At 73.7% G+C, this 57,412-nt stretch carries 45 protein-coding genes and 2 tRNA genes (1 of these 47 cut by a window edge); 12 read left to right on the top strand and 35 right to left on the bottom strand.

Translation table 11 applies throughout. The features are described from left to right. Window positions 1–2,098: the 5' portion of an N-6 DNA methylase gene (locus tag ABTY61_RS34475; RefSeq protein ID WP_350509103.1), read on the bottom strand. It extends 83 nt beyond the left edge of the window; only the first 2,098 of its 2,181 coding nucleotides appear in the window; the start codon lies at window positions 2,096–2,098; the stop codon falls past the left edge of the window. 188 nt (window positions 2,099–2,286) lie between these two features. Here ABTY61_RS34475 and ABTY61_RS34470 point away from each other — a divergent pair, with 188 nt between their 5' ends. Continuing rightward, on the top strand, window positions 2,287–2,886 hold the full coding sequence (locus tag ABTY61_RS34470) for a DUF4352 domain-containing protein (protein ID WP_350509102.1): 600 nt from the start codon (window positions 2,287–2,289) through the stop codon (window positions 2,884–2,886). 147 nt (window positions 2,887–3,033) lie between these two features. Here ABTY61_RS34470 and mfd read toward each other — a convergent pair whose 3' ends face one another. Both mfd and ABTY61_RS34460 read right to left on the bottom strand, forming a co-directional pair. Further along, window positions 3,034–6,687 carry a transcription-repair coupling factor gene (gene mfd, locus ABTY61_RS34465; protein WP_350509101.1) on the bottom strand — a complete coding sequence of 1,218 codons (3,654 nt, stop codon included), beginning with the start codon at window positions 6,685–6,687 and terminating at the stop codon, window positions 3,034–3,036. Window positions 6,688–7,282: 595 nt separating this feature from the next. Then, entirely contained in the window at window positions 7,283–7,603 is a 321-nt protein-coding gene (locus tag ABTY61_RS34460) for a beta/gamma crystallin domain-containing protein (RefSeq protein ID WP_350509100.1), read from the bottom strand. A gap of 410 nt (window positions 7,604–8,013) precedes the next feature. Between ABTY61_RS34460 and ABTY61_RS34455 the strand changes: the two genes are divergently transcribed. Further along, window positions 8,014–8,733: a hypothetical protein gene (locus ABTY61_RS34455; protein ID WP_350509099.1), complete on the top strand. Its 720-nt coding sequence runs from the start codon at window positions 8,014–8,016 to the stop codon at window positions 8,731–8,733. Window positions 8,734–8,736: 3 nt separating this feature from the next. Here the strand turns inward: ABTY61_RS34455 and ABTY61_RS34450 are convergent, their stop codons facing one another. The 5 genes from ABTY61_RS34450 to ABTY61_RS34430 form a co-directional block, all read right to left on the bottom strand. Continuing rightward, window positions 8,737–10,245, bottom strand: coding sequence for a coiled-coil domain-containing protein (locus ABTY61_RS34450; protein WP_350509098.1), 1,509 nt, complete (start codon window positions 10,243–10,245; stop codon window positions 8,737–8,739). A 265-nt stretch (window positions 10,246–10,510) separates the two neighbouring features. Further along, the gene (locus ABTY61_RS34445; RefSeq protein ID WP_350509097.1) at window positions 10,511–13,195 is read right to left on the bottom strand and encodes an SUKH-4 family immunity protein; all 2,685 of its coding nucleotides are present in this window, start codon (window positions 13,193–13,195) and stop codon (window positions 10,511–10,513) included. Window positions 13,196–13,258: 63 nt separating this feature from the next. Beyond that, window positions 13,259–14,260: an HNH endonuclease gene (locus tag ABTY61_RS34440; protein ID WP_350509096.1), complete on the bottom strand. Its 1,002-nt coding sequence runs from the start codon at window positions 14,258–14,260 to the stop codon at window positions 13,259–13,261. 63 nt (window positions 14,261–14,323) lie between these two features. Beyond that, window positions 14,324–15,442, bottom strand: a complete 1,119-nt coding sequence (locus ABTY61_RS34435) for a DegT/DnrJ/EryC1/StrS family aminotransferase (protein WP_350509095.1) — start codon at window positions 15,440–15,442, stop codon at window positions 14,324–14,326. After that, window positions 15,439–16,587, bottom strand: coding sequence for a Gfo/Idh/MocA family protein (locus ABTY61_RS34430; RefSeq protein WP_350509094.1), 1,149 nt, complete (start codon window positions 16,585–16,587; stop codon window positions 15,439–15,441). The genes ABTY61_RS34435 and ABTY61_RS34430 overlap by 4 nt, the downstream gene beginning before the upstream one ends. 416 nt (window positions 16,588–17,003) lie before the next feature. Here ABTY61_RS34430 and ABTY61_RS34425 point away from each other — a divergent pair, with 416 nt between their 5' ends. Next, on the top strand, window positions 17,004–17,465 hold the full coding sequence (locus ABTY61_RS34425; protein ID WP_350509093.1) for a YwqJ-related putative deaminase: 462 nt from the start codon (window positions 17,004–17,006) through the stop codon (window positions 17,463–17,465). Between the two features lie 127 nt (window positions 17,466–17,592). Then, window positions 17,593–18,135, top strand: coding sequence for an SUKH-3 domain-containing protein (locus tag ABTY61_RS34420; RefSeq protein WP_350509116.1), 543 nt, complete (start codon window positions 17,593–17,595; stop codon window positions 18,133–18,135). 72 nt (window positions 18,136–18,207) lie between these two features. On the opposite strand, the gene ABTY61_RS34415 is transcribed toward ABTY61_RS34420, so the two are convergent. Beyond that, window positions 18,208–19,479 carry a sensor histidine kinase gene (locus tag ABTY61_RS34415; protein WP_350509092.1) on the bottom strand — a complete coding sequence of 424 codons (1,272 nt, stop codon included), beginning with the start codon at window positions 19,477–19,479 and terminating at the stop codon, window positions 18,208–18,210. 261 nt (window positions 19,480–19,740) lie between these two features. Between ABTY61_RS34415 and ppc the strand changes: the two genes are divergently transcribed. Beyond that, the gene (gene ppc, locus ABTY61_RS34410; protein WP_350509091.1) at window positions 19,741–22,536 is read left to right on the top strand and encodes a phosphoenolpyruvate carboxylase; all 2,796 of its coding nucleotides are present in this window, start codon (window positions 19,741–19,743) and stop codon (window positions 22,534–22,536) included. A 60-nt stretch (window positions 22,537–22,596) separates the two neighbouring features. On the opposite strand, the gene ABTY61_RS34405 is transcribed toward ppc, so the two are convergent. From ABTY61_RS34405 to ABTY61_RS34370, 8 genes are all read right to left on the bottom strand, one after another. Next, entirely contained in the window at window positions 22,597–23,385 is a 789-nt protein-coding gene (locus ABTY61_RS34405; protein WP_350509090.1) for a hypothetical protein, read from the bottom strand. Next, on the bottom strand, window positions 23,375–23,896 hold the full coding sequence (locus ABTY61_RS34400; protein WP_350509089.1) for a SigE family RNA polymerase sigma factor: 522 nt from the start codon (window positions 23,894–23,896) through the stop codon (window positions 23,375–23,377). Before ABTY61_RS34400 ends, ABTY61_RS34405 begins: the two co-directional genes overlap by 11 nt. A 153-nt stretch (window positions 23,897–24,049) precedes the next feature. Continuing rightward, the gene (locus ABTY61_RS34395; protein ID WP_350509088.1) at window positions 24,050–24,373 is read right to left on the bottom strand and encodes a hypothetical protein; all 324 of its coding nucleotides are present in this window, start codon (window positions 24,371–24,373) and stop codon (window positions 24,050–24,052) included. A 154-nt stretch (window positions 24,374–24,527) separates the two neighbouring features. Beyond that, on the bottom strand, window positions 24,528–25,106 hold the full coding sequence (gene pth / locus ABTY61_RS34390; RefSeq protein WP_350509115.1) for an aminoacyl-tRNA hydrolase: 579 nt from the start codon (window positions 25,104–25,106) through the stop codon (window positions 24,528–24,530). Window positions 25,107–25,236: 130 nt separating this feature from the next. Then, on the bottom strand, window positions 25,237–25,830 hold the full coding sequence (locus ABTY61_RS34385; protein ID WP_350509087.1) for a 50S ribosomal protein L25/general stress protein Ctc: 594 nt from the start codon (window positions 25,828–25,830) through the stop codon (window positions 25,237–25,239). A 328-nt stretch (window positions 25,831–26,158) separates the two neighbouring features. After that, the gene (locus ABTY61_RS34380; protein ID WP_350509086.1) at window positions 26,159–27,136 is read right to left on the bottom strand and encodes a ribose-phosphate diphosphokinase; all 978 of its coding nucleotides are present in this window, start codon (window positions 27,134–27,136) and stop codon (window positions 26,159–26,161) included. 212 nt (window positions 27,137–27,348) lie between these two features. Then, window positions 27,349–28,803, bottom strand: coding sequence for a bifunctional UDP-N-acetylglucosamine diphosphorylase/glucosamine-1-phosphate N-acetyltransferase GlmU (gene glmU, locus ABTY61_RS34375; protein ID WP_350509085.1), 1,455 nt, complete (start codon window positions 28,801–28,803; stop codon window positions 27,349–27,351). 152 nt (window positions 28,804–28,955) lie between these two features. After that, window positions 28,956–29,026, bottom strand: a tRNA-Gln gene (locus ABTY61_RS34370). A 267-nt stretch (window positions 29,027–29,293) separates the two neighbouring features. Between ABTY61_RS34370 and ABTY61_RS34365 the strand changes: the two genes are divergently transcribed. Then, the gene (locus ABTY61_RS34365; protein ID WP_350509084.1) at window positions 29,294–30,286 is read left to right on the top strand and encodes an acyl-CoA desaturase; all 993 of its coding nucleotides are present in this window, start codon (window positions 29,294–29,296) and stop codon (window positions 30,284–30,286) included. Window positions 30,287–30,489: 203 nt separating this feature from the next. Beyond that, complete coding sequence (locus ABTY61_RS34360; RefSeq protein WP_350509083.1) at window positions 30,490–31,092, top strand: TetR/AcrR family transcriptional regulator; 603 nt, start codon at window positions 30,490–30,492, stop codon at window positions 31,090–31,092. A 34-nt stretch (window positions 31,093–31,126) separates the two neighbouring features. Here the strand turns inward: ABTY61_RS34360 and ABTY61_RS34355 are convergent, their stop codons facing one another. Next, window positions 31,127–31,918 (bottom strand): methyltransferase domain-containing protein, encoded by a 792-nt coding sequence (locus ABTY61_RS34355; RefSeq protein WP_350509082.1) that lies wholly within the window; start codon window positions 31,916–31,918, stop codon window positions 31,127–31,129. A gap of 110 nt (window positions 31,919–32,028) precedes the next feature. Here ABTY61_RS34355 and ABTY61_RS34350 point away from each other — a divergent pair, with 110 nt between their 5' ends. Beyond that, a complete protein-coding gene (locus ABTY61_RS34350) occupies window positions 32,029–32,526 on the top strand; it encodes a MarR family winged helix-turn-helix transcriptional regulator (RefSeq protein WP_350509081.1) in 498 nt (165 codons plus the stop codon). Between the two features lie 63 nt (window positions 32,527–32,589). Here the strand turns inward: ABTY61_RS34350 and ABTY61_RS34345 are convergent, their stop codons facing one another. From ABTY61_RS34345 to ABTY61_RS34325, 5 genes are all read right to left on the bottom strand, one after another. Then, entirely contained in the window at window positions 32,590–33,477 is an 888-nt protein-coding gene (locus ABTY61_RS34345) for a LuxR C-terminal-related transcriptional regulator (RefSeq protein ID WP_350509080.1), read from the bottom strand. A gap of 272 nt (window positions 33,478–33,749) precedes the next feature. Continuing rightward, window positions 33,750–34,712 (bottom strand): UDP-glucose 4-epimerase GalE, encoded by a 963-nt coding sequence (gene galE / locus ABTY61_RS34340; protein ID WP_350509079.1) that lies wholly within the window; start codon window positions 34,710–34,712, stop codon window positions 33,750–33,752. Between the two features lie 276 nt (window positions 34,713–34,988). After that, the gene (locus tag ABTY61_RS34335) at window positions 34,989–35,657 is read right to left on the bottom strand and encodes a LuxR C-terminal-related transcriptional regulator (RefSeq protein ID WP_350509078.1); all 669 of its coding nucleotides are present in this window, start codon (window positions 35,655–35,657) and stop codon (window positions 34,989–34,991) included. Between the two features lie 176 nt (window positions 35,658–35,833). Beyond that, window positions 35,834–35,909 (bottom strand) — tRNA-Thr (locus ABTY61_RS34330). A gap of 187 nt (window positions 35,910–36,096) precedes the next feature. Further along, window positions 36,097–36,513 carry a winged helix-turn-helix transcriptional regulator gene (locus tag ABTY61_RS34325; RefSeq protein ID WP_350509077.1) on the bottom strand — a complete coding sequence of 139 codons (417 nt, stop codon included), beginning with the start codon at window positions 36,511–36,513 and terminating at the stop codon, window positions 36,097–36,099. A 149-nt stretch (window positions 36,514–36,662) separates the two neighbouring features. On the opposite strand from ABTY61_RS34325, the gene ABTY61_RS34320 reads away from it, so the two are divergent. After that, window positions 36,663–37,259 (top strand): flavodoxin family protein, encoded by a 597-nt coding sequence (locus ABTY61_RS34320; protein WP_350509076.1) that lies wholly within the window; start codon window positions 36,663–36,665, stop codon window positions 37,257–37,259. Window positions 37,260–37,274: 15 nt separating this feature from the next. On the opposite strand, the gene ABTY61_RS34315 is transcribed toward ABTY61_RS34320, so the two are convergent. The 4 genes from ABTY61_RS34315 to ABTY61_RS34300 all read right to left on the bottom strand — a co-directional run bounded on the left by ABTY61_RS34315 (window position 37,275) and on the right by ABTY61_RS34300 (window position 42,445). Next, the gene (locus ABTY61_RS34315) at window positions 37,275–38,609 is read right to left on the bottom strand and encodes an MFS transporter (RefSeq protein ID WP_350509075.1); all 1,335 of its coding nucleotides are present in this window, start codon (window positions 38,607–38,609) and stop codon (window positions 37,275–37,277) included. Window positions 38,610–38,746: 137 nt separating this feature from the next. Continuing rightward, window positions 38,747–40,057: a type VII secretion-associated serine protease mycosin gene (gene mycP, locus ABTY61_RS34310; protein ID WP_350509074.1), complete on the bottom strand. Its 1,311-nt coding sequence runs from the start codon at window positions 40,055–40,057 to the stop codon at window positions 38,747–38,749. A gap of 138 nt (window positions 40,058–40,195) precedes the next feature. Further along, window positions 40,196–41,839 carry a WXG100 family type VII secretion target gene (locus ABTY61_RS34305; RefSeq protein WP_350509073.1) on the bottom strand — a complete coding sequence of 548 codons (1,644 nt, stop codon included), beginning with the start codon at window positions 41,837–41,839 and terminating at the stop codon, window positions 40,196–40,198. A gap of 42 nt (window positions 41,840–41,881) precedes the next feature. Beyond that, window positions 41,882–42,445: a DUF2563 family protein gene (locus ABTY61_RS34300; protein WP_350509072.1), complete on the bottom strand. Its 564-nt coding sequence runs from the start codon at window positions 42,443–42,445 to the stop codon at window positions 41,882–41,884. 318 nt (window positions 42,446–42,763) lie between these two features. On the opposite strand from ABTY61_RS34300, the gene ABTY61_RS34295 reads away from it, so the two are divergent. Then, a complete protein-coding gene (locus ABTY61_RS34295) occupies window positions 42,764–44,635 on the top strand; it encodes an FUSC family protein (protein ID WP_350509071.1) in 1,872 nt (623 codons plus the stop codon). Window positions 44,636–44,654: 19 nt separating this feature from the next. On the opposite strand, the gene ABTY61_RS34290 is transcribed toward ABTY61_RS34295, so the two are convergent. The 8 genes from ABTY61_RS34290 to rsmI form a co-directional block, all read right to left on the bottom strand. Next, the gene (locus ABTY61_RS34290) at window positions 44,655–46,463 is read right to left on the bottom strand and encodes an ABC-F family ATP-binding cassette domain-containing protein (RefSeq protein ID WP_350509070.1); all 1,809 of its coding nucleotides are present in this window, start codon (window positions 46,461–46,463) and stop codon (window positions 44,655–44,657) included. A gap of 209 nt (window positions 46,464–46,672) precedes the next feature. Next, window positions 46,673–47,590 carry a 4-(cytidine 5'-diphospho)-2-C-methyl-D-erythritol kinase gene (locus ABTY61_RS34285; protein WP_350509069.1) on the bottom strand — a complete coding sequence of 306 codons (918 nt, stop codon included), beginning with the start codon at window positions 47,588–47,590 and terminating at the stop codon, window positions 46,673–46,675. Next, window positions 47,587–48,522, bottom strand: a complete 936-nt coding sequence (gene rsmA / locus ABTY61_RS34280; protein ID WP_350509068.1) for a 16S rRNA (adenine(1518)-N(6)/adenine(1519)-N(6))-dimethyltransferase RsmA — start codon at window positions 48,520–48,522, stop codon at window positions 47,587–47,589. Before rsmA ends, ABTY61_RS34285 begins: the two co-directional genes overlap by 4 nt. Window positions 48,523–48,550: 28 nt before the next feature. Continuing rightward, complete coding sequence (locus tag ABTY61_RS34275; protein ID WP_350509067.1) at window positions 48,551–49,150, bottom strand: Uma2 family endonuclease; 600 nt, start codon at window positions 49,148–49,150, stop codon at window positions 48,551–48,553. A 71-nt stretch (window positions 49,151–49,221) separates the two neighbouring features. Beyond that, complete coding sequence (locus tag ABTY61_RS34270; RefSeq protein WP_350509066.1) at window positions 49,222–50,100, bottom strand: TatD family hydrolase; 879 nt, start codon at window positions 50,098–50,100, stop codon at window positions 49,222–49,224. Then, window positions 50,100–51,719, bottom strand: a complete 1,620-nt coding sequence (metG, locus tag ABTY61_RS34265) for a methionine--tRNA ligase (RefSeq protein WP_350509065.1) — start codon at window positions 51,717–51,719, stop codon at window positions 50,100–50,102. The genes ABTY61_RS34270 and metG overlap by 1 nt, the downstream gene beginning before the upstream one ends. Window positions 51,720–51,872: 153 nt before the next feature. Next, a complete protein-coding gene (locus ABTY61_RS34260; RefSeq protein WP_350509064.1) occupies window positions 51,873–52,298 on the bottom strand; it encodes a hypothetical protein in 426 nt (141 codons plus the stop codon). A gap of 235 nt (window positions 52,299–52,533) precedes the next feature. Further along, window positions 52,534–53,415 (bottom strand): 16S rRNA (cytidine(1402)-2'-O)-methyltransferase, encoded by an 882-nt coding sequence (gene rsmI / locus ABTY61_RS34255; protein WP_350509063.1) that lies wholly within the window; start codon window positions 53,413–53,415, stop codon window positions 52,534–52,536. Window positions 53,416–53,510: 95 nt separating this feature from the next. On the opposite strand from rsmI, the gene ABTY61_RS34250 reads away from it, so the two are divergent. Together ABTY61_RS34250 and ABTY61_RS34245 are read left to right on the top strand one after the other, a co-directional pair. Then, a complete protein-coding gene (locus ABTY61_RS34250) occupies window positions 53,511–55,298 on the top strand; it encodes a dolichyl-phosphate-mannose--protein mannosyltransferase (RefSeq protein ID WP_502895477.1) in 1,788 nt (595 codons plus the stop codon). Between the two features lie 179 nt (window positions 55,299–55,477). Then, window positions 55,478–57,244 carry a penicillin-binding transpeptidase domain-containing protein gene (locus ABTY61_RS34245; RefSeq protein ID WP_350509061.1) on the top strand — a complete coding sequence of 589 codons (1,767 nt, stop codon included), beginning with the start codon at window positions 55,478–55,480 and terminating at the stop codon, window positions 57,242–57,244. Window positions 57,245–57,412 lie beyond the last annotated feature (168 nt).

The following is a 57,412-nucleotide window of genomic DNA, read 5'->3' as shown; positions in this document are numbered from 1 at the left end:
GGGTGAGGGCGGTGTCGAAGGCGGCGAGGCGGGCGAAGGCCGCACCCAGGCGCTGTTGGGCGGGGAGCGGGAGGCGGGGCAGTTCGACGCGGCGGATGTCGAGGCGGGCGGTGGTGGTGGCGTGGCTGGCGGCACGCCGGGTGCCCGCGGTGGAGCGGAACTGGCCGGCCAGGAACTCCGGGTCGAGCGCGGCCGGGTCGGGCCGCAGCAGGTGGAGCTGGCGGCCGAGGGCCGCGCCGACCAGCGGGCCTTCGGCGGGGACGACCAGGGCGGCGCCACCGCCGAGGGCGGGGACCAGGACGTCGCCCGGCCTGGTCCGGACCTCCCCCGCCGCCCCGGTGGCCACGGCTCCCCCGGCTCCGGAGGTCGTGGCGAGGACGGCACCGGGCCGGGCCCCGGTGGCGAGGTCCTGGTCGGTGATCACCGGAACGCCCCCCGGGGCGCCGCCCGCCGGACGGGTGGCGGCGCCGGTGCCGGAGGAGTACACCTCCAGCGCGCCGCCGCGGACCAGCTCGCCCACGGTGACCAGGCCGGCCGGCGCCGCGTCGGCGGCCGCCTGCCCGCCGGGCCCCGGGAGCAGCGTGATCGGGTCGGCCAGCTCGGCCAACAGCTCGGCCAACCGGGCACCGAGGTGGGAGAGTTCGGCCGGCCCGCCGAGCCGGACGGCAGGCGGGACGTGCCGGGCCGGGGAGAGGTCGGTCTCGTCGTCCAGCAGGTCGATGGCGGCCATGGTCCGGTGGACGCCGGCCCGGTCGGCGGGGACGGGCAGGCCCTCCCGGGCGGCGAGGTCGAACCCGCGCCAGGAGTCCAGGACGGTCCGGCGCAGCTCGGGCCAGTCCACCTTGCCCCGGCCGCCCTCCGCGGCCGCCGGGCCCGGCGCCCCACCGGACGCCCCACCCGGCGCCGCCCCGGCGTCGACCAGCAGGACCTGCCGGAAGTCGTCGCCCGGCCTGGGGGCGCGCAGCACCCACAGGTGCAGCGGGACGCCGTACGGCGGGGCGGCCCCGGCGGGCAGGGCGATGACGGCGCGCAGGGCGCCGGTGCGGAGCAGCTCGGCCCGGATCCGGCGGCCGGCCCGGCGGGAGGCGACGGTCGGTGGGAGGAGCAGGGCGGCGAGGCCGCCGGGGCGGGTGTGGGCCAGGCAGTGCAGCACCCAGGCGAGTTCGGACTCGCCGCGCGGCGGGACGAGGCCGCCGGGCCAGCGGGTGTCGAACTGCAACTCGTCGTGGCCCCAGTCGCGTTCGTTGTACGGGGGCTGGCAGAGCACCGCGTCGAAGGTGTCCCCGGGGTAGCCGTCGGCGCGCAGGGCGTCGCCGCTGCGCAGGTCCAGCGGGAGCGGACCGGGCTCGTCGGCGGGGGTGTGCAGGGCGAGCCGGAGTCGGGCGAGGGCGGCCGCGACCGGGTCCGCGTCCTGGCCGTAGCGGCCGGTGGTCGGCGGGTGGGCGAGCAGCACGGCGCCGAGGCCGACGGCCGGGTCCAGCACGGTGGCGGGGACTCCGGCGACGGCGGCGAGCAGTTCGGCGGCCTCCGGCGGGGTCGGGCTGAGCTGGCGGGCGTTGGCCTCGGCGTGCCGGGTGAGCAGCTGCTCGTACGCGCCCGTCGGCCCGGACTCGGCCGCGAGCGCGGCGAGCAGTCGGGCGAGGTCCAGCTGGGTGCTGCCGAGCAGGACGGGCAGCCGCAGCTCGCGCGGGCCGTCCGGGCCGAAGGCCTGGACGGCTGCGTCGGCGACGGCGCGGGGCAGCGCGGTGGCGAGCCGGCTGTCGGGCTGGTCTGCGAGGTCGGCCCAGTGCCCGGGGGCGCGGTGCAGCAGCAGGAGGACGGCGCCGGCCTCGACCAGCGGGGCGGCGGGGTGGCCGGCCGGGTCGCGCAGGGTGTCGACGAGCTGCCAGACCCGCTCCAGCGGCGGGAGTTCGGCGATCTTGCCCTGGGCGCGCAGCCAGGACCCGACCTCGTCGAGGGCGAAGGTCGGGCTGGCGTCGGTGCCGCCGACCGGGCGGGGGAAGTCGGGGTGGCGGCGGCGCCAGTTGCTGACCGCGGCCCGGCCGACGCCGGCCAGCCGGGCGATCTCGACGGCGGTCACTTCGGGGCGGTCCGGCACGGGAGGGCTCCTTCGGTGGGGCTGTGACCGCACAGCATAGCGAGGATGACCCTGCTCGGAGTTCACATGTGAACAGAGCTCTTTTGTGAAATGTCGTTGACATGGTTCACGCCCTAATGGTGTGATCTCTTCGTCGCCACCGGACGGGGGCGACGCCCAGGAAGACCACCGATCACGGGAGAACAGCCATGTCCGCCACCGCCCGCCGCACCACCACCCGCCGCACCGCCGCCCTGCTCCTGGGCGCAGCGCTGGTCGCCCTCACCGCTACCGCCTGCAACTCCACCGGCGGTGCCTCCGTCTCGACCGAGGCGAAGCAGACCGCGGCCGCCACCACGGGGCCCGCCAAGGCCGCCGACGCCCCCAAGGCCCCGGCCGGGATCGGCGACACCATCGCGCTCAAGGGCACGGACAAGGGCAACACCGCCGACGTCACCGCGGTGAAGGTGGTCGACCCGGCCGAGAGCGCCAGCGAGTACCTCAAGCCGGCCGACGGCAAGCACTACGTGGCGGTGCAGTTCCAGATCAAGGCCACCGGCGCCCAGGCGTACGGCGAGGTCCCGGCCAGCAGCGCCAAGGTCGTGGACACCCAGGGCCAGGCCTACGGCCCGAACCTGGAGGACACCAAGGCCGGCCCGGCCTTCCAGACCCCCACCAGCATCGCCCCCGGCGAGACCGGCAAGGGCTTCGTCACCTTCGAGGTCCCGGACGGAACCAAGCTCGACAAGGTCCAGTTCGCCCTGGACAACGGCTTCGCCCCGCAGACCGGCCAGTGGAAGATCGGCTGACCCCGGGCGCACCGGGTACGAGGCGCACCGGGTACAAGCAGAACGGCGGCCCCGGGCAGAGCCCGAGACCGCCGTGAACCACCGCCGGCGTGAACCACCGCCGGCGTGAACGCCCGCCGACGCAGACCGTCGGCCGACCGGCAGGTGCTACTTCTTCGCCCCCGCCAGGTCGTCGAACATCGCCGACAGGAACTCGGTGCACCAGCCGAGCAGCTCCCGCCCGACGAGCGGCTTGCCGCCGATCCGGCCGGTGCTCGGCCGCGGCACCAGCAGCTGCTGGGCCGCCGCCTTGACCTGGCTGCGCGGGTAGAGCCGGTTCAGCCGCAGTTGCTGGGACTCCCGCAGCTCCACCGGGCCGAAGCGGACGTTCGAGCCCTGCAGGGTGATGTCCGAGATCCCGCAGCGGCGGGCGAACAGCCGCAGCCCGGCGACCATCAGCAGGTTCTCCACCGGCTCGGGCAGCTTCCCGTAGCGGTCCACCAGCTCGTCCCGAACCTGCTGGATGTCCTCCTCCGAGTTGACCGCCGCGATCGAGCGGTAGGCCTGCAGCCGCAGCCGCTCGCCGGGCGCGTAGTCGTGCGGCACATGGGCGTCGACCGGCAGCTCGATCTTCACCTCCAGCGGCTCCTCCTCCGGCTCGCCGCCGTTCGCCAGCGACTCGCGGAACTCGGCCACCGCCTCGCCGACCATCCGCATGTAGAGGTCGAAGCCGACGCCCGCGATGTGCCCGGACTGCTCGCCGCCGAGCAGGTTGCCGGCGCCGCGGATCTCCAGGTCCTTCATGGCGACGTACATGCCGGCGCCCATCTCGGTGTGCTGGGCGATGGTGGCCAGCCGCTCGTGGGCCGTCTCGGTGAGCGGCTTCTCCGGCGGGTACAGCATGTACGCGTAGCCGCGCTCGCGCCCTCGCCCGACCCGGCCGCGCAGCTGGTGCAGCTGGGAGAGGCCGAAGGTGTCGCCGCGCTCGACGATCAGGGTGTTGGCGTTGGAGATGTCGATGCCGGACTCCACGATCGTGGTCGACACCAGGACGTCGAACTCCTTCTCCCAGAAGTCGACGACGACCTTCTCCAGCTGGGTCTCCCCCATCTGCCCGTGCGCGGTGGCGATCCGCGCCTCGGGCACCAGGTCCTTCAGCCGGGCGGCCGCCTTGTCGATCGACTCGACCCGGTTGTGGATGTAGAACACCTGGCCCTCGCGCAGGAGTTCGCGCCGGATCGCGGCCGAGATCTGCTTCTCGTCGTACGGCCCGACGAAGGTCAGCACCGGGTGCCGCTCCTCCGGCGGGGTGGTGATGGTGGACATCTCGCGGATGCCGGTGACGGCCATCTCCAGGGTGCGCGGGATCGGCGTCGCGGACATGGTGAGCACGTCCACGTTGGCGCGCAGCTTCTTGAGCTGCTCCTTGTGCTCGACGCCGAAGCGCTGCTCCTCGTCGACGATGACCAGGCCGAGGTCCTTGAACCTGGTCTCGGAGGAGAACAGCCGGTGGGTGCCGATGACGACGTCCACCGAGCCCTCGAACAGCCCCTCCAGGACGGCCTTGGCCTCGCTGTCGGTCTGGAAGCGGGACAGCGCCTTCACGGTGACCGGGAAGTTGGCGTACCGCTCGGCGAAGGTGGAGAAGTGCTGCTGCACCAGCAGGGTGGTCGGCACCAGCACCGCGACCTGCTTACCGTCCTGCACCGCCTTGAACGCGGCCCGCACCGCGATCTCGGTCTTGCCGTAGCCGACGTCGCCGCAGATCAGCCGGTCCATCGGGACGGACTTCTCCATGTCCGACTTGACCTCGGCGATGGTGGTCAGCTGATCCGGCGTCTCCGCGTACGGGAAGGCGTCCTCCAGCTCGCGCTGCCACGGGGTGTCCGGGCCGAAGGTGTGGCCGGGCGCGGCCATCCGCGCCGAGTACAGCTTGATCAGGTCGGCGGCGATCTCCTTGACCGCCTTCTTGGCCCGCTGCTTGGTCTTCGCCCAGTCCGCGCCGCCGAGCCGGTGCAGCGTCGGGGCCTCGCCGCCGACGTACTTGGTGACCTGGTCGAGCTGGTCGGTCGGCACGAACAGCCGGTCGCCGGGGTGGCCGCGCTTGGCGGGGGCGTACTCCAGCACCAGGTACTCGCGGGTGGCGCCCTGGACGGTGCGCTGCACCATCTCGACGTACCGGCCGACGCCGTGCGCCTCGTGCACGACGTAGTCGCCGGCCGCCAGGGCCAGCGGGTCGATCGCGTTGCGGCGCCGGGACGGCATCCGGCGCATGTCCTTGGTGGAGGACTTCTGCCCGGACAGGTCGGTCTCGGTGATGACGGTGAGCTTCAGGTCCTCGTCGACGAAGCCGTGCTCGATGGAGCCGCAGGAGACGTAGACGACGTCCCGGGTGGGCGCCTCGGCGAGGTCGGCGACCAGTCGGGCGGGGATGCCCTCGTTGCCGAGCACCTCGGCCAGACGGGAGGCGGGGCCGTGGCCCTCCGTCACCATGACGACCCGCCAGTCGGCGGCCAGCCGCTCCTTGGCGTCGGCGATCGCCCGGGCGGTGTCGCCCCGGTAGGCCTCGACGGCGTGCATGCCGAGGGTCAGCGTGTTGACGTCGCCGTGCCAGTCGGCGACGCCGTCGCGGGCGAGGATGCCGTCGACCGTCGACTCGCTGGTCGCGAACGGGCTGACGGACCACCAGGGCAGCCCGATCTCGTCCGCGTGCTCGCGCACCTCGGCGAGCGAGCGCAGCGAGGCGGCGGAGACGTCGATGGTCTCCAGGTCGATCGGCCGGTCGCCGCCGGCCGCCGCGGCCACCCAGGAGGCCTGGAGGAACTCCTGACTGGTGGCCACCAGGTCGGCGGCCCTGGTCCGGACCCGCTCCGGGTCGCAGACCACGGCGACCGAGCCGAGCGGCAGCACGTCGAGCAGCAGCTCCATGTCGTCCACCAGCACGGGGGCCAGCGACTCCATGCCCTCGACCGCGATGCCCTCCGCGATCTTGTCCAGGATCTCGGCCAATCCGGGCTGCTGGACGGCCAGTTCGGCGGCCCGGGCGCGCACCGCGTCGGTCAGCAGCAGCTCCCGGCAGGGCGGCGCCCACAGTCCGTGCTCGGCGATCTCCAGCGAGCGCTGGTCGGCGACCTTGAAGTAGCGGATCTCCTCGACGTCGTCGCCCCAGAACTCCACCCGCAGGGGGTGCTCCTCGGTCGGCGGGAAGACGTCCAGGATGCCGCCGCGGACGGCGAACTCGCCGCGCTTCTCGACCAGTTCGACCCGCGCGTAGGCGGCCGCGGCGAGCCGCCGGGCCACCTCCTCCAGGTCGTGCGACTCACCGCGCTGGACGGCCACCGGCTCCAGCTCGGCCAGCCCCTTCACCTGCGGCTGCAGCACCGAACGGACCGGGGCGACGATCACCTGCACCGGCCCGGCCGCCGGGTCGTCCGCCCGCGGGTGCACGATCCGGCGCAGCACGGCCAGTCGGCGGCCGACGGTGTCCGAGCGGGGCGACAGCCGCTCGTGCGGCAGGGTCTCCCAGGCGGGGTACTCGGCGACCGCGTCGGCGGGCAGCAGCGAGCGCAGCGAGGCGGCCAGGTCCTCGGCCTCCCGGCCGGTCGCGGTGACGGCCAGCACCGGGCGGCCCCGCTCGCCGGCCGCCCGGCCGGCCAGCGCGCGGGCCAGCGCGGCGACGGCGAACGGCCGGGCGGCGGGCGGTCCGACCAGGTCCAGGTGGCGGCGGCCGCCGGCCGCGGCTCCGGTGGCGGTGGCCGCCTCGATGGCCTCGGAGAGCGCCGCGTCCCGCGCGACGACATCGAGCAGTCCGGTCAGACTCATCTGGGGTCTCTTCTTCGTGCCGTGGCTGGTGCTGCCTCCGGGCGGCGGGCAGCCCGCCGGGGCAACGCGAACGGCCCGGCGCGCCGAGCGGCCGGGGGTCTCCAGCCTACGCCGCGGCACGGACGGGCACGCGGCGTACGAGCCGGGCGGGGCCGCGCCGCGCGGGCGACGGACCGCGCGGGGACGAACCGGCGGCCGCACGCGTCGCACTGTCAGGAGCACGAGCGCGGACGAACCACTGGACGGAACACCGGACCGGCCGGTGGACGGGCCGGTCGGTCAGCGGTCCGGACCGGGCTCCGCATCCGCCACGAACTGGACATACTCCTGTCACTGGCCGTCCATGGAGATCGCGCACCATGGTGAATGTGCCCGCCGCACCCAACCGTGGGGGATGGCTGTGGCGGCACTGTCGCACCCCCGATGGGGGTCGGAGGTGCGAGGCCGGGCGACCCTGGGTGGGGGCGCCCGCCCAAGCGCCGGGAACCGTGGCGCCCTTTCCTGGAGGGCGCCACGGGTCTCGGCCTCTTCGCTTTCGCGCCCCGGCGCTCCGCCGCCCCGGACGTCCGCACCCGCCCGGAGCCGGCGCCCGGGCCTACCAGCGGGACAGGTTGATGTCGTACATCATCACCTGGTGCCCCTGGCTGGCGTTGAAGTCGTAGCGCTCCCAGGTGAAGACGGTCCAGGAGCCGAGCCCGCCGCCCAGGTAGGTGATGACCTTGTTGTTGCCCGCGTCGATCCGGTCCACGTTGTAGACGCGCAGCGACATCCAGCCGTCGTTCGCGAAGCAGAGCTGCCCGCTGTAGCCGTAGTTCCAGACCTTCGCGAAATCGTCCCGGTTCCCGCAGTCGACCCGCTCGACGGCCCGGGCCGCGGTCACCGGCAGCAGGGTCGCGGCAGCGGCGGCCAGAACCACCAGAACACCCGTGCGCCGGGCCTTGCCGTTTCTGTTCCGGAACTCGGATCGGGGATTAGTGCGGCGAATCATGTAACCCCTCCATCGATAGCGGCTGGGTTCCCGAGATTTGCATGGCGGGCCTGCACGGCACAGCTGTTTTCCGGCCAAGCCGGTCTTCGCCCGGCGCCCGGGGAACGTACCCGGACGAAATGAGCTATGGTCCCAACACGCTTGCCGCGCTTGAGGATCGGAGCAGAAGCTTGGCACGTCCCGCCCAATTCGGACGATTCACCGCCCTCACTCTCGCGGCCGTTCTGTCGGTATTGTCCGCGGGTTGTTCGGGCAACTCCGGGAAGGACTCCGCGGAATCCGCGCCGACTCCGCCGGAACTCGGTTCCACGGCCGCCCCGGAATCCGGTCGGGGTGGATTGACCGGACTTCCGCTCTCCGCTTATCAGGCCGACGACCGGTCCTCGGTCAAGGAGATCCGGGCCCGGAACGCGCTGATCGTCGCATGCATGCACCGGGCCGGTTTCTCCGCGTTCACCGGGGACGGACTGCAGGCCGCGCAGCCGCCGGACAACGCGACCGCGCTGCCGGCCGGCCCCTGGGGCTACCTCGGCACCCAGGCCGCCGCGACCCTGGGCTTCCACCCGCCGAAGCGGACGGCCCCCCGGCCCGACCCCGCCCCGGCCGGCGCCGGGGAGGCCTACGACGGCGCCCGGGTGGACTGCGACCGGCAGGCCGCCGAGCGGATCGGCTCGCCGCCCGCCGCGGGCAGCCGGCTGGTCGACCGGCTGTTCGACGAGTCGACGAAGGCCACCGCCAAGGACGCCCGGGTGGTGGCGGCCACCGGGCGGTGGACCGCCTGCATGACGGCCGCCGGATTCGCGGCCACCACCCCGGAGGAGTTGTCGCACCAGTACCGGACCACGCCGGAGGCCACCCCGGCCGAGCTGGCCGCCGCCCGCGCGGACGCCGACTGCACCGCCCGGTCCGAGCTGGCCGGCCTCTGGTTCGCCGTGCTGGCCGGTTACCAGCGCCAGCTGATCGACCGCAACGCGCAGGCCCTGACCGCCCAGCAGGAGGCGGTCAGGGCCCAGGACGCGAAGCTCACCGGCCTGATCGCGGGTGAGACCGGCGGCTGACGGCTACCGGCGGCGGTAGGACACCGTGTTCGGGGGCGCGTAGCCGACGCCGTCGTCCACGATGATGATCTTCGGGATGATCCGGGTCTCCTCGGCGCCGTCCGCACCGGCCGCGCCTTCCGCAGCGCCCGCACCGGCCGCAGCCACCGCGCCGTCCCGCCCGGCCACCGGCACGGGCGGCGCGGCCGGCTTCGGCGGCACCGCGGCCGGGGCGACCGGACCGGTCAGCACCGGGTCGGCGTCGCCGACGGCGCCCCTGGCCTCCGCGGTCCTGCCGCCGACGGCCCGGGAACCGGCCACGGCACCACCGACCACCGGCTGGCGCAGCACCGCCGTCGCCCCGGCCGTCGCGCCGGGCTCGGCGACAGCCGGACCGTCCGCCGGGGCGTCGACCGGGACATCGGTCGGGCCGTCGACCGGGGCAGCGACCGGAGCAGCGGCGGCCGCCACGCCCGGGGCGCCGGCCGGCGCCGCGGTCTTGCGCAGGTTCGGCAGCGGGACCTCCCCGGTGTCCGCCTCCGGGTCGACCGGCGCCTCATCCGGCACCGCGTCCACCACCGCGTCCACCACCGCGTCCGCCGGACCGGCCGCCGCGGCCCCGGCGGCGGCCGCGACCAGCCGCTCGGGCTCGATCTGGCCGACCGCCGCGCCGGTGAGCGAGGCCAGGGTGGCCTTGATGTGGTCCAGGTGCTGCTGCACCGTCTCCAGCCGGGCGTCGAACTCGCGCTGCTCGCGCTCGCTCTCCGCGTTGATCCTCTCGGCCTCCCGGCGCGCCTGCTCGACCAGCTGGTCGGCCTTGGCCTGGGCGTCGGTCTCCAGCTGCTTGATCCGGTTCAGCACCGTCTCCCGGTGCTGCTCGGCCTCCTTGACCCGGCGCTCGGCGGTCGCCGAGACGTCCGCGTCCTCGGCGTCGGCCTTGGCCTGGGCCTCGGCGAAGGCCTCGTCGGCCTTGCGGCGCTTGGCGGCCAGCTCGGCCTCGGCGTGCTCCTCGGCCTCGGCGGCGGCCACCCGGACCTTGGCGGCGTAGGCGGTGGCGGCATCCCGGGCCGCCCGGCTCTCCCGGTCGGCCTCGGCCCGGATGCCCTCGGCCTCGGCGCGGGTGCGCTCGTCGGTGCGGCGGGCGGCGGCGTCGGCCTCGGCGCGGGTGGCGACGGCGTACTCCTTGGCGGCCCGCTCGGCCTCCTGCCCCGCCTCGTACACCTCGTCCCGCAGGTCCTCGGCGAAGCGCTCGGCCCTCTCCTTCACGGCGCGGGCCTCGTTCCGGGCCATCTCGGCCAGTCCGGCGGCCTGCTCGCTGAGCACCTGGTAGTCCGGTTCCGGGGCCTCCTCGGCGGCCTGGCGGATGGCGTCCAGTCTGGTCTCCATCTGCCGGATCCCGGCACCCAGGACGCTCAGCCGTTCCCAGGCCTCGTCGCGTTGCGCGGTCAGGGCGACGAGCGCCCGGTCGACCTGCTCGGGCGCGTAGCCGCGCCGGGCCTGGGTGAAGCCGTACTGGGGGACGGCGTCGCTCATGGGCTCTTCCCCTCGTTTCGCGGGCTGCGGAGCCCATGATCGGACGGACTGGGCGGATCCGGAACCGGTTGGGACACCGGGGCCGAATCCGGTCGTCGTGCGGACCGGAATGCGTCGAGGACGGGACGAATAGACCCATCCTCTTGACCTATTTTGCGCAGATCCGGACGAAACCCCAACGAGGCACAGCTGCCGGGGCACGCCGAAGGGGTCGTTCCGGACACCGGAACGACCCCTCCCACCTGCGGGGATCCGCGACGGTCCGCTACAGCAGACCGTCCCAGAACTGCTCCAACAGCACGGCCCACCAGGTGTCCGTGGTCTGCAGGGCCGCCGGGTCGATCGCGGCGAGCTGGGCCTGGAAGTCGGTCGTCCAGCGACCGGCCTGCTCCGGCGTCAGCCCGTACCGCAGCCGCCACATCCGGCCCAGCAGGGCCAGCGCGCGGACGAACTCCGGTACACCGCTGTTGACGAAGCGCGGCGGCTGGCCGGTTCCGTCGACGTCCACGGCGACCACGTTCGCGGTGCCGTACTGGACGCACAGCTGACGGCCGTAGTCGTTGCCGAGCACCAGGTAGCCGCCGAAGTCCGCCGCCGCCGGCAGACCGCGCTCGGCGGCCAGCTCGGCCAGCGTCGGGATCGGCCGGCCCTCCTGCGCCTGGGCCCAGAAGAACGGCCCGAAGTCGCGCGGCAGCCCGGCCCACATCAGCGTCTGCGACACCGGCTCCGGCACGCCCTGGCGGGAGACGGCACGCTGCTCGTAGCGGAACAGGTTCTGTCCGAAGGCCGTCCCGAGCTCCTGGGCGAGCTGCTGGGGCGGCAGCGGGGGCAGCGTCTGGACCGTCCCCGGCGCGGGCAGCGGCACCCGGAACGGGCGGACCCGCTGGGCCCCGGAGGCCAGCTGGTGCAGCTCGTCCAGGTGGTCCAGCAGCTCGGCCATCCCGGCCTGCCGGGAGGCGTGGTCGCGGCCGTACGGGGCGGTGTGGGTCAGCCGCACGTTCGGCCAGGAGGCCGCGATCATGCGGTTGCAGTAGCCGCCGGGCAGATCACACGACTCCAGCTCGGTGTAGAGCTCCAGCACCTGCTCCGGCGGCACGTTCAGCCGCCGCAGGTCCTGGAGGATCTTCCACTCCGGGTGCGGGGTGCCGGGCTCGCTGCGGTGCAGCAGCTTCTGCTCCGAGCCGTCCGGGCCCCGGTAGCTGAGCGCGGCGAAGTAGCCCGGGCCCACCACGGGCACCCCGGGCGGCACCGGCGCGCCCGGCGGCGGGCCGGTGACCGGGGTCGGCGGGACGACGCCGGGCGCGGCACCCGCGTTCGGGTAGCCGTACCCGGCCGCGGGCGCGGCCGGAGCCGCCGGGCCGCCGGGCGGCGGCGGGACGGCGGGGCCGCCGGACGGCGGGGTGCCCGGGTCCGCCGGTCCGCCGAGCAGCGCCGGGTCGATCGCGCTCGCCAGCTGGGTCGCCTCGTACGCCACCCCGGCGGCGGCCGGGGCGGGCGCGCCCTGCGGCGCGGAAGCCGGGGCGTCGCCGGAGCGCAGGCCGGCCGGCGGCGGGGGCGGCGGGGTCGAACCGCCCGACCGGCCACCCGGTCCGGCGGCGGGCGTGCCCTGGCCCGGGGTCTGCCGCAGCTCGGCGGGCGGGGGCGGCGGCGGGGCCGAACCGGAGTTGCGACCCAGCCCGCCCGCACCGGGCGCACCGGCACCGGCACCGGACGAGCCGCCCGGACCACCACGCAGCGCGGCCGGCGGGGGCGGCGGCGGGGCCGAACCCGGGCCGCGGCCGAGACCGCCCTGGGATGCGGCGGCGGGCGGGGCGGCCGGGCCGGGGGCGCCGGGCAGGCCGGCCAGTCCGCCGGACGAGGCCAGCATGGTCGGCGCCTGCTCGACCGGCGCGCCCTGCGGGGCGGGGGCCGGGGCGCCGGGCAGGCCCATCAGGCCCGGCATGGCGTCCGGCGGTGCGAGCAGGGTCGGTGCCGGCTCGGCGGCCGGGGCGGGCGCCGGGGCCGGCGGGGCGACGGGCGCCGCGGCCGGGGGCTGGGCGCCCGGAGTCTGAGCAAGCGGAGTCTGAGCAAGCGGAGCCTGGGCACCGACCGGCGGGACCGGCGGCATGCCGTAGCCGCCGCTGCCCGGGGGCATCAGCACGGTCGCGGCCTCGGCACCGGCCGGGGCGGGCGCCTCGGGCAGGTCCGAGCCGGAGGTGCGCAGGCCCTCGGGCATCAGCACGGTCGCCGCCTCGGCACCGACCGGGGCGACCGGCGGCGTCGGGGCGGCCGGCGGCAGCGGCGCGGCCGGTGGCAGCGGGGCGGCGAACGGGTCCTCACCGGGCGGCGGCGCCAGCATGGTCGGCGCGTCCCCGGCGGGCCGGTCGGAGACCGGCGGCTCGGTCAGCACGGCGGGCCCGGGCGGCACCGGAACCGGCGCGGGCGGAACCGGCGCGACCGGAACCGGCGCGGGCGGCACGTCAGCGGGCGCAGGCACAGGGGCAGGCGCCGGGGCCTCGACAGGGGCCGTGGTCGGAGCCGCGGCACCCCCCAGCTTCTCCGCCTCCGCGGCGAGCGCCGCCGCCCCCGCCTCCTGGAGCCACTGCGGCGGGCTGAGCAGGAACGAGGTCGCCTCCACCGGCCCCGGCGCGGGCTTCGCCGCCCCGGCCGGGTTGGCCGCGACCGGCCGCCCGTACACCTCCTCGAACTGCCGGACCACCTCGTTGACGGGCAGCGCGGGCCACAGCGTGCTGGCGCCCGAGTCCCGGGCGATCACCAGCCGCGCCCCGCCCGCACCGGCGCCGCCGTCGGCACCGGCGGCGGGCCCGCCCGCCGCGTCCGCGGGCGACACCGCCCAGCAGACGAAGCCCAGGTCGAACTCCCGGACCCGCACCTCGCGCTGCTGCCCGTGCGGCACCCCGCCGTTGATCCACTCCTCGGCGAGTTCCTGCGCCTGCGCGTACGTCACCACGCCCGGTTCACCCCTGTCCCCGTCGTCCCCACTCGTTCCCTCAACGCCGTTCCCGCGGTCACGTCAGTCCACCGGGACGGCCCGGGCGAACCCGCCGTCCACCATCAGCTCCGCGACCGTCTCCAGCTCCGGCGGGCTGCCGGCCAGCCGCAGCAGGAACGCGTCGAAGTCGTCCCCGCAGGGCAGCAGCAGCCGGGCGCAGCGGTCCTCCGGAGCCTCCGGCCCGCCGGTGTCCCGGGCGTCGTCGTACAGGTGGAACCAGACCGAGCCGACCTGGTCGCCGCGCACCTTGAGGGCGATGATGCCGCCCTGCGCGTAGGCGATGCCCAGGTAGTCCTTGGTGAGGTGGTCGCGCAGGCACTTGTTGGCGTAGACGACGTCCTCGGTGCCGTACTCCTCGGTGAGGGTCAGGAACGGCTGGTCGAGCAGCATGCCGAGCTCGGTGTCCAGCGCGACCCCGACCGGGCCGCGGCCGCCGCCCAGCTTGAGGAAGGTGCGGTAGGCGCCGGGGAGCCGGTAGCCGAGGCGCTCCTCGGCGCGCTGGAGCAGGTCCTCGGGGACGCCGATCGGGTCGCCGCCGTCCTTGGCCAGCGAGAAGTGGACGGGCCGGTGCTCCTGCAGCGGGCGGGTGCCCCGGCGGGTGTGGTCGGCGGGCGAGGTGGCCAGGCCGCCGTGGTGCCGCAGCAGGGCCTTGACCTCGACCGGGACGAGCTCCATCCGGCGCCAGCCGGGGGCGGCCCGGCCGACCGCGTGGTGCCAGGTCCAGCCGGGCGGGGTGGCCACGGCGGTCTCCAGGTCGGCCCAGAGCGGGTGGCCCTGGGTGAACAGCGCGGCGTTGGCCGAGACGTAGTCGGTCAGCCGCAGTTCGTCCACGCCGAAGCCCTCCGGCGGGTCGGCGACCTCGGCGGCCGCGGCCGCGTACGGACCGAAGTCCGGGTAGCCGGCCTCGTCCACCCGGACCCCGGCCGGGTGCCGCTCGGCACGGACCGGGTCCGGGAACTGCACCACCTGACCTGCGTACGCCGCGTTCGGTGCGGCGGTGACGCCGGGCCGACCTGTCGTCATCTGGGAGCCCCCACTGGCTGCTGCAAATTCTTCGGTGCGCTTGCTCGGCACCAGCCTATTGGGTCACCCGCCCGGCCGACCCCCCGCACCCAGGGCCCGCCGCAACACCTCCACGACCCGTACCTGCTGGGCCTCCGTGAGGTGCGGGTGCAGCGGCAGGCTGAGCAGTTCGCCGGCCGCCCGTTCGGCGACCGGGAAGGCGCCCGCGCCGTACCCGAGCGGGCGGAACGCGGGCTGGAGGTGCACCGGGACGGGGTAGTGCACCCCGGCGCCGATACCGGCGGCGCGCAGCGCGCCGAGCACGGCGTCGCGGCCGCGGGCGATCCGCACCGGGTAGAGGTGGCGGACGTGTTCGTTGCCCGGCGCGGTGCCCGGCGGGGTGACGCCCGGGAGGCCGTCGAGCAGCCGGTCGTAGCGGGCCGCGGCGGCGCGGCGGGCGGCGTTCCAGTCGGGCAGCCGGCGCAGTTTGGCCCGCAGGACGACGGCTTGCAGTGCGTCCATCCGGGAGTTGAAGCCGAAGCGCTCGTGCAGGTACTTGTCGCGGGCGCCGTGGTCGCCGATCAGCCGTACCGCGGCGGCGAGTTCGTCGTCGTCGGTGAGCACCGCCCCGGCGTCGCCGTAGCCGCCGAGGTTCTTGCCCGGGTAGAAGCTGGTCGCCGCGATCCGCCCGTACCGGCCGCGGCCGTGCCGCCGGGCACCCTGGGACTGCGCGGCGTCCTCCACCACCGGGCGGCCGTCGGCGAGTTCCAGCAGCGCCTCCATCGGCGCGCACTGGCCGAACAGGTGCACCGGCAGCAGGGCCGCCGCCCCGGGCAGCGCGGCGGCGACCCGGTCCGGGTCGATCAGCAGGTGCTCGGGGTCGACGTCGACCGGCACCGGGCGCAGCCCGGCCCGCTGCACGGCCTCGGCGGTGGCGACGAAGGTGTTGGCGGGCAGCACCACCCCGGCGCCGGGCGGCAGGTCGAGGGCGCGCAGGGCGAGTTCCAGGGCATCGGTGCCGTTGGCGGCGCCGACGCAGTGCCGGACGCCCGCGAAGGCGGCGTACTCCCGCTCGAAGGCGGCCACTTCGGGGCCCTTGACGAAGGTGCCGCTCGCCAGCACCCGGTCGAAGCCGGCCCGCACCTCGGCCTCGACCTCGGCGTGCGCGGCCGCCAGGTCGACCAGGGGGATCTGCGCCGTCACCGGACCGCCTCCCGCTCCCCCGCGCCCACCGGGACGGTGACGCCGCCGAGTTCGAGGCTCAGCGAGGCCGCCTCCAGCAGTTCCAGCACCCGGACCCCGGCCCGCCCGTCGGTGAGCGGGGCCCGGCCCTCGACGACGGCGGCCGCGAACTCGGCCATCACGTTGCGCAGCGCCTCCTGCTCGACCAGCGCGGGCGCGACCATCTCGCCGACCCGGTAGGAGATCAGCGCCCGGCGCCGGATGGCCTCGGTGAGCTGGTCGGGCGGGGTGAGGTCCACCCCGCGGTCGTGCACGGCCAGCCGGGCCTGCGGGTTGAGGTCGTCCCAGACCAGAGTGCGCCGGGAGCCGCCGATCAGCGTGGTGCGGACCTTCGTCGGGGAGAGCCAGTTGACGTGGCAGTGCGCCAGCGCGCCGTTGCTGAGCCGCACCGTCAGGTAGGCGACGCAGGCCCGGCCGGCCCCGATCGGGTCGGCGCCCTGGGCGGAGACGCCGACCGGTACGACCCCGGGCGGCAGCACGAAGTCCAGGATGGACAGGTCGTGCGGGGCGAGGTCCCACAGCACGTCGACGTCCGGCTGGACCAGGCCGAGGTTGATCCGCACCGAGTCGAAGAACTGGACGTCGCCGATCTCCCCGCCGTGCACCAGCTCGCGGATCCGGCGGACCACCGGGGTGTAGCAGAAGGTGTGGTCGCACATCAGCACCAGCCCGGCGGCCTCGGCCAGTTCGACGAGTTCGACGGCCTGGGCGGCGGAGGTGGTGATCGGCTTCTCCACCAGCACGTGCTTGCCGGCCTCCAGCGCGGCCAGCACCAGCGGGTAGTGGGAGCCCGCCGGGGTGGCCACCGCGACGGCGTCGACCCGTTCGTCCGCCAGCACCCGCTCGTACCGGCCGGTCGCCCCGACGGTGCTGTACTCCCCCAGCACGGTACGGGCCTTGGCCTCGTCCAGGTCGCACAGCCAGTGCAGCCGCAGCGCCGGGGTGTGCTGGGCGTTGCGGACCAGCTTCGGCCCCCAGTAGCCGGCCCCGACCACCGCGATGCCCACCGGCCGTTCCGGCACCGGCCGGGGCACCTCGCCCGGGGTGGGCAGGTGGCCACCGGGCGCCTGGTTGGCCGTCCCGTCCGCCCACTGCTTCGACGTCATCGCTCGGGCCCCCTCAATGGAAGGCCCGGCTGGGCCCTCCCTGGCTCCGGCGCCGGGGCGGGCCCGCGCCCGCCCCGGCGGCCTCAACGTCCGGTGCGGGCACCGGAGTCGGCCCGGCCGGTCGCGGCCGGGCCGGGGTCCTCCTCGGCTCGCTGCCGGAACCGTACCGGGCGGGGCCGGGGGGAGGGGGCGGTTTCGGTAGATCGGCGGACAAGTCAGGACGACGGTGTGCGGGTCCGGCCGTGGTACGGCCAGGATTCGGGTGGGACGGGCACCCGGCCCCCGGCGACCGCACGGGTGTTCGGTCCGCGCCGCACCCCGGTTGTGCGGTTGTCGGTGTCAAATGACAGGCTTGCCCCGGGACCGACCGGAGCCAACGGGAACCGGACCGCCAGGAACGAGGAGGAGGACACCGCATGACCACCGGTGAGCCGGCGGGCCCGCCCGTGCTGCGCCACCACCGCGACAGCCTGTTGCCGGCCGTCGCCGCCGCGCTGTCGCTCAAGGGCGGCGAGGTGCACACCCTGGCGGGCGACAAGGACGACCGGCGCCCGGTCCTGCACCCGCTGGTCGGCGAGTTCCTGGACACCCTGCCGGTCGAGGCCCGCGAACGGTTCACCGGCCGCTGCCCGGAGGCCGTCCTGCTCTCCCAGTACCTGACCACGGTCGACGGGAAGCGCTCCAAGCGCGCCGCCCGCAAGCCGATGAGCCTGCACGAGGCCCGCAAGGCCCTCAAGGGCTCCCGGATGACGACGCTCCGGATCCGCGAGGAGGGCGACCCGGCGCACGGCACCCACGCCCCGCCGTGCCGCTCCTGCGGCCCGATGCTGGAGCACTTCACAGTGCTGAGCGTCGCCGTCGGGCCGCCCGCGCGCTGAACCGTCCGCACGCCGGGCGCCCACACCCGGCCGCCCCTCGTACGCCCCCTGTCCCCGAGCCCCGGAGCACGCCCTGAATCCGCCCAGCCCGCCCCCGCCCCCGCCGGCCACCCTCGCCCCGACCATCCTGCCCCCGGCCGGTCCGCCCCCGGCCGGCCCCGCCGGGCGGACCCGACCGCGCTTCCCCGCCGACGTCGCCGCCGAGCTCAAGGCGGCCGGCTGGCACCCCGGCCGATGGCAGATCCGGCAGGCCGAGGAGTGGGCCGACGCCCTGGTCGGGCACGGCGGTCCCGACGGCGTGCCGCACGCGGTGTTCCCGGCGGCCGTGGAGGCCTGGGCCGAGTTCGGCGGCCTCGCCTTCGACCTGTCCGGGCCGGGCCGCCAGCTGGCCCGCACCCCGTTCCTGATCGACCCGATGTGCGGCGTGCACCAGCCGCGCACCCTGTTCGACCTCGGCCGGGCCCTGGGCTGCCGGCTCGCCCCGCTCGGCGAGGAGGCGTACGGGCAGGCGCTGCTGGCCGTCGACGAGGAGGGCCGGGTCTACAGCCTGGACCACACCGGCGAGTGGTTCCTCGGCCACGGCATCGACCAGGCGATCAGCACCCTGGTCCTGGGCACCGCCCCGGAACGGCTGCGCACCGCCGAGGAGTACGGCCGGGAGTACGTCTAGCGGCCGGTCCGGAAGCGCGGCCGGTCCGTGAGGGTCGGCCGGTCCGCGAGGGTCGGCCGCCGGGGAAAGGCCTCAGCCGAGCCGGTCCCCGCGGACGGCCAGCCGGGACGGCAGCACCGCCTCGACCCGGAAGCCCCCGTCCGCCTCCGGCCCGGACGAGAAGGTGCCGCCCAGCGCGATCACCCGCTCCCGCATCCCGACCAGCCCGTTGCCCCCGCTGGGCAGTTGCGCGGAGCCCCGCTCCCCGCCCGGGCAGGCGTTCACCACGCTGACCCGGACTCCGTTCGGCGCGTACGCCAGCAGTACCGACACCTGCGCCCCGCCCGCGTGCTTGTGGGCGTTGGTCAGCCCCTCCTGGACGACCCGGTAGGCGGTCTGCTCGGCCTCGGCGGTGAACTCCTGCCGGCTGCCGCTGACCGTCAGGGTCACGGCCATCCCGGCCGCCCGGGACTGGTCCACCAGCCGGGGCAGCCCGACCAGCGAGTCCGGCTCCTGAGGACGCTCGTCGTCCATCCGCAGCACGCCGAGGATCTCGCGCAGCTCGTTCAGCGCCTGCCGGCCCACCTCGCCCATCAGCTTGGCGCTCTGCGCGGCCTTCTCCGGGTCCTTGACGGCTATTCGCTCCAACGCACCGGAGTGCACCACCATCAGCGAGACCCGGTGCGCGACCACGTCGTGCATCTCCCGGGCTATCCGGGTGCGCTCCTCCAGCCGGGCCCGGCGGGCACGTTCCTGGGCCTGCTCGGCCAGCAGGTCCAGCTCGGTCTCCAGGCCGTGCGCGCGGTCCTTGAGCGACTCGATCAGCCGCCGCCGCGCCCCCACGTACAGGCCGGTCACCACCGGGGCGACGGTCAGTCCGACCGCGACCATCAGCGACAGCACGACCAGGCCCCACAGCGGCGGCCGCTCCGCCGCCATCGAGTCGTCCGGGGTCATCAGCTGCAGCGCCATCACGGCGCTCGCCTCGGCGAAGGCCAGCCCGGAAAGCGCCACCACCCGGCGGCGCCGGGAGGGCCACTCCCAGGTCGCCGCCAGCGTGTACATCGACACCACCAGCAGCACCACGCCCAGCATCCCGGGCAGCACCAGCAGGGTCGCCACCACCGGGACGGCCGGGCACCGCCGGCGCACCACCAGCGAGCCGCCGGCCAGTGTGCCGAGCACCGCGACCCCGATCGCGCCGAGCGCGGTCACGTGCATCCGGGCGGACAGGAAGGCGATCGTGCTGGCCGAGCACTCGACCGCGGCGAGCAGCGCCAGCCCGATGTCGAGGAGGGCGCTGCGCCGCCGCTCCCACCACCAGAACGACCGGACCGGCACGCGCTCCCCAGGCGACTTGCTCATGCCTGACAGATTAAGCGGCAACCCCTCCCCGTCCCCACCCGGATTACCCGGCACACCCCCGACCCCCCCTCAAGTGGTCCAGACCACAGGTGGTTTTCGGCGGCCCTGTCCGCCATCCGGCCACCTCGCGGACAGCGACGGCCCCGACACCTATGCTGGTCGCGTCGGACAGCGCGGTCCGCACGCGTCACACCCGCCACACTGCGCGTGGACCTGTGACGATGAGCCGTTGCCGAACCCCACCACCTCAGGGAGCCAGCCGTGACCGCTCCGGTCCCCGCCCAGGCGGACAGCCCCACCGCCGTCGCCGACAATGCCGCCCTGCGCGCGGACATCCGCCGCCTCGGCGACCTGCTCGGCGAGACGCTGGTCCGCCAGGAGGGCCCGCAGCTGCTGGGCCTGGTCGAACAGGTCCGCCTGCTCAGCCGCACCGACGGCGAGGCCACCGCCGAACTCCTCTCCGACATCGACCTGGACACGGCCGCCAAGCTGGTCCGCGCCTTCTCCACCTACTTCCACCTCGCCAACGTCACCGAGCAGGTGCACCGCGGCCGGGAGTTCGCCACCCGCCGCGCCCGCGAGGGCTCACTGCTGGCCCAGACCGCCGACCAGCTCGCCGAGGCCGACCCCAAGCACCTCCAGGACACCCTGGCCCACCTCGCGGTCCGCCCGGTCTTCACCGCCCACCCCACCGAGGCCGCCCGCCGCAGCGTGCTCAACAAGCTGCGCCGGATCGGCGAACTCCTCGACCGCATCCACCGCGAGGAGGTCAGCAACGGCCTGGCCGCCGCCGGCGCGGCCCGCACCAGCAGCGCCAAGCGCTCCGCCGACCGCCGCCTCGCCGAGGTCATCGACCTGCTCTGGCAGACCGACGAGCTGCGCATCGCCCGCCCCGAGCCCACCGACGAGGCCCGCAACGCCGTCTACTACCTGGACGAGCTCTACCGCGAGGCCGTCCCCGAGGTACTGGAGGAGCTGCACGAGGAGCTCGCCCGGGTCGGCCTCGGCCTGCCCGACGGCGTGCGCCCGCTGACCTTCGGCACCTGGATCGGCGGCGACCGCGACGGCAACCCCAACGTCACCCCGCAGGTCACCTGGGACGTCCTCAACCTCCAGCACGAGTACGGCATCAAGGACGCCCTCGCCGCGATCGACGACCTGCGCAACACCCTCTCCACCTCCGAGCGGCTGGCCGGCGCCTCGGTCGAACTGCTCGCCTCGCTCAACACCGACCTGCACCGGCTCCCCGAACTCAGCCCCCGCTACAAGCGGATGAACGCCGAGGAGCCCTACCGCCTCAAGGCCACCTGCATCCGGCTCAAGCTGGAGAACACCCGCGAGCGCCTGGCCGGCGGCACCCCGCACGTCGAGGGCCGCGACTACGTCGGCACTCGCGAGCTGATCACCGACCTGCGGCTGATCCAGGACTCGCTGCGCGCCCACCGCGGCGAGCTGATCGCCGACGGCCGGCTGGCCCGCGCCATCCGCACCATCGAGGCCTTCGGCCTCCAGCTCGCCACCATGGACGTGCGCGAGCACGCCGAGGCCCACCACCACGCACTCGGCCAGCTCTTCGACCGCCTCGGCGAGGAGGCCTGGCGCTACGCCGACATGCCCCGCGAGTACCGGCAGAAGCTGCTCGCCAAGGAGCTGCGCTCGCGCCGCCCGCTGGCCCCCACCCCGGCCCCGCTGGACGAGGCCGGCACCAAGACCCTGGGCGTCTTCAACACCATCCGCCAGGGCTTCGAGCGCTTCGGCGACGAGATCGTCGAGAGCTACATCATCTCGATGTGCCAGGGCGCCGACGACGTCTTCGCGGCCACCGTGCTGGCCCGCGAGGCCGGTCTGATCGACCTGCACGCCGGCATCGCCAAGATCGGCATCGTGCCGCTGCTGGAGACCACCGACGAACTCCAGCAGGCCGACCGCATCATGGACGAGATGCTGTCCGACCCCTCCTACCGGCTGCTCGTCTCGCTGCGCGGCGACGTCCAGGAGGTCATGCTCGGCTACTCCGACTCCTCCAAGTTCGGCGGCATCACCACCTCCCAGTGGGAGATCCACCGTGCCCAGCGCCGACTGCGCGACGTCGCCCACCGCTACGGCATCCGGCTGCGCCTGTTCCACGGCCGCGGCGGCACCGTCGGCCGCGGCGGCGGCCCCTCCCACGAGGCCATCCTGGCCCAGCCCTGGGGCACCCTGGAGGGCGAGATCAAGGTCACCGAGCAGGGCGAGGTCATCTCCGACAAGTACCTGCTCCCCTCCCTCGCCCGGGAGAACCTGGAGCTGACCATCTCCGCCACCCTCGCCGCCTCCGCGCTGCACACCGCCCCGCGCCAGGCCCCCGAGGAACTGGCCCGCTGGGACGCCGCGATGGACCGGGTCTCCGAGGCCGCCCACACCTCCTACCGCGCCCTCGTCGACCAGGAGGACCTGCCGAAGTACTTCTTCGCCTCCACCCCGGTCGACCAGCTCGCCTCGCTGCACCTGGGCTCCCGCCCGTCCCGCCGCCCCGACTCCGGCGCCGGCCTGGACGGCCTGCGCGCCATCCCGTGGGTGTTCGGCTGGACCCAGTCCCGCCAGATCGTCCCCGGCTGGTACGGCGTCGGCTCCGGCCTCGCCGCCGCCCGCGCGGCCGGCCTCGGCGACGTGCTGGACGAGATGCACGGCCAGTGGCACTTCTTCCGCAACTTCCTGTCCAACGTCGCCATGACGCTGGCCAAGACCGACCTGCGGATCGCCCGCCACTACGTCGAGCAGCTGGTGCCCGGCGAGCTGCGGCACATCTTCGACCAGATCGTCGCCGAGCACGACCTCACCCTGCGCGAGGTGCTGCGGCTCACCGGCGAGAGCGAACTGCTCGAACACAACCCGGTGTTGAAGCAGACCTTCACCGTCCGCGACGCCTACCTCGACCCGATCTCCTACCTCCAGGTCGCGCTGCTGCGCCGCCAGCGCGAGGAGGTGGCGACCGGCCGCCCGGAGGACCCGCTGCGCGCCCGCGCGCTGCTGCTCACCGTCAACGGCATCGCCGCCGGCCTGCGCAACACCGGCTGACGGCGGGCACGTCGTAGGGCCGGTGCCTCCCCCCGGAGGCACCGGCCCTACGCATCCGGCTCAGAGGCTGACCGAGACCAGGTTCCCGTACTGCTTGACGAGTTCGGACCGGGCGGCCTCCGCCTGCGGGGTGTGGACGACCACCCCCGTGCCGTCCACGGCGATCTCCACCGAGGCGATGAGCACGTGGTTCGTCGCCGCCCAGTCCCCGGCCTCCGCGCGGATCTCCCGGGCGAGCGTCAGCAGCGCGGGGTACGCGGGCGCGGCGACGAACCGCACCTTCACGTCGGGCCATGGGGCCACGGCCTGCGTCACGGCGGCGTCCAGACCGGTCGGGCCGGGGCTGCGCATCACGACCAGCGTGTCCTCGGCCGCGTCCCGGCAGGTCGCGAAGTAGTGGTCCGCGTAGTCCCGCCGGGCCAGCTGCTCGGCCGCCCGGCCCGCCTCCTCCAGATCGCGCTGCGCCCCCTGGCCCTGGGGAGGCGACGTCGGCGCCGACGAGGACGCCCCGGTCCGGCAGCTCAGGACGCCCTTCACCCGCTCGTCGGTCTCCGCCCCCCGCGTCTGCCTCGCCTTCCCGGTCGGGGTCGGGGTCACGGTCGGCTGCACGACCGTGCCCGCCGACGCCGGCCCTTCGGCCGAACTCCCCACGCCGCCCAGCCGGATCAGCACCCCCGCGCCGACGGCCAGCACCGCCACCGCCGTGACCGCCCGCGTGACCCCCCGTCGCCGTGCCCGTCGGCGCCCGGCCTCGCGCAGCTCGGCCAACGGCGGGCTGCCCGCGACCCCCGCCGCGCGCGTCCCGAGCCGGACGGCCAGCTCCTCCTCGAACTCGTCCTCAGCGCGCACGCCCCACCAACTCCCTCGCCGGTTCCAGTTCCTGTCGAAGCGCCTTGATGCCCCGCGCCAGGTGGGTCTTCGCCGTGGTCTCCGAGCACCCCAGCTCCACCGCCACCTGCGCGACCGGCAGGTCCAGGTAGTAGCGCAGCACCACCGCCGCCCGCTGCCGCCGCGGCAGTGCGGCCAGGGCCGCCGCCAACTGCCCGTCCCGCTCGGCATCCTGGGCCGCCGGACCGTCCGGCGGTTCGGACGTCAGCACCTCGCGTCTGGTCCGGCGCCACCGCGAGACGTGGGTGCGGACCATCGTCCGGCGGACGTACCCCTCGGCCGCCCCCGGGTCCCTGATCGCCGACCGCTTCGGGTAGACCCGGGCCAGGGCGTCGTGCAGCAGGTCCCGGGCGTCGTGGAGATCCCCGGTGATCAGGTACGCCCCCCGCAGCAGGGCCTGGTACCGCGCCGCGACGAACTCGTCGAACGGGTCGGATCCGGAGCCCCCCGGGCGCATGGATTCGCGCTTCATACCCACAGGACGCACCGGCCGCCGGAAACGGATGACAAGCGGATCGGCGGAATTTCCGGACCCCGGGCGCACCGGACCCCGGCCGCACCGGACCCGGGCAGCAGGAGGGGCCGGCGCCCACTCCCGTGGACACCGGCCCCTCACCGCACGTTCCTACTCCGCGGGCTCACCCGCGCGCCGGCGCTTCAACCACAGCGCCGCACCGCCGGCCGCGACCACCAGGCCGCCGCCGACCGCCAGCAGCCCCGCGTCCGGGCCGACCGAGTCGCCGAGCACCGGCCCGAACTGCGCCGCCGCGGGCTCCGGCGAGACCACCGGATCCGGCTCGGCCACCGGATCCGCGTGCGCCACCGCACCGCTGGACAGCAGCATCCCCGCCGCCCCCAGCGCACCGGCCGTGCCGACCCGCCGTCCGAACTGCTTCAGCCGGACCACCCGGAGCCGCCGGAGTCGGCGGACCGGACGCAATCTGCGCATCGAGAACTCCCCAGGACCCGTTCGCGTACCAGGCCGACGGTATCCGATCCCGCACAGGGTTCTCACACGGATTCAGGTTTGCCGGGCAAGCGTTGCACGACTGTTGTGTACTCGGCACACCGCGCACATGACACCGCGTCAGAACCGGTCGGGGTCAGGAGTTGTACGAACCCTGCGCGCGCTCCAGCCCCTCGGACAGCAGCGCCTCCACCGCGTCGGCCGAGCGGTCCACGAACCACTCCAGCTCCTTGCGCTCGGTCGAGGAGAAGTCCTTCAGGACGAAGTCCGCGACCTCCATCCGGCCCGGCGGACGGCCGATCCCGCAGCGCACCCGGTGGTAGTCCGGGCCCAGCGACTTGGTGATCGACTTCAGCCCGTTGTGGCCGTTGTCCCCGCCGCCGAGCTTGAGCCGCAGCGCCGCGTAGTCGATGTCCAGCTCGTCGTGGACGGCGATCAGCGCCGAGGCGGGCACCTTGTAGAAGTCCCGCAGCGCCGTCACCGGCCCGCCGGAGAGGTTCATGAAGGACATCGGCTTGGCGAGCACCACCCGCTTGCCCGCCAGCCGACCCTCGGCCACCTGCGCCCGGCTCTTGTGCGCCTTGAACTTGGCGCCCATCCGCTGCGCCAGCAGGTCCACCACCATGAACCCGATGTTGTGCCGGTTCCGGGCGTACTGCTCGCCCGGGTTGCCCAACCCGACCACCAGCCAGGGGCCCTCGTACTCGTCCGCCATCACGCCCTCACTCCTCGCCTGCACGCTCGACGTCATCATCCCGGACACACCGCTGCCCCGGCCGCTCCGTCGGGAGCGACCGGGGCAGCGGTCACAGCTACGGCTTCGTCAGCCGGCCAGAGGGGGAGGCTCAGGCCTCGGCACCCTCGGCCTCGGCGGCCTCGGCGTCGGCGTCGGCCTGCGAGGCCTGGGCGCCGATGACCTGCAGCACGACGGTGTCGGCCTCGACGGCCAGCGCGGTGCCCTTGGGCAGCTCGATGTCACCGGCGGTGATCGAGGCGCCGGCCTCCAGGCCCTCGATCGAGACGGTGACCGACTCGGGCAGGTGGGTGGCCTCGGCCTCGATCGGCAGCGCGTTGAGGACGTGCTCCAGCAGGTTGCCGCCCGGGGCCAGCTCGCCCTCGGTGTGGACCGGGATCTCGACGGTGACCTTCTCGCCACGCTTGACCAGCAGCAGGTCGACGTGCTCGATGGTGCGCTTGATGGCCTCGCGCTGGACGGCCTTCGGCAGGACGTACTCGTCCTTGCCCTCGATCGGGACGACCAGCAGGGCGTTCGGGGTCTTGAGGGCCATCATCAGGTCATGGCTCGGCAGGTTCAGGTGAACCGGGGTGTGGCCGTGGCCGTAGACGACACCGGGGACGAAGCCGGCGCGGCGGGCGCGACGGGCGGCACCCTTGCCGAACTCGGTACGGGTCTCAGCGGCAAGGCGGATCTCGGACACGACTGCACTCCTCGGGAAGACTGGCGCGGGGGTGCAGGCAACGCGAAAAACCGCCGGGACCACACCCTCAGTACGTTCGGGGGTCACTCGGCGGCAACGACTTCTGCCGACGGACGGAATCCGCTACCGGCAGCGCGTCGATCACGGAGTCGGTGTCCGTCGAGCGGGCACACGACATCCCTCGCCGAGCAGTTTCACGAGTCTAACCGCACCGGCCCCCTCCCGCGAAATCGGCCCCGGCCGAACGCGCGGGAGGGGCCCGCGCCGACCGGCGAACCGCAGGCGGCCCCGGACCGAAGTGGTCCGGGGCCGCCTGTGCGGGGCTTCGTCAGTGCACGCCCTCGAAGAGGCTGGTGACCGAGCCCTCCTCGAAGACCTCGCGGATCGCGGCGGCGATCGACGGGGCGATGGACAGCGTGGTGATCTTGTCCAGCTGGAGCTCGGCCGGGGTGGGCAGCGTGTTGGTGAACACGAACTCGCTCACCCGCGAGTTCTTCAGCCGGTCCGCGGCCGGGCCGGAGAGCACGCCGTGGGTGGCGGCCACCAGGACGTCCGCGGCGCCGTTCTCGAACAGCGCGTCGGCGGCGGCGCAGATCGTGCCGGCCGTGTCGATCATGTCGTCGACCAGGACGCAGACCCGGTCCTTGACGTCACCGACGACCTCGGCCGACAGGATCGTGTTGGCCTGGGACATGTCGCGGCGCTTGTGGATGATCGCCAGCGGCGCGTCCAGCCGGTCGCACCACTGGTCGGCCACCTTCACCCGGCCGGCGTCCGGCGAGACGATCGTCAGCTTGGAGCGGTCGACCCGCTCGCCCACGTAGTCGGCCAGCATCGGCAGCGCGAACAGGTGGTCCACCGGGCCGTCGAAGAAGCCCTGGATCTGCGCGGTGTGCAGGTCCACGGCCATCAGGCGGTCGGCGCCGGCCTGGCGCAGCAGGTCGGCGATCAGGCGGGCCGAGATGGGCTCGCGGCCGAGGTGCTTCTTGTCCTGGCGGGCGTAGCCGTAGAACGGCAGGATCGCGGTGATGCTCTTGGCGGAGGCCCGCTTCAGAGCATCGATCATGATCAGCTGCTCCATGATCCACTGGTTGATGGGAGCCGTGTGGCTCTGCATCACGAAGCAGTCCGCGCCGCGCGCGGAGTCCAGGAAGCGGACGTAGATCTCGCCGTTGGCGAAGTCCAGGGCCTTGGTCGGGACCAGCTCGGTCCCCAGCGCCTCGGCCACCTCCCTCGCCAGCTCCGGGTGGGCACGGCCGGAGAAGAGCTTCAGCTTCTTCTCACCCGACGTCGTGATCCCGCTCACTGCACCGTCTCCTCGCGTCGCGAACGCTGAACCCCGTCCCCGGGGAGGGCAGGCCAAGCCCGCGCTCACGGGGGATCAGGGAAATGTCGGTACGCCTGGACACGGGCGGTAAGCCCAGTGGCGCACGTATGTCCCCAAGGTTACGCGCCCGCGCAGAAACCGTCCGCCCCGGGATCGCCCCGGGGCTGCCCGGGCGGCCGCCGGCCGGCCCGTCAGGCCTCCGCGGCACCGTCCGTCGCGGCCTGCGCGGCCTGGGCGGACACCGTTCCGGGGCGCTTGCGCTCGACCCAGCCCTCGATGTTGCGCTGCTGCGCGCGGTTCACGCCGAGTGCGCCGGGCGGAACATCGGTGGTGATCACCGAGCCCGCGCCGGTGTAAGCGCCGTCACCGATGGTGACCGGGGCGATGAACATGTTGTCCGAGCCGGTGCGGCAGTGCGCGCCGATCACGGTGCGGTGCTTCTTGACCCCGTCGTAGTTCACGGTGACCGAGGCCGCGCCGACGTTGGTGCCCTCGCCGATCGTGGCGTCGCCGATGTAGGAGAGGTGCGGCACCTTGGAGCCCTCGCCCAGCTCGGAGTTCTTGACCTCGACGTAGGTGCCGACCTTCGCCTTGCGGGCCAGCTTCGCCCCCGGCCGCAGGTAGGCGTACGGGCCGGTGGAGGCCAGCTCGCCGATCTCGGCGCGGTCGGCCGTGGTGTTGCTCACACGGGCGCCGGCGCCGACCAGGGTGTCCTTGAGGGTGGAGTTCGGTCCCACCTCGCAGTCCTCGCCCAGGTGGGTCGCGCCCTGCAGCTGGGTGTTCGGCAGCACGACGGCGTCCGGCTCGTACGTCACCTGGACGTCCAGCCAGGTGGTGGCCGGGTCGACCACGGTGACGCCCGCGCGCATCGCCCGCTCCAGCAGGCGGTCGTTCAGCAGCCGGCGGGCCTGTGCCAGCTGCACCCGGTCGTTGATGCCCAGGATGTCCCGGTGGTCCTCGGCGACCACGGCGCCGACCCGGTGCCCGGCCGTGCGCAGGATCTCCAGGGTGTCGGTCAGGTACTCCTCGCCCTGCGAGTTGTCCGTGGTGAGCTCGGCCAGCGCCTCGGTGAGCAGCTTGGCGTCGAAGGCGAAGACGCCGGAGTTGATCTCGGCGATGGCGCGCTGGGTGTCGGTGGCGTCCCGCTCCTCGACGATCGCCGCGACGGTGCCGTCCTCGTCGCGCAGGATCCGGCCGTAGCCGAAGGGCTCGGGGACGACGGCGGTCAGCACGGTGACACCGTTCTGCTGCGCCTCGTGCGAGCGGGCCAGCCGGCGCAGGGTGTCGCCGGTCAGCAGCGGCGAGTCCCCGGCGGTGATGATCACGGTGCCGTCCAGGGTCACGCCGTCGGCGGCCAGCGCCTCCAGCGCGGTGCGGACCGCGTGGCCGGTGCCGTTCTGCTCCTCCTGCACGACCGGGCGCGCGGCCGGGTAGTGCGCCGCCAGGTGCTCCTCGACCTGCTCGCGCTGGTGCCCGACCACCACGACGAGCTGCCCCGGCGTCAGATCCCCGGCCGCCGACACCGCGTGACCCACCAGCGAACGGCCGCACACCTCGTGCAGCACCTTGGGCAGCTTGTTCGACTTCATCCGGGTCCCGCCACCGGCGGCGAGCACGACAACGGCGGCAAGCGAATTGGCACCCATGCGGGGAGGCTCCTCATTAGGTTCACAGAGAGGCAGAGCAGGCCAGAACGCGGTCCGCACATGTGCTCTGGCAGTTCGAGGATAGTGCGGGGCAGCCGGCCGAAATGCCAGCGGCCCGGCCCGCGCATGCCCGCCCGCGGCCGTACTCAGTGCTCCCGGAGGAGGATTCGAACCCCCATAAGCTGGACCAAAACCAGCTGTCCTGCCCTTAGACGATCCGGGACCGGAGCTCCGCCGCCGGAGACCCGACGGCGCGCTGGGCCAAGACTACGGGGTAGCGCGCCTCACATCTACCACCAATGCCGACCCTCCTGGCCCGTCCGATCCCGGCACGGGAGGGGCCCGGGGTTCATCCATCCAGTCGGGTGAATTCACTCGAGCGCCGCGCGGCGGTGTGTTCCCCTGGACACGGAGCGCAACCTACGATGCCGTAGGTTACGCCAACGTAGGTCCGCTCTGTCCCGCTCCGGGACGCCGCGAAGGGACGCCCATGACCATCCAGGCCGGCGAGGCGGGCGCGGGGGCCGCCGCGCTCCCCCATCCCTCCTCCGATCCCTGCGCCGACGCGGCGACCCGGCTGTCCGCCACCCGCGGCGGGGAGAAGCAGGGCGCCGCCGAGCGGATCGCGCTCGGGCTCTTCATCCTGGTGCCGTTCGCCGCCCTGGTCGCCGCCGTCCCGGTGGCCTGGGGGCGGGGGCTGGGGTGGACGGACGTGGCGGTCACCGTCGCCATGTACTTCCTCACCTGTCACGGCATCACCGTCGGCTACCACCGCTACTTCACCCACGGCGCCTTCAAGGCCTCCCGCCCGATGCGGCTGGCCCTCGCCGTCGTCGGCAGCCTCGCGGTCGAGGGCCCGCTGGTGCGCTGGGTGGCCGACCACCGCAAGCACCACCGGTTCAGCGACAAGGACGGCGACCCGCACTCGCCCTGGCGCTACGGGGAGAGCGTCCCGGCGCTGATCAAGGGCCTGTGGTGGGCCCACATGGGCTGGATGTTCGACGAGGAGCAGACCCCGCAGCTCAAGTACGCCCCGGACCTGATCGGCGACCCGGCGCTGCGGCGGATCTCCCGGCTGTTCTGGCTCTGGACCACCATCTCGCTGCTGCTGCCCGCCCTGGTCGGCGGCCTGGTGAGCCTCTCCTGGGAGGGCGCGCTGTCCGCCTTCTTCTGGGGCTCGCTGGTCCGCGTCGCCCTGCTGCACCACGTCACCTGGTCGATCAACTCGATCTGCCACGCCGTCGGCCGGCGCCCGTTCCGCTCCCGGGACCGCTCCGGCAACGTCTGGTGGCTCGCGGTGCTCTCCTGCGGCGAGTCCTGGCACAACCTGCACCACGCCGACCCGACCTCGGCCCGGCACGGCGTGCTGCGCGGGCAGATCGACTCCTCGGCCCGGCTGATCCGCTGGTTCGAGCTGGCCGGCTGGGTCCGGGACGTCCGCTGGCCGGACGCGGAGCGGATCGCCGCCCGCCGCGCCGCATGAGGCGGCGCTTCCAGCATGATGTAGGGGTGAACGGGAGCAGCGCAGACAGCACAGGCGGTCATCAGAGCACGCGGACGGACGCGGCGCCCGGAACGGCGCCCGCCCGTCCGCGGGCCGCTGCGGCGCCGGGCGCGGCCTCCGACGGCGGCGCCGGGCGGTCAGCGGCCGCCCCGGCCCCTCGCCGCCGGAGCGGCCGGGTCCGGATGACCGGCAAGCAGCGCCGGGAGCAGCTGCTGGAGATCGGCCGGACGGTCTTCGCGGAACGCGGCTACGACGGCACCTCGGTGGAGGAGATCGCCGAGCGCGCCGGGGTGTCGAAGCCGGTGGTGTACGAGCACTTCGGGGGCAAGGAGGGGCTGTACGCGGTGGTGGTGGACCGCGAGATGCAGCTGCTGCTGGACATGGTGACCGGGGCGCTGACCGGCGGGCACTCCCGTGAGCTGCTGGAGCAGGCGGCGTTCGCGCTGATGGACTACATCGACACCTCGACGGACGGCTTCCGGATCCTGGTCCGGGACTCCCCGGTGGCCCAGTCGACCGGCACCTTCGCCTCGCTGATCAGCGACATCGCCACCCAGGTCGAGGACATCCTGGGCCTGGAGTTCAAGTCCCGGGGCTTCGACGCCCGGCTGGCCCCGATGTACTCGCAGATGCTGGTCGGGATGGTCGCGCTGACCGGCCAGTGGTGGCTGGAGGTCCGCAAGCCGGACAAGGCCACGGTGGCGGCGCACCTGGTGAACCTGGCCTGGCACGGGCTGGAGGGCCTGGAGCGGCACCCGAAGCTGGTCGGCGAGCGCTCGGCCTGACCGCCCGGGTGCCCGACCCCGCGGACCGGTACGGCTAGCGCTTGACCCCGACGGCGAAGATCCGCCGGAACGGGAAGACCGTCCCGTGCGGCCCGGCCGGGTAGGCCTCGCGCAGCAGCCGCCCGTACTCGGCGAGGAAGGCGGCCCGGTCGGCCGGGTCGGTGAGCCGGCCGAGGACGGGCCGCAGCGCGGTGCCCTTGACCCACTCCAGCACCGGGTCCGGCCCGGGCAGCAGGGTGCTGTAGGTGGTCTCCCAGACATCGGCGGCGCAGCCGGCCGCGACGAGGGCGTCCAGGTACCGCCCGGGCGGGTGGACGCCGCCCCGGACGGCGTCGGTGCCGAGGACCTCGCGCCAGCGGGCGCTGCGGCGCAGGTCGGCGAGCAGGGTGTGACTGGGGGCCTCGAAGTTGCCGGGCACCTGGACGGCGACCGCCCCGCCGGGCCGGAGGGCGTCCGCCCAGCGCGCCAGCACCGCCAGGTGCCCGTCCACCCACTGGAGGGTCGCGTTCGAGGCGATCAGGTCGGGCGCGGCCGGGGCCGGGTCGTAGTCGCGGGCGTCGGCGAGCAGGTAGTCGGCGGTGGGCTCACCCTCGGCGCGGGCGGCCTCCAGCATCGGGGCGGAGTTGTCGACGCCGGTGAGCCGGGCCTTCGGCCAGCGTTCGCGCAGCACGGCGGTGGAGTTGCCGGGGCCGCAGCCGATGTCGAGGACCGTCGGGGCGGGCTCGTTCGGCAGGGCGGGGACCCGGGCGAGCAGGTCGCGCAGCGGGCGGGTCCGTTCGTCGGCGAAGCGCAGGTACTGCGCCGGGTCCCAGACGGGGCTGGTCATGGTTCACCTCGCAGGTATCTCGACATCAAGATATCCCCGAAAGCCTCGCTGGCACATTTCTCGATGTCAAGAGACTTCACATCGACACATCCACCGATACACTGATCGTCATGGAGGACGAGGTCGACAGGCTGGTCGCAGCGTGGCGCCGGGAGCGCCCCGACCTCGACGTGGAGCCGCTGGAGGTGCTCAGCCGGGTCAGCCGGCTCGCCCGCCACCTCGACCGCGCCCGCCGCACCGCCTTCGCCGAGCACGGCCTGGAGCCCTGGGAGTTCGACGTCCTGACCGCCCTGCGGCGGGCCGGCTCCCCGTACCAGCTCTCCCCCGGCCAGCTGCTCACCCAGACCCTGGTCACCTCCGGCACCATGACCAACCGGATCGACCGCCTCACCGGCAAGGGCCTGGTCAAGCGACTGCCCGACCCCGACGACCGCCGCGGCGTGCTCGTCCGGCTCACCGACGACGGCCGCGACCGCGCCGACCAGGCCCTGGCCGGCCTGCTCGCCCACGAACGCGAACTGCTGGCCCAGCTCAGCTCCGGCCAGCAGGGCGAACTCGCCTCCCTGCTGCGACTGCTGGTCGCCCCGTTCGACAACATCCCGGGCTGAACGGGCCGCACGGGCTCGACGGGCTCGACGGGCTCGACGGGCCGAACGTCCCCGACGTCGTCGCTACGGCGCGGAGGCGATCGACGGCGGCACGGCCGGCTCCGCCGGACTGACCCCGGCCCGCCGGGCCACCGCCACGGCGGCCAGCGTGGAGTGCACCCCCAACTTCCCCAGCACGTTCTGCATGTGGGTGCGGACGGTGTGCGGCGACAGGTAGAGCCGCTCCGCCACCGCCTGCCGTCCCAGGCCCGCCACCATGCAGCGCAGGATCTGCTTCTCCCGCGGGGTCAGGGTGTCGACCAGCCGCTCGCTCTCGGTGCGGTCCCGCCGGGCAGTGGTGAGCTCACGGATCACCCCGGTGAGCAGCGCCGGCGGCAGATGGGTCTCGTCCCGCAGCACGCCCCGGACCACCGCGAGCAGCCGGGCCAGCGAACTCTCCTTCGCCACCCAGCCGGTGGCGCCCGCGTGCAGCGCCCGGGCGGCCCGGTGCGGATCGTCCGCGGTGGCCAGCACCACCGCGCGCAGCCCCGGATGGGCCCGGCGGAGCCGGCCCAGCAGGGCGATGCCGTCCGGCGGCGGGGCCGCGGGCCGCAGCTGCTCGGCCCGCGGCTGGTCGGCGGGGCGGGCCGCGACCGTCGGGACCGCCGGCACGGTGCCCGTCCGGCGAGGCGGCGGCACCGCCGGGGCCGGGCGGCGCCGGGCCTCCTCGACCGCTTCCGGCCCGGGCCGGGCCCGGGCCGCCGGACCGGCCGCCTCGGCCCCCAGGTCGGCGTCGATCAGCGCCACGTCGTAGGCCCGTCCCTCGGTCGCCGCACGCTCCAGCGCCCGCTCGGCGGCGGCCGCGCTGCCGGCCGCGCCCACCTCCACGTCGGGCTCGGCGGCGAGGGCCGCGGCCAGTGCCTCGGCGAAGATCCGGTGGTCGTCGACCACCAGGACCCGGATCCGCCCCATCGTCACTACCCCCTGCTCAGAGCGCCCGAGCCCGGGAGCGGGGACCGGTCCGGCGTCCGCGTTCCGGAGCCGCCGTTCCGCCCGCCCACCGGTGGCCGGTGAAGCCGAAAGGACGCCGGCCCCCACCGGTACCGCACTCAGCGTACGGGCCGGGAAACGCTCCCGTGGCGGTTCGGTGAAGTTTCGTCAGGAGGTGCGTGAGGGTCCGGACTTGCCCGGCCGGACGGCCCGGGACGCGTCACCACGCCCCGGGCCGTCCTCCGACCGCATGCCTACCGGCCGCTCTGCTCCAGGGCGAACTTCCAGGCGTCGGCGACGATGTCGTCCAGCTCCGGGCGGCGCGGCGTCCAGCCCAGCTCCCGGTGGGCGCGCTCGGCGGAGGCCACCAGCACGGCCGGGTCGCCCGCACGGCGACCGGCGACCTGCACCGGGATCTCCCGGCCGGTGACGCGCTTGACCGACTCGATCACCTCGCGCACCGAGAAGCCGCTGCCGTTGCCCAGGTTGCAGATCAGGTGCTCGCCCGGCTTGGCGGCGTCCAGCGCCAGCAGGTGCGCGTCGGCCAGGTCCGCGACGTGGATGTAGTCACGGATGCAGGTGCCGTCCGGGGTCGGGTAGTCGTCGCCGAACACCGAGATGTGCGGACGCCGGCCGAGCGCGGCCTGGAAGACCAGCGGGATCAGGTGCGACTCGGGGTCGTGCCGCTCGCCGTAGACGCCGTACGCGCCCGCCACGTTGAAGTAGCGCAGCGAGACGGCGGCCAGGCCGTGGGCGACGGCCTCGCTGGTGATCATGTGGTCCATGGCGAGCTTGCTGGCGCCGTAGGTGTTGGTCGGCGAGGTCCGGGCGGTCTCGGCGATCGGCACGACCTCCGGCTCGCCGTACACGGCCGCGGTGGAGGAGAACACCAGCGTGCGCACGCCCGCCGCGCGCATCGCGGTGATCAGCTCCAGCGAGCCGGCCACGTTGTTGCGCCAGTACTTCTCCGGGTCCACGACCGACTCGCCGACCTGCGAGGAGGCGGCGAAGTGCAGCACGCCGTCGAAGGAGCCGTCCAGCACCCGGCCGGCCTCCTGGATCCGGCCCTCGACGAACTCGGCTCCGGCCGGGACGGCCTCGCGGAAACCGGTGGAGAGGTCGTCCAGGACGGTCACCTGGTGACCCGCCTCCAGCAGGTGAGCGGCCACCACGCTGCCGACGTAGCCGGCGCCACCCGTGACCAGGTACTTACTCATGATGAGACCTCCAGCGGGCGATGGTCCGCCCGGTCGGCGGCGCCATCGACGGAATGCGTACGACTGCGCTCAATTGTCCCTGCCCGTCGGGGTGCTCCCGACCACCGGGGCACTCGCTCCCGCGCTTTCTCACCCACTCCTCAGCCGGGCTCCACGCCCCTCGGCCGGGCTCCACGGGCGCCCTCGACGGGCACCCTCGACAGGCGGCGTCCAGGGGTGATCTCCACAAGTGCCGGGAGCCGTGCCGCGTCTCCCGGCCGTCGCCCGGGGCCCTCCTCAGCCGCCGGCCATCCGCTCCAGCAGACCGGTGCGCGCGGCCACCGCGGCCGCCTCCAGCCGGGTCCGCGCGCCGAGCTTCATCAACACCCGCTGCACGTGGGTACGGGCGGTGCTCGCGGCGATCCGCATCCCGGCGGCGATCGCCGCGGTGTCCTCGCCGTCCGCGATCCGGGCCAGCACCTGCACCTCACGGCGGGTCAGCAGCCGCAGCAGCCGGACCGCCTCGTCGTCCGGCTCGGCCACCGGACGCAGCAACTGGTCGAAGGCCCCGCGCAGGACGTCCACCGCCACCGCGGCCTCGCCCGCCCGGGCCCGCCCGATCGCCCGCTCGACCACCTCGATCCGCTCGTCGCTGGGCACGTAGCCCGCCGCCCCGGCCGCGAACGCGCAAGCCACACCCCGGAGTTCGCCGACCGGCCCGAGCACGATCACGGCCACCTCGGGGCGCTCCCGGCGGATCCGGCGCAGCCCGTCGAAGGCCCCCGGCTCCCCCGGCGCGGTCACCCCCAGCAGACACACCTCGGGCCGTCGCCCGGCCACCAGATCGGCCGCGACGCCGGCCGGCGAGCCGACCGCGAGCACCCGGTGGCCGCGCAGTTGCAGCGCGGTGGCCAGCGCCTCGGCCAGCAGCCGGTGGTCGTCGACCACCACGAGTCGAACACCCATGACGCCCTCCCGGTCGGGGTCCGGCTCGCGCCCGCACCCCTCGGGCGGGCGGCCGATGACGCACCATCACAGCGCATTCCGTGCCCGACCCGCTAGGTCACCGCGTGTCGCGGGCCCGTACCGCGCCCACTGCGCAGAACGCGAAAGACCCCCGCCGTGAGGCGAGGGTCTTTCAGTGGAGCCCCCATGCGGAATCGAACCGCAGACCTTCTCCTTACCATGGAGACGCTCTACCGACTGAGCTATAGGGGCTTGGCCTTGCGTTTCCGCCTGGCCGGTCGAACAAGGAAGACATTACACGGCCGTCGACCCGGAAGGGAAATCGGCTCCGCACCGGGCCGCTCACCCCCGGCCGCCCACCCCCGGGCCAGCCACCCGGGCCAGCCACCGCGGCCGGCCCGCGGCGCGCACCTCGGCCGGTCCCCGGCGTGCGCCGCGGTCAGCCCTCGGCGTGCGCCGCGTCGAACTCCTGGCGGGCCGCGAGCATCTGCCGGGCACGCCGCTCCGTCCAGTGCCCGAGCGGGGCGACCAGCTCGGCCAGCTCCCGACCGAGCGGCCGCAGGTCGTAGACCACCCGCGGCGGCGTCTCCGGGAAGACCGTGCGCAGCACGAGGCCGCTGCGCTCCAGATTGCGCAGCGACTGGGTGAGCATCTTGCGGCTGACCCCGCCGACCCCGCGCTGGAGCTCGGAGAAGCGCTGCGGCCCGCAGGCGGACAGGCTCATCAGGATCAGCATCGACCACTTGTCGGCGAGCTCGGCGAACAGCTCGCGACTGGGGCAGAGCTGGGCGAAGACGTCGAGCTCCAGCCTCCCGCACTGTTCGGCCCCGATTTGGACCGTTTCCTCCGTCGTCATACGCCCAGGGTAGACCTGTGGTCTCCGATCCGCACCTGGTCTCCAACAGAGACCTGGTCTATATTGGAGACTGTTCGACGGAGCGGGTCCGCCCCGATCCGTCCCCTTTGCCCTCGCCCTCACGCCTTCCCGCCCACAGGAGTGCCCGCATGACCGCCGTCCGCCCGACCGTCGCCCTCGCCTACCACTCCGGCTACGGCCACACCGCCGTGATCGCCGAGGCCGTCGCCCGCGGCGCCGCCGCCGCGGGTGCCGAGGTCATCTCGATCGCCGTCGACACCATCACCGAGGAGCAGTGGGCCCAGCTGGACGCCGCCGACGCGATCGTCTTCGGCTCCCCCACCTACATGGGCACCGCCTCCGGCGCCTTCCACGTCTTCGCCGAGGCCACCAGCAAGCGCTGGTTCACCTACGCCTGGAAGGACAAGGTCGCGGCCGGCTTCACCAACTCCGCCTCCAAGAGCGGCGACAAGGCCGGCACCCTCGGCTTCTTCCAGACCCTCGCCGCCCAGCACGCCATGACCTGGGTCAACCTCGGCCTCAAGCCCGGCTGGAACGCCACCACCGCCTCCGAGGACGACCTCAACCGCCTCGGCTTCTTCAACGGCGCCGCCGCCTCCTCGCCGTCCGACGCCGGCGCCGAGGGCGTCCACAAGGCCGACATCGCGACCGCCGAGCACCTGGGCGAGCGCGTCGCCCAGCACACCGCCATCGTGCTGGCCGGCCGCGCCGCCCTGGCCGGCTGACCCCACCCCGCACGGCTACGCCGCCGGGTCCGTCCCCAGGACGGGCACCCGGCGGCGTCCGCCGTCCACCGCCGCCAACTCCGCGCCCGTGGTCTCCGGCAACAGCCACAGACAGCCAAGGGCCAGCAGCCCCAACACCGCCAGGTACCAGCCGACCGGCTGCGCCGTCCCGTACTCCTCCGTCAGCCGGGTCGCCACCAGCGGCGTCATCCCCCCGCCCAGCACACCGCCCAGGTTGTACGTCAACGCGGCGCCCGTGTAGCGCACCCGGGTCGGGAACAGCTCCGGCAGAAACGCCGCCACCGGGCCCATCAGGCACCCCAGCACCACCAGCGCCCCCGCCAACGCCAGGAACATCAACGGCCGGCGCACCGTCTCCAACAGCGGGAACAGCACCAGCGACCACCCCGCCACCAGGCCCGTCGCCCACCGCATCGTCCGCCGCCGCCCCCACCGGTCACTGTGCGAGGCACTCAGCCACACCGTCACGGCACCACCCACCGAGCCGACCAGCAGCATCGCCAACACCAGCGTGCTCGCCACCCCCAGACCGGACGTCGCGTACGCCAACGCGTAGGTGGTGGTCAGGTAGAACAACGCGTACCCGACCGTGATCGCCCCACCACCCGCCAACACCGGCCGCCAGTGCTCCCGCAGCAGCTCCACCACCGGCGGACGCTCCCGCCGCTCGTCCGCCCGGAACAACGGCGACTCCGCCAGGCGCAGCCGCACGAACAGCCCCACCGCCACCAGCGCCAGCGAGGCCACGAACGGCACCCGCCACCCCCACGCCCGGAACGACCCCTCGTCCAGGCCCAGTTGAAGCGCCAGGAACGCCCCGTTCGCCAACACGAACCCGCCCGACGGCCCCAACTGCAGGAACCCGCCGTACCGCCCGCGCCGCCCGGGCGGCGCGTTCTCCGCGATCAACAGCGCCGCCCCGCCCCACTCCCCGCCCAACCCGACGCCCTGGCACACCCGCAACACCACCAACAGCGCCGGCGACCACCACCCCCACACCGCGAACCCCGGCAACAACCCGACCGCCGCCGTCGCCAAGCCCATCAGCAGCAGCGACACCACCAACGTCGCCTTCCGCCCCACCCGGTCCCCGAAGTGCCCGAACACCACCGCCCCCAACGGCCGGGCCAGGAACGCCACCGCGTACACCGAGAAGGCCGCCAACAGCGACCCCACCCCACCCAGCCCGGGAAAGAACACCGGCCCGAACACCAGCGCCGCCGCCGTCCCGTACAGGAAGAAGTCGTAGAACTCGATCGCCGTCCCGATCAACGCCGCAGCCGCGGCCCGCCGCAACTGCCCAACCCGCCAAGCACCCTCCGCATCCATACCGCCACCCTCGCCACCATCCGCACCCCCCACCAGCCCCCACCCGAGTGACTCCGGCGCACACCCCGACCCCCCACGCCCACCAAAAAGCCCGGGCGCCGCCCCCGCGACACCCGGGCCCATCCGCCCCAACCCGCCTACTGCGCGTACGGGTTGTCCCCCGGCGGCACCGGCGGCTGATACGACGGCGGAGGCGGCAGAGGCGGCGCGCCCATCGGCGGCACGGCCGCCTTCCGCCTCCGCAGCACGGCGAACACCACCCCGGCCACCACGACCAGCCCGGCCACGACCCCGCCGACGACCGGCAGCGAACTGCCCGCCCCGGACGACGCCTCCGCCTTGGGCTGCACCGTCGGCGCCGCGGCCGCAGCTCCAGCCGGGCTCGGCGACGAAGACGCGGGCACCGACGCGCCCCCCGACGGCGACGGCGACGGCGCAGCCGAAGGCGTCACCGCATCAGCCGGAAGCGGCGACACATCCGCCGGACCGGGATCGCCCGGATCCGTCAACGCGATCCGCGGCCGAACCGCACCCCAACCCGCATCGTCCGTGCGACTGGTCCCGCCGTTGGCCCTCCCCGCGGTATTGATGAGCACCCGCAGGACCTGGTTCGCCGACCAGTCCTTGTGCACCGACCACACCAACGCCGCCGAGGCGGAGACCAGAGCACTCGCATCGGACGTGCCATGGCTCTTGCAATACCCGGTGTCGGAGGTGCAGGCCTCAACCATGTCCTCGCCCGGGGCTACGAGCGCAACCTGTGGCCCCGTCTCGGACTCCGCCGTCACAGTCCCGGTCCGGTCGACAGCCCCGACCCCGACAACATTCGGCAACGCGCCCGGGTACTCGACCAGATTGCCCTTCTGTGCAGAATTCCCCACGCTGGAGACCACCAACGAACCCTTGGCTCGCGCATTCGCAAGGATACGGGTCAGTTTGGCGACGTCTTCGGGAGAAGTCCTGGCTTCGGCAACCCCCTGCGAAATATTGATGACCTTGGCACCTTGGCTCACCGCATAGTCAACGGCCTGGCCGATCTGGTCGAGAAATTCCGTCGTATCAAACGCACCCTCGGAGCCATTGGCAATCTTCAGTGGCAGAATCCTGACGGCGGGAGCCAGCCCGGAGGCCCCGGTCCCCCCTTGGCCCTTCCCGGTTCCCGCAATGAGGCTGGCCATCTGGGTGCCATGGCCTTCGGCATCGGACCCGACACCACGGGAACTGCCACTGAAGTCCTTACCGGGCAGAAACTGCCCGACCAGATCCGGATGATCGAGCTTGAAGCCCCCGTCGATCACCGCAACGGTGACTCCCGCCCCCTTCGAAACCTGCCACATCTCCGAGGCGTGCATGGCATCCAGATACCATTGATTGGAACGGATCGAACCATCGGCAAATGCTGGTACTGCGGCCTGACCGAGCACCGCCCCCGCAGCCAGAGCTGCCACGGCGAGCACTCGCCAAGGCGCCCGTGCGTTCGTCCGCCCCATCACAACTCCTAGTCAATCTCTCCGTTGGGAGACCTTGCCCCGAACAGGTCTGCCCGGTCACTGGGCGGGCCCAATGACCGGGCAGACATTGCCGTCCTACTCAATCACGTCCGGATTGCTGTGCGGCGTACCGCTGGTCCAGGTCTCCTCGTCCTCGTGGAGGTAGTCCGCGCGGTTGCGCCGGTCGCGTTCCTTCCTGTTGCCGTGACCGCCCGCACCCGGGGCCATCATCCCGTTCTGTCCGGACCGGGCACCGCCCTCGGCGGCTCCCGCCGCAGCCGCACGGTTGCGCAGGCCCGTACCGCCCGGGGTGAACTCCCCACCGGCAGCAGGGCCCTTGCGGCCACCGACCGTTCCACCCGGGGTGGAGGTCAGGCCCCGACCACGCGAGCCGCCGACACCGCCGACACCGCCGTGGCCGCCGCCCATGCCCGGATGCATGCCACCCATGCCACTACCCATGGATGAACCTCCGACCCGGCCACCGCCGGCCGCGCCCTCACGACCGAAGACCGTTCCGCTCGGGAGCCCCGGCGTGCCGGCCTTGCCGGGAACCGAGCCGCCGCTGAACGGGCCGGTGCGCAGGGGAATCGAGCCGCCGCCCTTGCCGGGAATGCTGCCGACGCCCCTGGTCGGGACAGAGCCACCACCGGTCCCGCCCGGGAAACCCGCGATCGGCCCGCTGCCCGGCACGCCGGGCAAGCTGCCGGGGCCGCCGGGCCCACCCGGGTAAGTGGGAGTTCCACTCGGGCCGCTCGGCAGCACGGGGCCGCTACCAGGGCCGACCGGGGCGGTCTGGTCCGGCAGGGTCGGGAGGCTGTCGAGACCGGTACCCGGGCGCGTGACCGGGTCCGACGGGTGGGACGGCGGGGTGGGGGTGCCCGGGTCCTGCGGCGGCGGAGGCAGCTGGCCGCGGTCGTACGGGGGAACCGGTCCGGGGTGGGTCGGGTTGGACGGGTCCTGCCAGCCCGTTGCCGGATCGCGAGGCCTCATGGTGGCGCCACCGTAGCTGCCACCGGACTGGCCGTAGCCCCCACCGGTGCTGCCGCCAGTCGTTCGGGGGCTACGGAGCGCGGAGCCGGAGCCTCCCCCGGAGCCACCACCGGTGGGGAAGGTCGACGAACTGTCTCGGCTACCACCATCGGGCGTCCCCGGCAGCGTCACGTCGGCGGGAATCCCGTTCAGCGTCGTCGTCGCCGCACTGTACGCCTGGGCCAGGTTCCCGACCTGCTTCGCGGCCTCCTGCTGCTCCTTCTGGATCGTCGCCTTGAACGCGTCGTACTCGTTCTTGGTGACCCAACCGTCCTGGAGCTTCGCCTTCATGTAGTCGTCGGCGGTGCCCCCGACCGTCGAAATCTTCGTCTGTACGTCCGGGGGTACCGTCTGCTTCTGGTAAGCGGCGACCTTGTCCATCGCGTGCTGGGGAATCGGGGGCATCGCGACCTTGGCCGTGCTGAGCGCTTCGCCCGCCTGAGTCATCGCCCCGCCGGCGGTCGTGGAGTGCTGACCGATGATCGCCGCGGACTTGTACAGGTTCCCTGCCCAGGTCTTGAAGTTCTCAGCGGCCTGCCCCTCCCAGGTGACCGTACCGAGGTGGGACTGGAGGGCCGTGCTGAGTTCCGTCAGAACCCGACCGGCGTCCTGGAGCTTGCCGGCTCGCTTCAGCAGCATGTCAGGCGCGGTGCCGTCGACCAGCGCCTTGAGTTCGGCATGCTTCATGTCGTTGTATTCGTCTGCCATGACCTGTTCCCCGTTTCCCCGTGAGCCTCTCCCGTACCGCCGTCAGAGGTTCGTGTTGGACTTCGGCGCCGTGACGCCCGCGCTCCTCGCCACCGCGTTCTGGTCGGCGGCCGCGTTCTCGTCGCTGGTCCCGTAGGAGCCCGCCGACTGGACGACGGCCTTCTGCATCGCCTTGATCTGCGCTGTGAAGTCCTTGTGGAGCTGGACGAGCTGGCTGTGGACCTTGTTGTAGGCGGAATTCAGGGCCACCGCTTCCGAGAACGCCCCCGGGTTCTGCCCGCTGACGAAATTCTCCCGAGTCAGCTTCTGCGCCTCGAGCTTGTACGGCGCAGCCTCCGAGCCCTCCATCGCCGCGAGCAGGGCCTCGACCTTCTTGGCGAACTCCGTAAGGGTGTTGATCTCGACCTGAACGTCGTTCTTCCCGAAGGCCGCCACCAGGTCGCCTGCGCTGACGCTCGTCTGCGCGGTACTGACCACGGGGGCGATCTTGATCCCGTGCCCCCAGGGCAGCGGGATCGTCGGCCCGTCCAGCATGAACGGCGTCGCGTCCGGCGTCCCCGGTGCCGGCGTCGTACCCGCGCCCGGCGTGGTCGTCGGCTCTCCCACAGCAATCCACCTCTCCCCCGTACGGCCGGCCGCTCCGGGCGTCTCCCGGGCTTCCGTGCCGCAACACACCGTCAACTTCTGGCAGGTGCCGTCCTGGTCGGTGCGACCGCCCGCCCCGGGGGCGGCCCCCGCCTCTGTCATGGTAGCCATCGCCTCTGTCGGCCCGGCAGGGCCCATGGTCTGCGCGGGCGCGATCGGTACGAACTTGACACGTACAGCCCGGGGTCGGGCCGCTGGATAGACTGCCCCGGTACGCCCCATCTGCCGTGCAATGTCGCTCAGCAGCGAGCCGTGGCCGCAGAACGGACGTGTGACGACATGCCTGAACACAAGCCGAATCCAGGTGCGACCCCCTGGTGGGCCCGGGCCGTGCGGCCCGCGCGGCCGCCGGTGCCGGTGGTGTTGATGGTGCGGGCGGCCGTCGGGATGGCGGTGCCGCTGGCGGTGGGGCTGGGGGCGCACCGGCTGGATCTGGGGGTGTTCGCCGGGCTGGGGGCGATGCACGCGACGATGAACGACCGCGTCGAGCCGGTACGGCTGCGGACGGCGCGGATCGGGTCGGCGGTGGCGGCTTCGGCCTTGGGGATGCTGATCGGTACAGCCTTGCAGCACGCCCACGCGGGGGCGGTGGCGCTCGGCGCCGGGCTGACGCTGACGGCGTTCGTGTCGGGCGCGCTGAGTGCGACGGGCCCGCGCGGGTCGGCGGCGGGGATGCTGCTGCTGGTGTCGGCGGCGTTGGGCAGTGGGATGCCGTTGCCGGGGCCGTGGTGGGCGGCGGCGCCGATGCTGCTGGTGGGGGCCGCGTTCGTCGTGCTGCTGGGTCTGCCCGGTCGCGCGGGCGATCCGCGCACCCGGGCGTTGGCGGCGGTGTACGAGGCGCTCGGCCGGGTGCTCGTCGATCTGGGTACGGCGCGGGGCGCGGAGTCCCGCCGGGTGCTGACGGCCCGCCTGGACCAGTGGCAGGACCTGCTCCCCGGGCACGGCAGGACGGCCCTGCGCCCGGTGTACGAGGCGGCGCTGACCGCGACCGAGGCGGCGACGGGCCTGTTGTGGGCGCGGCGGCCGGTGCCGCCGGAGGTGGCGGCGGTCCCGGACCGGCTGGCGCAGGCGGTACGACGCGGCGGTGGCGAGGTGGTGGTGCCCGAGTGGCGGCCGGACACCCCGGCGCGGCAGGCCCTGGACGTGGCGCTGCGGGCCGCCGCGGACGCCGTCGCGGGCCGGCCGGCGCGGATCGCCGCGGCTCCCGCGCCGCCGCCGGACCCGTGGCGGCTGCGGGGGCGGTTGTGGTCCGGTCCGTCGGTCCGGTACGGGCTGCGGGTGGCGCTGTGCATCGCGGTGGGTTCGGCGGTGACGGCCAACTACCCGCTGAGCAAGAGCTACTGGGTGCCGATGACGATCGCGTTCGTGCTGAAGCCGGATCTGGGTTCGGTGTTCCTGCGGGCGGTCAGCCGGGCGGTCGGCACGGTGCTGGGCGTGGCGGTGACGGCGGCACTGCTGGCGTGGACCACCGAGGAGTGGGCGCTGACGGCGGTGGCGGCGCTGTGCGTGGCCCTGCTGCCGTACGTGACGGCGGCGCACTACGGGCTGAACACGGTGGCGATGACGCCGATGGCGCTGGTGCTGCTCCAACTCGGCGGGCAGAGCAGCGCGGCCGAGTTCTGGCCGCGGGTTCTGGACACGGTCCTGGCGAGCGCGATCGTGCTGCTCTTCGGCTACCTGCTGTGGCCGGAGCGCCCGCGGCACCGGATCGAGCCGCGGCTGGTGACGGCGACGACCGCCCTGCGCGCCTACCTGGACGCGGTGACGGAGCACCGGACCGGCGAGGTGTGGCTGCGCCGTACGGCCTACCGGTCGCTGGCGGACGCCCGGCAGGAGGTGCGGCGGGGGCTGGCCGAGCCGCCGCCCGCGGGCCGGTCGGCCGAGCAGTGGCTGCCGGCCACGGCGGCGCTGGAGCGGCTGGGCGGGGCGGTGGCGGCGTTCGCCGCGCAGATCCGGTACGGCGGCCGGGTGCCGGATCCGGCGGAGACCGAGCGGGTCCGCCGGGCCTTGGACGAGTTGGCGGCCGCCGCCCGCGAGCACCGGCCGCCGACCACGCCGGTGCCCGGTGCTCCCGACGTGCCGCACGACCCGGCGCTCAGTGCGCTGGGCCGTGCGGCGGACGAGTTGGAACTCCTGCTCAGGCAGCGGTAGTTCGGGAACGTCAAGCAGGTCAGACCTGCTCGGCCAGCTCCAGCCAGGTCATCTCCAGCTCCTCCTTCTCCTCCCGGACGGTGCGCAGCTTCCCGTCCAGTTCGGCGACCTTGGAGAAGTCGGCGGCGTGCTCGGCGAGTTGGGCGTGCAGCTTGGACTCCTTCTCGTCCAGCTTGGCGATCTGCCGCTCGATCTTCTGCATCTCCTTCTTGGCCGCCCGGAGGTCCCCGCCGGAGAGCCCGGCGTCGACGGCCGGGGCCGCGGCGGCGGGGGCGGCCTGCGCCGCGGCGGCGGCCATCCGGGCCCGGCGCTCCAGGTACTCGTCGACGCCGCCGGGCAGCATCCGCATCTTCTTGTCGCCGAGCAGCGCGTGGACGACGTCCGTGGTCCGCTCGATGAAGAACCGGTCGTGGCTGATGACGACCATCGAGCCGGGCCAGCCGTCGAGCAGGTCCTCCAGCTGGTTGAGGGTCTCGATGTCCAGGTCGTTGGTCGGCTCGTCGAGGAACAGCACGTTGGGCTCGTCCATCAGCAGCCGCAGCAGCTGGAGCCGGCGCCGCTCGCCGCCGGACAAGTCGCCGACCGGCGTCCACTGCTTGTCCTTGCCGAAGCCGAACTGCTCGCACAGCTGGCCGGCGCTCATCTCCCGGCCCTTGCCGAGGTCGACCCGGGAGCGGACCTGCTCGACGGCCTGCAGCACCCGGGTCGTCGGCTCCAGTTCGGCGACCTCCTGGGACAGGTAGGCCAGCCGCACGGTCTTGCCGACCTTGATCACGCCGGAGGCGGGCTGCACGTCGCCCTCGCTGGCGAAGGCGTCGCGCATGGCGCGCAGCAGCGAGGTCTTGCCGGCGCCGTTGACGCCGAGCAGGCCGATCCGGTCGCCGGGGCCGAGCTGCCAGGTGAGGTTCTCCAGCAGCAGCTTGGGACCGGCCTTGACGGTGACGTTCTCCAGGTCGAAGACGGTCTTCCCGAGCCGGGCGTTGGCGAACTTCATCAGCTCGCTCTTGTCCCGGGGGTCCGGCACGTCGGCGATCAGGGCGTTGGCCGCCTCGATCCGGTAGCGCGGCTTGGAGGTGCGGGCGGGGGCGCCGCGGCGCAGCCAGGCCAGCTCCTTGCGGGCGAGGTTCTGGCGCTTCTGCTCCTCGACGGCCTCGATCCGGGAGCGCTCGGCGCGGGCGAAGACGTAGTCGGAGTAGCCGCCCTCGTACTCGTGCACCTCGCCGTGCTGGACGTCCCACATCCGGGTGCAGACCTGGTCGAGGAACCAGCGGTCGTGGGTGACGCAGACCAGCGCGGAGCGGCGCTTCTGCAGGTGCTGGGCGAGCCAGTTGATGCCCTCGACGTCGAGGTGGTTGGTGGGCTCGTCGAGGATGATCAGCTCGGGGGAGCCGAGCAGCAGCTTGGCGAGGGCGATCCGGCGGCGCTCGCCGCCGGAGAGCGGGCCGATGACGGTGTCGAGGCCGTCGGCGAAGCCGGGCAGGTCGAGGCCGCCGAAGAGGCCTTCGATGATGTCGCGGATCCGGGCGTCGCCGAGCCACTCGTGGTCGGCGCGGCCGGCGATGACCTCGTGCCGGATGGTGGCCTCGGGGTCGAGCGAGTCGTGCTGGGTGAGGACGGCCGGTTCGAGGCCGCCGTTCCAGGTGATCCGGCCGCCGTCGGGCTCCTCCAGCTTGGCGAGCATCCGGATCAGGGTGGTCTTGCCGTCGCCGTTGCGGCCGACGACGCCGATCCGGTCGCCCTCACTCACGCCCAGGCTCACACCGTCCAGCAGGGCGCGGGTGCCGTAGACCTTCGTGACGGACTCGATGGTGGCGAGGTTGACGGCCACGTGTGCTGCGCTCCTGGGTTCGGCGGTCGGGGGCGGGCCCAGCCCGCCCCGCTCTCGGGGACGCCCCGATCACCCCAGCCTAATGGGCGGGCCGCCGCACCTTCACCGCCCCGAGACGCCACCTGCACCGCCCCGAGGCGGCACCCGCACCGCCCGGAGACAGCACCCTCACCACCCCGAGGCGGCACCCGCACCGCCTCACGACCGCTTTACGGCAGCACCGACGCCCCCGGCACCGGCCCGTACGTGGCGTGCGCGGCCCGGCAGGTGCCGGAGGCCAGCAGCGCCTCGGCGACGACGGCGGCCGCCTCGGCGTCCTTGACCAGGAAGGCGCAGGTCGGCCCGGAGCCGGAGACCAGGGCGCCGAGCGCGCCGGCCTCGGTGCCGGCCCGCAGGGTGGCGGCCAGCGCGGGGCGCAGGGAGAGCGCGGCGGGCTGGAGGTCGTTGGTGAGCGCGGTGGCCAGGGCGACGGCGTCGCCGTCGGCGAGGGCGGCGAGCAGCGCCGGGTCGGCGTCGGGCGTGGGCACGTGGACGTCGCTGGAGCCGGTGCCGGCCTCCTCGCGCAGCCGGTCGCACTCGCGGAAGACGGCGGGGGTGGACAGGCCGCCGTCGGCGACCGCGAAGACCCAGTGGAAGGTGCCGGAGACGGTGACCGGCTCCAGGATCTCGCCCCGGCCGCGGCCCAGCGCGACGCCGCCGAGCAGGGCGAACGGCACGTCGGAGCCCAGTTCGGCGGCCAGTTCCAGCAGCGCGGCGAGGGGGGTGTCGAGCTTCCACAGCGCGTCGCAGGCGAGCAGCGCGGCGGCGCAGTCGGCGCTGCCGCCGGCCATGCCGCCGGCGACCGGGATGGCCTTGGCGATGTGCAGGTGCACGCCCGGGTCGGCGATCCCGTGGTGGGCGGCGAGCAGCCGGGCGGCGCGGGCGGCGAGGTTGCTGTCGTCGAGCGGGACGGCGCCCGCATCGGGTCCGGAGCAGCTGAGCGTGACGCCCTCGCCCGGGGTGGCCGTGACCTCGTCGCCCAGGGCGACCGCGAAGAACACGTTGGCCAGGTCGTGGAACCCGTCGGCGCGCAGTCCGCCGACCCCGAGCTGGACGTTGACCTTGGCCGGTACCCGTACGGTGATCACTCGTCGTCCTCAGCAGACGTGGCAGACGTGGCGGGCGCGGCAGGCTCGGCCGGAGCCGCGGCCGCGACGGGCTTGTGCTCGGCGATCGCGGCGAACTGCTCCACCGTCAGCATCTCGCCCCGCAGCTTGTGGTCGATCCCGGCGGCCGCGAGCGCCTGCTCGGCCCCGGCGGCGGAGCCGGCCCAGCCGGCCAGCGCGGCGCGCAGGGTCTTGCGGCGCTGGGCGAACGCGGCGTCGACCACCGCGAACACCTCCGCGCGGCTGGCGGTGGTCTTCGGCGGGTCGCGGCGGATCAGCGAGACCAGCCCGGAGTCGACGTTGGGGGCGGGCCAGAACACGTTCCGCCCGATCGCGCCGGCCCGCTTCACCTCGGCGTACCAGTTGGCCTTGACCGACGGGACGCCGTACACCTTGTTGCCGGGCTTGGCGGCGAGCCGGTCGGCGACCTCGCTCTGCACCATCACCAGGGTCCGCTCGATGCTGGGGAAGGTCGCCAGCATGTGCAGCAGGACGGGCACGGCCACGTTGTACGGCAGGTTGGCGACCAGCGCGGTGGGCGCCGGGCCGGGCAGCTCGGTGACCTCCATGGCGTCGCTGAACACCAGGTCGAAGGAGTCCGCCTTGCGGGGCATCCGGGCCGCGACGGTGTCCGGCAGGTGCTGGGCGAGCACCGGGTCGATCTCGACCGCGGTGACGTGCCGGGCGACCTCCAGCAGCGCCAGCGTGAGCGAGCCGAGCCCGGGCCCGACCTCCACCACCGTGTCCTGCTCCGTCACCTCGGCGGCGCGGACGATCCGCCGCACGGTGTTGCCGTCGATGACGAAGTTCTGCCCGCGCTGCTTGGTCGGCTTCACGCCGAACGCGGCCGCCAGCTCCCGGATGTCGGCGGCGCCCAGCAGGTGGCTGTCAGGGGTGGGGTCGGTGGTGCTCACGCGCCAAGGATACGGGCGCGTGAGGGTCTCAGAGTTCGACGACCTCAGCGAGGTCGATCTCCACGGGGTACGGCACGGACGTCCGGAGCACCCCTTCGTGCTGGGCGACGGGCAGGTAGACGCCCTTCTCGTCGTCCCGGTGGAACTCGTGGACGATCGGCAGGTCGTCCACGCCGCGCTCGACCCGCCAGTAGTAGGGAATCCCCTTCTCCGCGTACAGGCCGGGCTTGGCGAAGCGGTCGTTGACCCGGGTGCCGTACGACACGACCTCGACCGCCAGCACTACGGACCCGACCGGCAGACAGTCCAGCTCGAAGACATCCAGCCCGGTCTTGTCGAACACCACCACATCGGGCTTGGCCGTGTTGCTCTCGTCCAGCAGCATGCACCGCTCCGGCAGGACGGCGCAGGGCTCGACACGTGCGGCGAACAGCCCTCGTTCCAGCCCCGAGCGCACCAGGTCGTGCCAGAAGTTCGTCTGCCCCCGGACCACGATGACTCCGTCCACCAGATCCCATTCGAACGGCAGGTCGAAATCCTGAGCCTGCTCGTACGTCCAGCCCTGGGACGGCGGAAGCTTCCAGTCGATCGGCTCGGCGGTCATCGCCACCTCCCTCACTGCACTCATGCTAACCAGCATCACAGCGCCGCGAGAGTGCCGAACCGTTTCCCCTGAACCGTAAGTCCGTTCGACCCCGCTCAGTACCCGAAGGCCCGCGCCGTGTTCGCCGCGATCGCCGTCGACAGCTCGTCCTCGTGCAGCCCCAGGGTGGCGGCCATCGAGCGGACCGTGACCGGGATGAGGTACGGCGCGTTCGGCCGCCCCCGGTACGGGTGCGGGGTGAGGAAGGGGGCGTCGGTCTCGACCAGGATCCGGTCGAGCGGGGTGGCGAGGAGCGCGTCGCGCAGCGGCTGGTTGGCCTTGAAGGTGACCGGGCCGGCGAAGGAGAGGTACCAGCCGTGCTCGGCGCAGGTCTTCGCCATCTCGGCGTCGCCGGAGTAGCAGTGGAAGACGGTGCGCTCCGGGGCGCCCTCGGCCAGCAGGACGGCGATGACGTCCTCGTGGGCGTCGCGGTCGTGGATGACCAGCGCCTTGCCGTGCCGCTTGGCCATCTCGATGTGGCGGCGGAACGACTCCTTCTGGATCTCCACGCCCTCCGGCCCGGTGCGGAAGTAGTCCAGGCCGGTCTCGCCGACGGCGCGGACCTGCGGCAGCGCGGCCAGCGCGTCGATCTCGGCGAGCGCCTCGTCCAGCGCCGCCCGGCCGCCCGCGAGCCGCTGCCGGCCGGACCATCCGTCGGCGTCGCCGAGGAAGATCCGCGGCGCCTCGTTGGGGTGCAGGGCGACGGCCGCGTGCACCTGCTCGTACTCGGCCGCCAGTTCGGCGGCCCAGCGCGAGCCGGGCACGTCGCAGCCCACCTGCACGACCGTGGTGACGCCGACCGAGGCGGCCCGGGCGAGCCCCTCGGCCGGGGTGCCGGCCTGCATGTCGAGGTGGGTGTGCGAGTCGGCCACCGCCACGGCCAGGGGTTCCGGCAGCGGCGGCGGGGTCGACCGGTCGTCGTCCTTGGCGGGCATCAGGCGCTCGGCTTCTCTTCGAGGCGCGGGAACAGGATGTCGCCCTTGGTGACGGTGGCACCGGCGGGCAGCCGGCCCCAGTCGCCGGCGGCGGCGACGCGCTGGTCGGCGAGCGCGCCGAGGCCCTCGGCGGCACCGAGCGAGGCCCACAGCTTCTCGGCGGTGGACGGCATCACCGGGTTGAGCAGCACGGCGGTGCCGCGCAGCGACTCGGCGGCGGTGTAGAGGATGGTGGCCAGTCGGGCCTGACCCTCGGCCGACTCGTCCTTGGCGACCTTCCACGGCTCCTGCGTGGTGAGGTAGCCGTTGACCTGCTTGACGAACTCGAAGATCGCCGCGAGGCCGCCGGCGAAGTCCAGCTCCTCGCCGATCTTGGCGTCGGCGGCGGCGACGGCCGCGGCCAGCCCGTCCGCGACGGCCTGCTCGGCCTCGCCGTGCGCGGCCGAGGCGGGCAGCGCCCCGCCGAAGTACTTGCCGACCATCGCGGCGACCCGGGAGGCCAGGTTGCCGAAGTCGTTGGCGAGCTCGGAGGTGTAGCGGGCGGTGAAGTCCTCCCAGGAGAACGAGCCGTCCGTGCCGAACGGGATCGCCCGCAGGAAGTAGTAGCGGTACGCGTCGACGCCGAAGTGCGAGGTCAGGTCGGTGGGCGCGATGCCGGTCAGGTTGGACTTGGACATCTTCTCGCCGCCGACCATCAGCCAGCCGTTGGCGACGACCCGCTTGGGCAGCGGCAGGCCCGCGGCCATCAGCATGGCCGGCCAGATCACCGCGTGGAAGCGCAGGATGTCCTTGCCGACCAGGTGGACGGAGGCCGGCCAGAGCTCGGCGAAGCGCTCCGGGTCGCTGCCGTAGCCGGCCGCGGTGATGTAGTTCAGCAGCGCGTCGACCCAGACGTAGAGGACGTGCTTCTCGTCCCAGGGCAGCGGAATGCCCCAGCTGAAGGTGGAGCGGGAGATCGAGAGGTCCTTGAGGTCCTGCTCGACGAAGCGCAGCACCTCGTTGCGGGCCGAGGCCGGCTGGATGAAGTCGGGGTTGGCGGCGTAGAACTCCAGCAGCCGCTCGCCGTAGGCGGAGAGCCGGAAGAAGTAGTTCTCCTCCTCCAGCCACTCGACCGGCTTCTTGTGGACCGGGCAGAGCTTCTCGTCCTCGGTGGCGCCGTCGAGCAGCTCGTTCGGGAGCTTGTACTCCTCGCAGCCGACGCAGTACGGGCCGGAGTAGCCGCCCTTGTAGATCTCGCCCTTGTCGAACAGCTCCTGGACGAACTCCTGCACCCGGTCGGTGTGCCGCTCCTGGGTGGTGCGGATGAAGTCGTCGTTGGCGATCTCCAGGTGCTGCCAGAGCGGCTTCCAGGCCTCCTCGACCAGCTTGTCGCACCACTCCTGCGGGCTGACGCCATTGGCCTCGGCGGTCCGCATGATCTTCTGACCGTGCTCGTCGGTGCCGGTCAGGTACCACACCTTCTCGCCGCGCTGGCGGTGCCAGCGGGTGAGGACGTCGCCCGCCACGGTGGTGTACGCGTGGCCCAGGTGGGGACGGTCGTTGACGTAGTAGATCGGGGTGGAAACGTAGTACGCCGGGGTGCTCGCCCCGGTGGTGCTGTGGTCTGCAGTGGCCGCCATGGTCGGAAAGCTTAGTCGGGCCCGAACGCACCCCTCGACCGGATTACCCCGGCACCCGGCCGGGCCCTCAGCCTCCAGGCGTACTGCGGGGCCGCCCGCCGCACTGCTCGCGGCGGGCGGCCCCGGTCGCGCTCCCCGGGCCCGTCGGCCCGGTCAGCCCAGGAGCCGCGACCAGAACCGGGCCCAGCGTCCCTGCGGCTCGGCCGTCCCCGACACCGGGGTCGCCCCGGCCGGCTCGGCGTGCGCCGGGTAGCCGGGGGCGTGCTGCCAGGGCTGGTCCGCGACGGCCACCCGGCCCTCGCGCATGATCCGGACGGTGTGTCCACCGCATCCCGGGCAGGTCGGCTTGAGCAGCGGGGACGGCACCCGGACACCGTTGGCGTGGTACTCGAACACGATGTGGCCGTCCTGGGCCACGTGGTGCTCGATGTCGTACGCCTGCTCCCAGCCGTACCCGCAGCGCAGGCAGGCGAAGGAGTAGGCCTCCCGCACGGTCTCGACGGGGGTGTGCGCCCGCCCCGCCAGGCCGGGGGCGCTCAGCGCGTTGCCACTGCGGGGGCTACCGATCGTGTCGCTCATAGCCAACTCCCAGTGCCCGTCGGGCCCTCGCCCGGCTGGGTCTTTCCGTTCAAGGAAATGCCCGTACCGCCCTGGCTGACGCCCTTCTTGTGAAGACTTGGAAGCGGGTTGGCGAGCCCTATACAAAGGGCGCGTCGCGAACCGGAATCCGGGGTCGAACCTTCAGCTCAGCGGGCGTTTAGCCGGGCCTTCACTCCAAGGTACGACTCCCCGCCCGCCACGCAACCCCCGGAATTCACCCCTTTTTCGCAGCCCCTTCGGGGCCGTCCTTCGGACCGTCCTTCTTCGCCGCGACCACCGCGTCGAAGACCTCCCGCTTGGGCACGGACAGTTCGACCGCGACCGCCGCGATGGCCTCCTTGCGGTGTTCCCCGGCCTCCTCCCGGACGGCCACCAGCCGGGCCAGCTCGGCCGGGGTCAGTTCCCGGGGCGCGGCCGGCGGGGCGCCCGCGACCACGACGGTGATCTCGCCCTTGACGCCGTCCGCCGCCCAGGCCGCCAGCTCGCCGATCGGCCCGCGCTTGACCTCCTCGTAGGTCTTGGTGAGCTCGCGGCACACGGCGGCCGGGCGCTCCGGCCCGAAGGCCCCGGCCATCGCGGCCAGCGCCTCGGCGATCCGGTGCGGTGCCTCGAAGAAGACCATGGTGCGCGGTTCGGCGGCGATCGAGGCCAGCTGCCGGGCCCGGTCGCCGGTCTTGCGCGGCAGGAAGCCCTCGAAGGTGAAGCGGTCGACCGGCAGGCCGGACAGCGCCAGCGCGGTGAGCACCGCGGACGGCCCGGGCACCGCGGTGACCTTCACGTCCGCCTCGACGGCGGCCGCCACCAGCCGGTAGCCGGGGTCGGAGACGGAGGGCATCCCGGCGTCGGTGACCAGCAGCACCCGGGCGCCGCCGAGCAGCGCCTCGACCAGCTCAGGGGTGCGGCCGACCTCGTTGCCCTCGAAGTACGAGACGACCCGCCCGGCCGGGGTCACCCCGAGCGCCTGGGTGAGCCGGCGCAGCCGCCGGGTGTCCTCGGCGGCGATGACGTCCGCCGTGGCCAGTTCGTTGACCAGCCGGGGCGGGGCGTCCGAGACGTCGCCGATGGGGGTGCCTGCGAGAACCAGTACTCCTGTCACGGCCCCATCTTCGCAGCTCCACCGCCCCCGGAGCTTTGGTGACGATTCGGGCAGCTTCCGAGGGACCGCTCACACGTACGAGGAGCGCCCCTACGATGTGGCGGATGAACGGCGACACGGCGGCGCAGACGCCCACTGGTACGGACCACTCCGCGCAGGGCGGTGTCGGCCTGCCGTCCCCCCGCTCACCCGAGTCCCCCGTCGGCTGGCGGGAGCGCCTGGCCGGGTACGGCTACCGGGCCCGCCCGACCGGCACGCTCACCGAGCGCCTCGTCCCGCCGATGCCGGACGGCCCCCGGGTGACGGCGCCCGACGTCCCGCAGTCCCCGCTGCTGCTGCGCCTGGGCCTGCGGCTGCCGCAGGGCCTCTGGTACTTCCTGTGCCGCTGGTCCGGCTGGCTGGGCCCGGTCGCGGTGGCGGTGTTCGCCGGGCTGCTGCGGTTCACGGACCTCGGCCAGCCGCACGCGATCATCTTCGACGAGACGTACTACGCCAAGGACGCCTACGCGCTCTGGCACGGCGGCTACGAGATCAACTGGCCGGAGGACGCCAACACGACGATCATGACGCCGGGCGCGGCCGTGCCGTACCGCCCGACGCCGTCGTACGTGGTGCACCCTCCGGTCGGCAAGTGGATCATCGGCGCGGGCGAGCAGCTGTTCGGCATGAACCCCTTCGGCTGGCGCTTCGCGGTGGCCCTGCTCGGCACCCTGTCGGTGCTGGTGCTGGCCCGGATCGCCCGCCGGATGTTCCGCTCCACCCTGCTGGGCTGCGTGGCCGGGCTGCTGCTCTCGGTCGACGGCCTGCACCTGGTGCTCAGCCGGACCGCCCTGCTCGACCTCGTCGTGATGTTCTGGATGCTCGCCGCCTTCGGCTTCCTGCTGCTGGACCGCGACCGCACCCGGGCCCGGTTCGCCGCGAAGCTCGGGGGGGTCGAGAACCCGCTGCTCGCCCAGCGGCTCAGCCTGGGCTGGCGCCCGTACCGGATCGCGGCCGGCGTCTGCGTCGGCCTGACCTGCGCCACCAAGTGGAGCGGCCTGTACGTCGCGGCGGCCTTCGGCGTGCTGACGGTGCTGTGGGACGTCGGCGCCCGCCGGCTGGCCGGCGCCCCCCGCCCGTACCTGGCGGTGCTGGCCCGGGACGTGGTGCCGGCCTTCGTGTCGGTCGTCGTGGTGTCGGTGGCCGTCTACCTGGCCTCCTGGTGGGGCTGGTTCGCCAGCAGCAACGCCCCCGGCCAGGGCGGCTGGGGGCGGGACTGGGCGGTCGGCCGTTCCACCGACTACCCGTGGATACCCGAGGGGCTGCGCGCCCTGTGGCACTACCACTCGACGGTCTACGAGTTCCACACCCACCTGACCGACCCGCACACCTACCAGTCGAACCCGTGGTCCTGGCTGGTGCTGGGCCGACCGGTCTCCTTCTACTACGAGTCCCCCAAGCTCGGCCAGAACGGCTGCACCGTCGCCGACTGCGCCCGCGAGGTGCTGGGCATCGGCACCCCGCTGCTGTGGTGGACGGCCGTGCTGGCGCTGGTCTACTGCCTGTGGCGGTGGGCGTTCCGCCGGGACTGGCGGGCCGGCGCGCTGCTGTGCGGCCTGGCCGCCGGCTACCTGCCGTGGTTCCTCTACCAGCAGCGGACGATCTTCCTCTTCTACGCGGTGGTCTTCGTCCCGTTCCTGGTGCTCGCCGTGACGATGCTGATCGGCGCGCTGATCGGGCCGGCCGGCGCCTCCCGGGACCGCCGGATCATCGGCTCGGCCGCGGCCGGGCTGCTGGTGCTGCTGATCATCTGGAACTTCCTGTACTTCTTCCCGCTGTTCACCGCGCAGACCATCCCGCTGGAGCAGTGGCGCAACCGGATGTGGTTCACCAGCTGGATCTGAGCGGCCCGCACACACTCCCCTCGAACCGTCCGTACCCGGTCCACGACACGTACCAGATCCGTCACAAGTCCCCGGCCTTTCGTCGGCGCACCGATCCCGCCTGCCTAGGGTGGGGGGCGTACCGCGTTTCCGGCCCCGCCGGTTGCGCCCGGCCGCGAGACCCCTGGGGGATTTGCACCATGCGCAGTGGCGCGAAGATCGGCATCATCACCGGCGTGTCCATCGCCGTCCTCGCGGGCGGCGGCTACGGGGCCTACAGCCTGGTGGGCGGCTCGGACTCCGGGTCCTCGGGCGACAAGAAGCCCCGCACCGTGGTCGCCGAGCCGCCCTCGGCCGATCAGGCGGCGAACGGTGCGAAGGACTTCCTGGCGGCCTGGGCCTCCGGCGACATCGCCAAGGCGGCCTCGCTGACGGACGACCCGGCGGCGGCCACCACGGCGCTGACGGCCTTCAAGGACCAGGTGAAGCCGAGCGCGCTGACCCTGACCCCGGCCGGCCCGGCCACCCCGCAGGCCTTCGCCTCGGCGACCGGCACCCCGACCCCGGCCAAGCCCACCGGCGCGGCCTCCGCGACCCCGACCGCGGGCGCCACCCCCGGCGCCACCGACTCGCCGTCCGCCACCGCCCCGGCCGGGCCCACCGGCGTGCTGATGGGCTTCAAGGCCCGGGCCGAGTTCGCCGGCACCAGCCGGGTCTGGGACTACAACGGCTTCCTCGGCGTCGTGAAGATGAGCGACAACACCCCGGCCGTGCACTGGGCGCCCTCGGTGATCCACCCGCACCTGTCCGGCAACGAGACCATCGCCACCCAGCAGGTCTTCGCCCCGCCGTCCACCGTGGTGGACCGCAACGGCAAGGCGCTGCAGGGCGCCTCGCTCACCCCGGCGCTGCTGGCCACCCTCCAGGACAACGCCCACAAGCTGCTGCCGCCGGACCCGAACAAGGACCAGGACGCGGGCAGCGCGGTGGTGATCACCGACCCGGCCGGCAAGACCGCCGCGGACAAGCTGTTCACCATCGTCGAGCCCAAGCCCGGCAAGCCCTTCAAGGTGACCATCGACAACACCCTCCAGGCCGCCGCCGAGAAGGCGATGACCGACCTGGGCGGCAAGCAGGGCTCCATCGTCGCCATCGAACCGAGCACCGGCCAGGTGCTGGCCTTCGCCAACGCCCCGGCCACCGGCCAGAACCGGGCCTTCACCGGCCTGCTCGCCCCCGGCTCGACGATGAAGATCGTCACCTCGACGGCCCTGCTGGAGGCCGGCCTCGGCCCGGACTCCCCGGTGGCCTGCCCGGAGAAGAGCAGCAACCCGGTGGCGATCCCGAACGACTTCCCCGGCGCCTTCCCGGACTACACGCTCCAGAAGGACTTCATGGTGTCCTGCAACACCGCCTTCATCAACCAGGGCCTGACCAGCCTCAAGCCCGAGACGCTGTCCGGCACCGCCAAGGACGTGTACGGCATCGGCCTGGAGTGGAAGACCGGCCTGCCGAACGCCGACGGCAAGATCCCGGCGACCCCGGGCAGCAAGGACGAGCAGGCGATGAACTACATCGGCCAGGGCAAGGTCCAGATGAACCCGCTGGCCATCGCCTCGATCACGGCGACCGTCCAGAGCGGCGCCTTCAAGCAGCCCGTCCTGGTCGCCGGCCTGCCGCAGCAGCAGGCGGCCCGGCAGATCTCGCCGGACGTCGCCGCCAAGCTGCGCGCGATGATGAACGCCACCGCCGTCGGCGGCACGGCCAGTCAGGTGATGGCCGGGATCACCGACAACGCGGGGGCCAAGACCGGCTCCGCCGAGGTCCAGGGCGCCTCCACCACCAACAGCTGGTTCACCGCCTTCCGCGGCAACCTCGCGGTCGCCGCCGAGGTCCAGGGCGGCGGCCACGGCGTGGACGCGGCCGGCCCGGCCGTCGCCTCGCTGCTCAAGACCGGCAACAAGTGACCGCCCGGCCGGTCCGCACCGCCTAGCCGGTCCACCCGGACGCACGGGAGCCCGCCACGTCGTCGTGGCGGGCTCCCAGCCGAGCTCGACCAGGCCGGCCACCAGGGTCTCGGTGGCGATGTCGGCACGCGGCAGCAGCACCCGGTCTTCGACCCGATCGACCGGGTG

It is taken from the genome of Kitasatospora sp. NPDC096128 (assembly GCF_040303105.1).
In the GTDB taxonomy this organism is placed as follows: Bacteria; Actinomycetota; Actinomycetes; order Streptomycetales; family Streptomycetaceae; genus Kitasatospora.
Note: the sequence above shows the minus strand (reverse complement) of the source record. Positions and strands in the feature narration are given on the sequence as shown.

What these genes read in the sequence shown, in the direction of transcription:
- ABTY61_RS34470 (WP_350509102.1), top strand. Translation starts at nt 2,287, where the DNA reads ATGTCCGCCACCGCCCGCCGCACCACCACCCGCCGCACCGCCGCCCTG.
- mfd (WP_350509101.1), bottom strand. Translation starts at nt 6,687, where the DNA reads ATGAGTCTGACCGGACTGCTCGATGTCGTCGCGCGGGACGCGGCGCTC.
- ABTY61_RS34450 (WP_350509098.1), bottom strand. Translation starts at nt 10,245, where the DNA reads ATGAGCGACGCCGTCCCCCAGTACGGCTTCACCCAGGCCCGGCGCGGC.
- ABTY61_RS34440 (WP_350509096.1), bottom strand. Translation starts at nt 14,260, where the DNA reads ATGACGACAGGTCGGCCCGGCGTCACCGCCGCACCGAACGCGGCGTAC.
- ABTY61_RS34430 (WP_350509094.1), bottom strand. Translation starts at nt 16,587, where the DNA reads ATGACGTCGAAGCAGTGGGCGGACGGGACGGCCAACCAGGCGCCCGGT.
- ABTY61_RS34425 (WP_350509093.1), top strand. Translation starts at nt 17,004, where the DNA reads ATGACCACCGGTGAGCCGGCGGGCCCGCCCGTGCTGCGCCACCACCGC.
- ABTY61_RS34415 (WP_350509092.1), bottom strand. Translation starts at nt 19,479, where the DNA reads ATGAGCAAGTCGCCTGGGGAGCGCGTGCCGGTCCGGTCGTTCTGGTGG.
- ABTY61_RS34400 (WP_350509089.1), bottom strand. Translation starts at nt 23,896, where the DNA reads ATGAAGCGCGAATCCATGCGCCCGGGGGGCTCCGGATCCGACCCGTTC.
- ABTY61_RS34395 (WP_350509088.1), bottom strand. Translation starts at nt 24,373, where the DNA reads ATGCGCAGATTGCGTCCGGTCCGCCGACTCCGGCGGCTCCGGGTGGTC.
- pth (WP_350509115.1), bottom strand. Translation starts at nt 25,106, where the DNA reads ATGGCGGACGAGTACGAGGGCCCCTGGCTGGTGGTCGGGTTGGGCAAC.
- glmU (WP_350509085.1), bottom strand. Translation starts at nt 28,803, where the DNA reads ATGGGTGCCAATTCGCTTGCCGCCGTTGTCGTGCTCGCCGCCGGTGGC.
- ABTY61_RS34365 (WP_350509084.1), top strand. Translation starts at nt 29,294, where the DNA reads ATGACCATCCAGGCCGGCGAGGCGGGCGCGGGGGCCGCCGCGCTCCCC.
- ABTY61_RS34360 (WP_350509083.1), top strand. Translation starts at nt 30,490, where the DNA reads ATGACCGGCAAGCAGCGCCGGGAGCAGCTGCTGGAGATCGGCCGGACG.
- ABTY61_RS34355 (WP_350509082.1), bottom strand. Translation starts at nt 31,918, where the DNA reads ATGACCAGCCCCGTCTGGGACCCGGCGCAGTACCTGCGCTTCGCCGAC.
- ABTY61_RS34350 (WP_350509081.1), top strand. Translation starts at nt 32,029, where the DNA reads ATGGAGGACGAGGTCGACAGGCTGGTCGCAGCGTGGCGCCGGGAGCGC.
- ABTY61_RS34345 (WP_350509080.1), bottom strand. Translation starts at nt 33,477, where the DNA reads ATGGGGCGGATCCGGGTCCTGGTGGTCGACGACCACCGGATCTTCGCC.
- galE (WP_350509079.1), bottom strand. Translation starts at nt 34,712, where the DNA reads ATGAGTAAGTACCTGGTCACGGGTGGCGCCGGCTACGTCGGCAGCGTG.
- ABTY61_RS34335 (WP_350509078.1), bottom strand. Translation starts at nt 35,657, where the DNA reads ATGGGTGTTCGACTCGTGGTGGTCGACGACCACCGGCTGCTGGCCGAG.
- ABTY61_RS34325 (WP_350509077.1), bottom strand. Translation starts at nt 36,513, where the DNA reads ATGACGACGGAGGAAACGGTCCAAATCGGGGCCGAACAGTGCGGGAGG.
- ABTY61_RS34320 (WP_350509076.1), top strand. Translation starts at nt 36,663, where the DNA reads ATGACCGCCGTCCGCCCGACCGTCGCCCTCGCCTACCACTCCGGCTAC.
- ABTY61_RS34315 (WP_350509075.1), bottom strand. Translation starts at nt 38,609, where the DNA reads ATGGATGCGGAGGGTGCTTGGCGGGTTGGGCAGTTGCGGCGGGCCGCG.
- ABTY61_RS34305 (WP_350509073.1), bottom strand. Translation starts at nt 41,839, where the DNA reads ATGGCAGACGAATACAACGACATGAAGCATGCCGAACTCAAGGCGCTG.
- ABTY61_RS34295 (WP_350509071.1), top strand. Translation starts at nt 42,764, where the DNA reads ATGCCTGAACACAAGCCGAATCCAGGTGCGACCCCCTGGTGGGCCCGG.
- ABTY61_RS34275 (WP_350509067.1), bottom strand. Translation starts at nt 49,150, where the DNA reads ATGAGTGCAGTGAGGGAGGTGGCGATGACCGCCGAGCCGATCGACTGG.
- ABTY61_RS34270 (WP_350509066.1), bottom strand. Translation starts at nt 50,100, where the DNA reads ATGCCCGCCAAGGACGACGACCGGTCGACCCCGCCGCCGCTGCCGGAA.
- metG (WP_350509065.1), bottom strand. Translation starts at nt 51,719, where the DNA reads ATGGCGGCCACTGCAGACCACAGCACCACCGGGGCGAGCACCCCGGCG.
- ABTY61_RS34260 (WP_350509064.1), bottom strand. Translation starts at nt 52,298, where the DNA reads ATGAGCGACACGATCGGTAGCCCCCGCAGTGGCAACGCGCTGAGCGCC.
- ABTY61_RS34250 (WP_502895477.1), top strand. Translation starts at nt 53,511, where the DNA reads ATGTGGCGGATGAACGGCGACACGGCGGCGCAGACGCCCACTGGTACG.
- ABTY61_RS34245 (WP_350509061.1), top strand. Translation starts at nt 55,478, where the DNA reads ATGCGCAGTGGCGCGAAGATCGGCATCATCACCGGCGTGTCCATCGCC.